A 57671-nucleotide genomic window follows, 5' to 3' on the forward strand; every position below is an offset into this window, starting at 1 on the left:
TGAAGTGTTCGATGAAGAATCAGCTAAGCTAAGCAACTGTTCTTTCCTAGCCCAGGGTACTATCTATCCGGACGTTATTGAGTCTGCTGCTGCGAAAACCGGTAAGGCACACGTCATTAAGTCTCACCACAACGTGGGTGGCTTGCCAGAAGATATGAAGCTTCAATTGGTTGAACCGCTTCGCGAATTGTTTAAAGACGAAGTTCGTAAAATTGGTTTGGAGTTGGGTCTTCCGTATGACATGGTTTACCGTCATCCGTTCCCAGGCCCAGGTTTGGGTGTTCGTATTCTGGGTGAAGTGAAGAAAGAGTACGCTGACATTCTTCGTGAAGCTGACGCTATTTTCATTGAAGAGCTTCATAAAGCCGATTGGTATCACAAAACGTCTCAGGCGTTTGTTGTGTTCCTTCCTGTGAAATCAGTCGGTGTAGTTGGTGATGGTCGTCGCTATGAGTGGGTTGTATCTCTGCGTGCCGTAGAAACCATCGACTTTATGACAGCGCGTTGGGCGCATCTTCCATATGAATTGTTGGAGAAGGTGTCTAATCGTATCATTAACGAAATCTCCGGTATTTCTCGTGTGGCTTACGATGTGAGTTCTAAGCCGCCGGCTACGATTGAGTGGGAATAAAATACTGGTATTTCTCGTCTGCTCTCGCAGACGAGAAACCCTCATTATTTGAATTCATTCAAGCTGTCCTTCCTCTCTATATCTTTTCAATATGACAACAAATCAGCAAACCCAAGATCAACACTGGATGAAGCAAGCATTAAAGCTCGCAGCAAATGCCTGGTTTGAGGGTGAGGTTCCGGTGGGTGCTGTAGTGGTTCGGGATAATCAGATCATTGGGCAGGGGTGGAATCGTCCGATTAGCTCTTCTGATCCGACAGCTCATGCGGAAATTCAATGTTTGCGTGATGCGTCGACTCGAATTCAAAATTACCGACTGGTGGATACGACCTTGTATGTGACGGTTGAACCTTGTGCTATGTGTGCTGGTGCGATCATTCACTCCCGTGTTTCGCGAGTTGTTTTTGGTGCAGCGGAACCTAAAGCCGGAGCCGTCTGTAGCCATCAGGGAATGTTTGAACAACCACAGTTTAACCATGTGGTGGAGTGGCAAGGTGGCGTGCTTGAAGCGTCAGCCAGATTGATGATGCAGAGATTTTTTAAGTACCGTCGAAAGCCGTCAATGAAAACCTATCAAGGGTATATTGACGCCTTTCAGGTGAAGTAAAAGGTTGGTCAGAATAAAAAAGAGAGCGCTTGCTCTCTTTTTTATTGGATGTAGTTTAGACCTGAAAACTGTGCGCTAAAGCATAATAACCGGCGCGTGTACTGATGCGGGCTTTTCTTCTTCCGTGGTTGGTTCTTCTGCCGCTTTCGCAATGCGAATTTCTTCTTGTCGTTGATCATACCAGCGAAGTACATCGATATAACGGCGAATGTTCTGAACGTAGATTACTGGCTCATAACCTCTGGCGTAGCCGTATTTGGTTTTTTTGTACCAGCGTTTGTCTTGTAGCAGTGGCAAAAACTCTTTTACATCGGCCCATTGATCTGGGTTTTTTCCGGCTTGTTCTGTCAGAATACGGGCGTCTTCCAAATGGCCTCGCCCCACATTGTAAGCTGCAAGAGCAAACCAGGTGCGATCTGGCTCCTGAATACGTTCCGGCAAGCTTTTGTGGATTCGAGAGAAATACTTGGCACCGCCCTGGATGCTTTGCTCAGCATTCAGCCGATTTGAAACGCCCATATCTTTAGCGGTTGGACGAGTCAGCATCATAAAACCTCGTACACCCGTTGGGCTTTTCGCTTTTGGATTCCAGTGAGATTCCTGATAGCCGATGGCTGCTAACAGATAATAATCCTGCTCAAATTTTTCAGCCGCTGCTTCAATGGTTTTACGATATTTTGGAAGTCGCTTGTTTGTGTGGAACTTGAAGGTTTTTGCACCAACAAAGTCCAGACGCAATTGATGGCCGTAATATTTTTCTTGTAGATAAGCAATCTGTTCGGTAGTGGTAGGATCACTCAAGAAATCCACCGCTTTTTTATACAGAGTCAGATCTTCGGATTTCGTAAATAACCAGCCGATTTCATGGTTGTCTAATCCTTCAAAAGCGATTCTCAGCTCAGGGAAATAGGCTTGATAAGCTTCATAGTCGTGATCTGAGGCAATCAAAATATCGAAGTTTTGGGTATCTAATTCGGCAAACAGTGAAATGATGTCGGGAGATGATACTGCTTCCCAGGTCAGTTCTGGCAAGGCTTGGGTTGTAACCGTTAGCCAGTGTTCTGCCGGGCTACCTTTAATAACCGCTACTTTTTTTCCAATCAAATCTTTAGGCGTTTTAGGTTTTACGGAGCCCTGGCGATAAATGGCGATCGTAGATGAACTCGCGTAGGTTGGCGATATCAGCTGATTTGGTTGGATATTTAATGCAATGCCGGCAGCAGCAAAAGACGCGTATCCTTTATTAATACTTTCATAAACCTCATCGATGGTATCGACGCTGTACATTCTCAGTTTTACGCCAAGACGATCTGCAAACTGCTTGGCCAATTCGTATTCGAAGCCAACGGTTTGTCCGTCCTGTTCAACCAATGTGCGTTCGCTGTCAATGGTGACAACATTAAGTACGCCTTCCCGTTGTATGGTTTCTACAGCGGTAGGGTGAGTGCAGGCGGAGAGTGTAATGGTGGCGCATAAGCCAACGAACAGAGATTTCCCTAGGTTTAAAACCGGGGAGGTATCTGTTAAGCGCAGTGTCCTTGCGAAGCTGGTCCATCCATTGTTTAAGATATCAGCAAAACTCAAACGATTAAGTCCTCATATCTCGACTACTATTGAGACTAATAATGTGAAGTAAATCACGAATCCTTGTGAACGGTGGTTATTTTATGTTCTTTTTTTTGAATGAGCATTCTAGAGTGATTCAAATTGTGACATAAGTAGCCGTTTGTTTGCTTTTCCAGTATCATTCACGCCTTGAATTTCCAGCGTGAGAAAGCTGGGAATAGTCTAAATTATAGTCAGGGGCTTCCTCAGTATGCTTGAGCTTCGCGGTGCACCAGCGCTTTCCAAGTTTAAATCTGAAAAACTTCTTAACACTCTTAAATCAGCCGTGCCAAGTGTCACGGGGATTTATGCAGAATTCATGCACTTTGTTTCTGTTGATGGAACACTCAGTCAAGATGAACAAACTATTCTGGATAAGGCTCTAGAATATGGTCCTAGTGAGTCGGTTCAAGACTTGGATGGTACCTTATTCCTAGTGGTTCCTCGTCCTGGCACCATTTCGCCTTGGTCTAGTAAGGCAACCGATATTTTGCATAACTGTGGTCTACACAGTGTGCAGCGTATTGAGCGTGGTGTTGCATATTATATTCGTAGCGACTCACCGATCGAGGAAGCGACTAAGATCGTCCTGGCTGATCTGTTACACGATCGCATGACTGAAGCGGTGTTTTCTTCTATGGGCGGTGCTGAGTTGTTGTTTACTCAGTCAGAACCGAAGCCTTTGCGAACGGTAAATATCCTTGAAGGTGGGCGTGAAGCTCTATCTACAGCGAATGATGATTGGGGCTTGGCATTAGCGGAAGATGAAATCGATTACTTGGTTGAAAACTTCCAGGCGCTTGAGAGAAACCCGACTGACGTAGAATTGATGATGTTTGCTCAGGCAAACTCAGAGCATTGTCGACACAAGATCTTCAATGCAGATTGGATCATTGACGGTGAACAAGCGGACAAATCTTTGTTCAAAATGATTAAGAACACCAACGAGATCAGTGGTCAGGATGTTCTTAGCGCCTATAAAGATAACGCGTCTGTAATCAAAGGTCACAAAGCCGGTCGTTTCTTCCCTAAACCGGGAAGTAATAAATACGACTATCACGAAGAAGACATTCATATTTTGATGAAGGTCGAAACTCACAACCATCCAACGGCCATTGCTCCTCATTCTGGTGCGGCGACGGGGTCTGGTGGAGAAATTCGTGACGAAGGTGCAACGGGTATTGGTAGTAAACCAAAAGCTGGTCTGACTGGTTTTACCGTATCTAACTTGAATATTCCGGGTTGGAAGCAACCTTGGGAAGGCGACTACGGTAAGCCGGAGCGTATTGTTTCTGCATTGGATATCATGATTGAAGGTCCAATCGGTGGTGCAGCCTTTAATAACGAATTTGGTCGTCCTAACCTGACGGGTTACTTCCGTACCTATGAGCAAGAAGCCGAAGGCGTTGCTGGTAAGGAAGTTCGTGGTTACCACAAACCAATTATGATTGCGGGTGGTTTGGGTAATATCCGCAGTGAACACGTTGAAAAGAAAGACATTCCTGTTGGCGCTAAGTTAATTGTACTTGGTGGTCCTGCGATGTTGATTGGATTGGGCGGTGGTGCTGCCTCATCTATGACCTCAGGTTCCAGTAGCGCAGATCTGGATTTTGCTTCTGTACAGCGTGATAACCCTGAAATGGAACGTCGTTGTCAGGAAGTTATCGATCGATGCTGGCAGATGGGCGACGAGAACCCAATTAAATTCATTCATGACGTGGGTGCGGGTGGTATTTCCAACGCATTGCCTGAGTTGGTGAGTGATGCAGGACGCGGTGGTCGCTTTGAACTGCGCGATGTACCAAACGATGAGCCAGGTATGTCACCTGCTGAGATTTGGTGTAACGAATCTCAGGAACGTTATGTATTAGCCGTTGCCCCTGAAGATTTGAAACGCTTTGAAGCTTTGTGTGAGCGTGAGCGTTGTCCGTTTGCAGTAGTGGGTGAAGCTACTGAAGAAGAGCATTTGTTATTGAATGACGAGCACTTTGGTAATAGCCCTGTTGATTTACCTTTACAGGTATTGCTTGGCAAGCCACCTAAGATGCAACGTTCGTTTGACACTCAAACTGCTGAGTTGTCAGGTTTGAGCTTTGATGGCGTTACTTTGGATGAAGCTGCTTCTCGCGTATTGAGTCTTCCAACCGTAGCAAGTAAGAGCTTCCTGATCACCATTGGTGACCGTTCAATTACTGGTATGGTTAATCGTGATCAAATGGTTGGTCCTTGGCAGGTGCCAGTAGCTGACGCTGCTGTTACCACGTCCAGCTTTGATACCAATGCTGGTGAAGCAATGGCGATGGGTGAGCGTACTCCAATTGCTTTGATTAATGCACCAGCGTCAGGCCGTATGGCTATTGGTGAAGCGATCACCAACCTGGCTTCGGCGTCTATTAACAAGATTTCTGACATCAAAATGTCTGCGAACTGGATGGCTGCAGCCGGTCACCCAGGGGAAGATCAGAACCTCTATAACACAGTGAAAGCCGTGGGTATGGAGCTTTGTCCTGAATTGGGTATCTCAATTCCTGTGGGTAAAGACTCTATGTCTATGAAAACCATGTGGGAACAGGGCGAAGAAACCAAGTCTGTTGTGGCTCCTTTGTCCTTGATTATTTCAGGGTTTGCGCCTGTTAATGATGTACGTCTGACGTTGACGCCTGAGCTTAAGAAAGATCAGGGCGAAACTGACTTGGTGTTGATTGACCTTGGTCGTGGTAAGAATCGTTTGGGCGGTTCTTGTCTGGCGCAGGTATTCAATCAGGTAGGTAATCAATGTGCTGATCTTGATGATGCAGAAGACTTGAAAGCCTTCTTCGCTGTCATTCAGGGCTTGAACTCAGACGGCAAGTTGCTGGCTTATCATGACCGTTCTGACGGTGGTTTATTTACCACTCTTACTGAGATGGCATTTGCGGGTCGTACCGGTGTTGATATCAATCTGGACTACCTTGCCGACGGTGCTGATGACGTACTTCAGGTGTTGTTCAACGAAGAACTGGGTGCGGTAATTCAGGTACGTCGTGACGATTTAGACTTCGTTTTGACTCAATTGAATGGTGCTGGCCTAGGTGATTGTTCTGGTGTTGTAGCCAGTTTGAACGATGACCATCAGATTCGTGTTTCTTTGGACGATGAATTACTGATTGATCGTTCTCGTTCTGAACTCCAGCAGTTGTGGTCTCGTAACAGTTACGAAATTCAAAAACTTCGTGATAATGCTGATTGTGCGGAGCAAGAGTTTAGCAATATCCTGGATGATGAAAACCCAGGTTTGTCTACAGATCTAACTTTTGATGTTAATGAAGACATTGCTGCACCATTTATTGCCAAAGGCGCTCGCCCTAAAGTTGCTGTATTGCGTGAGCAAGGGGTGAATGGTCAGGTAGAAATGGCTGCTGCATTTGATCGTGCAGGCTTCGAAGCAACCGACGTACACATGAGTGATATTTTGTCTGGCCGTGTAACTTTGGATGAATTCCGAGGATTAGTGGCATGTGGCGGTTTCTCTTACGGTGATGTGCTAGGTGCGGGTGAAGGTTGGGCTAAATCCATCCTGTTTAATGCACGTGCTCGTGATCAGTTCGTAGGTTTGTTTGAGCGTGAAGACAGCTTTGCATTAGGTGTTTGTAATGGTTGTCAGATGTTGTCAAACCTGGCATCACTGATTCCTGGTACTGAGCACTGGCCTCGATTTGTTCGTAACCAGTCTGAGCAGTTTGAAGCACGTGTTGCTATGGTTGAGGTGCAGGACAGTCCTTCTATCTTCTTGCAAGGCATGGCAGGCTCTAAGATGCCAATTGCTATTGCTCATGGTGAGGGTCGAACTGAGTTCCGTGATGCATCGCATCTTGATACGGCAAATGGCAGCGGTACGGTTGCTATTCGTTATGTGGATAACTACGGTCAGCAAACTCAGCAGTATCCATTCAACCCGAATGGTTCTCCTGAAGGAATTGGTGGTTTAACAAACGCTGATGGTCGAGTAACTATTATGATGCCGCACCCTGAGCGTGTGTTCCGTAAAGTTCAAAACTCTTGGGCTCCGGCTCAATGGGATGAAGACGGTGCATGGATGAGAATGTTCAGAAATGCGCGTCGCTGGGTAGGGTAACCCCCGCCCGACACAGACAAGGCTGCATGATGATGTCATGCGGCCTTTTCTGTATTTCGTTCTACATTAAAAAGTGAAAATACTGTGAAAGTATGAGTTTTAAACCTGCTTTTGCCTTAGATGACCGTTTTCACACTATAAGGATGATGTATACTAGATTCCTCGTCCTAACTTTGGTTAGGGTGGTGTTTGTTTCTTGATCAGTTAAGAACTGTCTACACTATACCTATTAGTAAGTGGTTTATAGTTAGTATTTTTGAATTCTTTGATTTGAAAACGTTAGGGTTGGCAGAAGGTCAAGCAGGATATTACTCGTTATAGAGAAATCTTAGGCTGAGTTACATGGATTGTTAATATGATGCTGAGTGAGGTGCAAGTGAAGGAACAACGTTATCGTGTTTTTATCGCTCATGATGTATCCGAATTGGGAGCAATTGCAGTTGAAGCCAGTTTTGAACTGGTGAAACATCAATGCATTCCAATGGGCATTGGCTTGAATCCTTCGTCCCAAAATAATCATTGGGATGTCATTCGAGCAATGATTGATGAATCCGATGTTGTATTTCTTTTAGTAGGCGATTCCTACGGCCAATTATCTCCCAGTGGTGTAAGTTATGTTCATATGGCTTATATCTATGCCACCACTCAAGGCAAACCCATCTTTCCTTTCTGTTTAAAACGTTCTGAAGTCTCCGGCATGGTTAATGCCCATTTAGGGGAATTCAGAAAACTTTTGTCTTCACATAAAGTTCGCTACTGGACCGTTGAAGCGGATTTAAGAAAGCAGTTGCTCATGGCAATTCGCAAGATTAAAACAGCTCAAAAGATTGGCTTGTTGCCAGTTTCAGCGAAGCCTTCGGTGACTGTCTCAGCAGGGGTGAAGAATCATCTGTCTCAATCCAGTCAAATGAAAGAAATTAAGGCGCTGAAACAGGAGTTGGAAGAAGCTAAAAAAGCCTTGGCAATCAATTCAACTGCGTTAGTGCGAGGACCATCAAAAAATAAAACTGTGATGGTCTCCTTCAGTGCCAAAGTCTTTAGCGGTGGTAATTTCAAAACCATTTCTGAAACCTGGAGTATGACTTGGGATTCTATCTTCCTGGCAGTGGCGCCTCATATGCTGAAACCGATTTCAGAAGAGAAAATGCGTTTGGTAATTTCTGCGGTGTTAGCGACAGATGTTCAGGCACCTATTAAGGAAAAGTATCCGGAATCTCATGCGGTTGCTGATATCCGCCTTACAAATGACAGTATTAATCGCATTAAGATCTACCTAAGAGGGCAGGACTTAATTCGGGAGGTTATGCAGGGTCGGGATATTCGCTGGAAACTGACTGAATCGGGAGATGCTTATCTGACTGAACTGTATACCGAACAGCCCATTTCCAATTCTTTCAGCTCTTAAATTATCATGTACAAGCTTTCTGTTTTTATCCCTGAATCTCACTTGGATGAGGTGAAGTCGGCCATGTTTTTGGCAGGGGCTGGTCGTATTGGCAACTATGATCAATGCTGTTGGCAGGTGAAAGGCCAAGGGCAGTTTCGTCCGCTGGATGGTGCTAACCCCTATATAGGTGCTCAAGGGGCAGTGGAATACGTGGATGAATACAAAGTAGAGATGGTGTGTGAAGATTCGTTGTTAGTGGCTGTGATTGCCGCAATGAAATCCAGCCATCCTTACGAAGAACCTGCCTACGATATTATTCAGTTATTTGATCTTTAGATCGATTGCAGCCATTTATTTTTTTATTCGATCCTTGAAATCGATATAGTCGACCAGCAATTCAATATCCCTGATTAACACATTATTTTCTTTCGCTTTCAGGAAGTGTTTAAGTGTTCTTTTAACTGTAGGGAAGGCCAGTTCATCCCAAGGGATGTCGGCTTCCGCAAATAACTCTACCTCGAGAGATTCCGGGCCAGAGCTGTAATTGAGATCTGCAAGCTCGGCGGCGAAGAACATATGAACCTGGCTGATGTGTGGAACATCAATAATACTGATCAGCTGACCGAGATGAACTCGGGCATTTGCTTCCTCCAGGGTTTCCCTGATCGCTGCGTTCGGGGTGGTTTCTTCATTTTCCATGAAGCCTGCCGGTAAAGTCCAGTAGCCTAATCTTGGTTCAATGGCGCGTTTGCAGAGTAGAACCTTATCTTCATAAAAGGGCAGTGTGCCAGCGACAATTCTTGGATTTTGGTAATGAATGGTTTTGCATTGCGTGCATACATGCCTCAACCGATTATCCATTTCGGGTATTTCCAATGTCACGGGTGCTCCGCATGCACTACAAAACTTCATTAAACTATCCGACTATAATTAAAAATAAACTAATAATGACCGACTTCGACATGAAGAACTAAATTGGCCTGTGTGATCATTACATATTAAGTCTCCAGCAATAGGTAAGGCAAGCCAAGGTCGAGATTGCTTGAAACCCATTTAGCTCTCGTGATTCAATGTTTTGGTGTGTTTAATTGAGTGGGAATTCCTTTGTCGCATTTTTTCTGTATCAGTGATTTACAGCAACGGCTGGAAAATTTCACCCCGTCATCGATTGCTCAGGAACTACCAGAGGCAGCCGTTTTATTGGCGCTAACGGCGAGTGAGCAAGAGCCTGAAATCATCTTTACCCAACGTTCAGCGCATTTAACGTCTCATGCAGGGCAAGTGGCTTTCCCTGGTGGCAAGAAAGACCCTGAGGATATCGATCTCTATCAAACCGCCTTAAGAGAAGCGGAAGAAGAGATTGCCCTTCCTCGTAATTCAGTTCAGTTGCTGGGGCAACTCAGTCAGGTTGTGTCTCGGCAAGGTATTTTGGTCAATCCATATATAGGATTAGTGGAAGGTGAGCACGAACTTTTAGCAAATGAAGGTGAACTGGATGCTATTTTTCATGTGCCGGTCAGTCATTTTCTATCCACGCCACCGGATTGTTTTGATTGCATTAAACATCCGGGCGGCGCATTGTACATTCCCTGTTACTTTTACGATGAATTTGAAATCTGGGGCTTGAGTGCCATGATCCTCAGTGAATTTCTTGAGGTAGGCTTTGATGCCGGTTTTGATCTTTGGGAGAAGCCCGCTGACTCGAAAATTCGTTATCGTTAAACACGCTGAGTTGTTCTGCATATTGCACTGACTGACAAATTCTTACCGGAAAAATAAACCATAAAAGAGGTATGTGATGTTGTACGCATTGGGTGAAAAAGAGGTGACCTTAAAGTCGGCTGATATTTTTGTTGCTGATAATGCCACGGTGATTGGGAATGTGGTGTTAGAAGCCCACTCAAGTGTTTGGTTTAATGTGGTTATTCGTGGTGATAATGAGTTAATTCACATTGGTGAGGAAACTAATATTCAGGATGGCACCGTGATCCATACCGATGTGGGGTATCCGCTAACTTTGGGTAAAGGTGTTACTGTAGGTCATAAAGCGATGTTACATGGTTGTACTGTGGGTGATTACAGTTTGATTGGTATCAACGCGGTTGTGTTGAATGGTGCAAAAATTGGTAAACATTGCTTGATCGGAGCCAATGCTTTAATCCCGGAAGGAATGGAAATTCCTGATGGATCTCTGGTGGTTGGTTCTCCGGCTGTCATTAAGCGTGAATTATCGAGCGCACAGAAAAAAATGTTGGAGCTAAGTGCGACGCACTATGTGAAGAATGCAGAACGCTTCAAACGTTTGCTGACTCCCATGAAATAAAGCCTCATCGGCTTGGCTATCATTTGATCACTCTGTTGAGTAAAATGTGCGGCTTTCATTCAGAGTACGAGTTAACTATGTCAGAGCAGAGTGATAAACCTATTCCATCCCCATGCGTCAGTATTTGCTATTTAGATGAGAATGACGTGTGTCAGGGATGTTTCCGTTCTGGTCAGGAAATCTCGCAATGGGGCAGCTTTTCAGATTCAGAGAAAAAAGCGGTCATGGCGAAAGTCCGTGAGCGTGAAAAAGCTTCATTCAATTTTATCGGTTAAAACAAGTGGAAGGATTGATTATGGCATCGATTGGTACGCCATTGAGTACGACTGCAACTAAAGTCTTGATGTGTGGTTGTGGTGAACTTGGAAAGGAAGTCGTAATCGAGTTACAGCGACTTGGCGTTGAAGTGATCGCCGTTGATCGTTATCCGAATGCGCCAGCGATGCAGGTAGCTCATCGAGCTCATGTGATTGATATGTTGGATGCAGAAGCCCTGCGCTCTGTGATCGAGCAGGAAAAACCGGATCTGATCGTGCCTGAAATCGAAGCCATTGCCACGCAAGCCCTGGTGGAATTAGAGGCGGAAGGGTTTACGGTTATTCCGACAGCAAAAGCCACGCAGCTTACAATGAATCGAGAAGGTATTCGTCGATTGGCTGCTGAAGAGTTGGGTTTGGCGACTTCTCCTTACAAGTTTGCTGATACATTAGAAGCGTATCAGGAGGCCATTCATGAGATTGGTATGCCGTGTGTAGTGAAGCCAATCATGAGTTCTTCAGGCAAAGGCCAATCAGTAGTTCGCTCTGAAGATGATATTCAGTCTTCCTGGGATTACGCTCAGGAAGGTGGTCGAGCTGGTAAAGGGCGCGTCATTGTCGAAGGCTTTATTGATTTCGACTATGAAATTACCTTATTAACCGTCCGTCATCGTGACGGTGTCAGTTTCTGTGAGCCAATCGGCCATATTCAAAAAGACGGTGATTACCGCGAATCCTGGCAGCCTCAGGTTATGTCGTCGGAAGCGTTATCCGCCTCTAAAGACATAGCTGAAAAGGTTACGGCTGCGTTAGGTGGGCAGGGTGTTTTTGGTGTAGAGCTGTTTGTGAAAGAAGATCAGGTGTATTTCAGCGAAGTTTCTCCTCGTCCTCATGATACCGGTCTGGTTACCTTGATTTCTCAGGATTTGTCGGAGTTTGCTCTACACGCTCGCGCGATATTGAATTTACCAATTCCTAATATTCAACAGCATGGTCCGGCCGCTTCATGTGCTTTGTTGGTGGAAGGTGAATCAACAGAGGTTCGATTTAGTGGGCTTGAAAATGCATTGTCACAGCCAAACACTCAAATTCGTCTGTTTGGTAAGCCGGAAGTGTCTGGAAAAAGAAGAATGGGCGTGACCTTATCAAGAAGTGATTCGATTGATAAGGCCCGAGAGGTTGCACGTACTGCCTGTCAAAGCATCAAAGTCGATTTTTAACCTAAGTCGATCTGTAAAGAATGGCCGAAAGGCCGTTCTTATTTCGCTTTTAATAAATTCAAACCAAACCGCTTAGACAAAATCTTGTCCAGTAATGGCGTGGGTAAACAGCGCTTCAATAACGGAAAGGCGATACTGCCATTACCTATGTACTGAACGGATACCGGGTTTTCAGTAAAGCATTGTTTAATCAATGTTTTACAGAACTCCTCGGTGGATGTCGGGTTTTCTTGTGAGGCGTTGGCCCGCTCCATTATTTTCTCAAAAATATCAGTGTATCGTGTGAAGCGAGCCCGATTCTTTTCGGTTCCTGACATGGCATTATCGCCAAAGTTGGATTGGATTGCGCCGGGGCGAACGTCCACCACTTTAATGTTGAAAGGAGCAAGCTCGATACGCATCGCATCGGTAATAGAGTGAACGGCCGCTTTACTTGCGCAGTAGGCGCCTGAGAACGGTGTCGTTAAAATTCCGGATACCGAGCCAATGTTGATGATTAACCCTTGCTGTTGCTCCAACATGGTTTTAGAAAATGCCTGGGTGACTCGAACAATACCTACCACGTTGGTGGACAGCTGTTGTTCCAGGTCTTCAATGGGAAGCTCAGCCATTGGGCCGATTGATGCATAGCCTGCATTGTTAATGATCGCATCGACTTTGATCTCTTCTCGTTCAAACTGCGTTGCAAGCTGATTGATGGAGTCCTGATTTGTAACGTCCAATGGGTAGGTAGCAATTCCCAGAGTGTTGAGGGATGTTAGCTTGGATGGATTACGGGCAGTTGCTAATACCTTGTACCCTTGTTTATTTAATTCGATGGCCAACCCTTCACCAATGCCTGATGAGCAGCCGGTAATCAAAACAGTTGGGTAAAGTTTAGTGGTCATATCCGTTTGTCTTCCTTGAGGCGAAATCTGCTAACAATAGGCATAAAAATGCCTGCGAGAGTAGATCATAATGTCCACTCTGGCAGGCAATGTCCAGACAGATGAAGGGTGAACTTTGTCTATATCTGTGTCGATTTCATTTTCTTGATGTGACGTTTCAAAGCAGTGAGTACATCCGTTCTGCTGATGACGCCAAGTAGACGTTCTGACTCGACCACCGGGTACACTCTTGGGCGGTTGCTTTTCATTTGTTGGGCTAAGTCAATGATGCTGGTTTCCGGGGAAATACTGACAATGTCAGTCTGCATTACATCTTTGACAGTGGCATCGGTGTAGCCGTAGAAACTTTCGTTCAGTATTTTACCAATACAGTCTTGCTCTGACAGGAAACCAATGACTTTTAGAGAAGAATCCACCACAGGTAAGCCCGTTAACTTGTTTTTACACAAGGCGGTTGTGGCCACAATGAGTGGGGTGTCTGGGGTGAGGGGTAAAATACTTTCATCCATGCATGATCTTACTTTTATGGACTCAATAGTCATAGCATATTCCTTGTTTCAAGCGTCTAAACCGATTTTTTAGTCTTTATCCTCCCAGTATAGACCCCATTTTTTCTTTGTTATTGATTTGGATCTGGTAACCGAATTCTTAGGGTTTGGTGGAAAGATTCGCGACTTGCCAAAAATGATTTAAACTATTGTTAAATAGATCTTTTTTGGTGGATGTTGTGTTTGAAGTCATATTTCAGGGAAAAGTAATCGAAGGGAAAGATATCCAGCAGGTTCGGCAGAACCTAGGGCGTATGTTCAAGGCTGATGAAGCCAAGCTAAACGCTTTGTTTTCTGGAAAAACCGTAGTTATCAAAAGCGGCCTTGATCAGGCAACGGCGCAAAAATATTTGGCCGCATTAGAAAAAGCGGGCGCTCAAGCAGAAATACGATCTTTGGACAGTGCGCCAGCTCAACCACCTAAAGCTCAAAATCCAGCCTCGTTTATTGCGAAAGAGTTTTCGAAACCGTCTTTGAACTCGGTTGCACAGGCCCATGCGGAAAATCAGCAGGCAAAAGCAGCTGTTGAAAAAGAGCCTGAGCCGATTGGTATTCCTGTTCCGGAAGTGACGGAAGCTGCTTCGGAAGACATTAAGCAGGCAATGGATACCTTGGCAAAACAAAATAAAGAAGAGCCAGTCGGGCAGACTTTGCCCGAAGCTGCATCCATCGCCCCTGAGTCTGCTTCCTCAAATGACTTTTCTTTAGCTCCTACAGGCAGCATGATTTTGCCGGATGCTAAGAAGAAAGAAGTCGAAGCGCCAAATACCGATCACCTGAAAGTAAATCCGATGGAAGGTTATCTGGTCGATCCGAAACCAGAGGAAGCGGTTGAGGTTCCAGATACCAGTCACCTCAAGCTGAAAGATGACTGAATTTAATCTCTCTGACCTTACGTTATCCAAGTAAGGTTTTATTGGGTATAATGCGCCGCTTTATTTATGGCCCTTGATTAGGGACTTTTGGTTTATGGTCTTTTTGATCTGTGAGTTTTCAAATTAAGGCTCATAGATTGAAACCAAATGTTAGAGAGTTTGATGAGATGACCCCAGAGCGTTTTGAGAAATTAAAGAACACCCTTAGCCGCAGACAGCCTGATCTTAGAGTGTTAACGGATCATGTTCATAAACCTCATAACATTGCCGCGATTGTTCGAACTTGTGACGCCATGGGTGTTGCTCATTTGCACATGGTGTGGCCGCATGATCAGTTTGGTCGATTTAGCAAAACGGCATCAGGAAGTGATCGCTGGGTAACCGTTCATCCTCATCAAACGTCTGTGGAAGCCATTGAGTTACAAAAACAGCAAGGCCGTAAGGTGATTGCAGCTCATTTTTCTGATCGTGCGATTGATTTCCGAGACTACGATTACACTCAGCCAACAACTCTACTGTTAGGTCAGGAGTTATTTGGGGTATCTGATGAGTCTGCTGATATGTGTGATGAGCACGTGGTTATTCCAATGCAAGGGATGGTGGAGTCGTTCAATGTATCAGTGGCTGCAGCTATCATCCTGAGTGAAGCTCAACGCCAGCGTGATGCGGCGGGTATGTACGACAAACTGAGCTTGAATCCTGAAGAGTATGAGAAGACGCTTTTCCAGTGGGCTCATCCTCAAGTGGCTAAATTCTGTGATAAGAAAGGATTGCCTTATCCCGCCTTGAATGAAGAGGGCGACATTGAAAATGCCGCTCAATGGTCTCAAAGCGTCAGAGAAGTTCCTGACCTTGAAAGTTAAGTTCTAGCTTAATATTCAGATCGATTATCTCATTTCTAACTAGAGATGCTTTTCTAGCTAGAGAGATTTATGCTGCGAAGTGGTGTTTGAACGCAGGTTCTGCTAACACCACTTGGTTTCTTCCTCGTTTCTTGGCGTTATAAAGCGCAGCATCTGCACGTGAGATCAGATTCTCTGATTTCATATGATCGCTTTTCGGCGAAAAGATTGTCACACCAACAGACAGAGTGAAGCTTGGTGAATCGGGCAGTTCTTCAAAGATAATCTTGGAAAACTCAGCCCGGATTCGCTCCGCACATTCCATTGCAGCGTACTTATCGGCTCTAGGTAAGAAGAGGATGAATTCCTCGCCACCGTATCGAGCCAGTAAGTCATTCTTGCGTAAGCATTGTTTTGCTGTATCTGCGAATCGTTGAAGTACCAAATCCCCGGCATTATGCCCATAACGGTCATTGATTTGTTTGAAGTGATCCAGATCCAGTAAACATATAGAAAATTCGCTGCTGTCTTTGGCTTGTTCTATGTAGGGTTGTAAGCAATCCACAAAATGACGGCGATTAGCCAGACCGGTTAATTCGTCTGTAATGGCTTGGGTACTGAGTTTTGATAGTACAACCTGCAACTCATTATTGGTTCTATGGATTTCATCGCGCTGTCGCTCAATTTCCATGTGTTTGCGAATTAACTGAGCTTTTTTAATCTTGTTCTCATTTCTTAAGTCATGTACTTCATGACCAAAATAGGAGAACCAGATTAGTAGTATTGCCAGTACGGCCAATTGAACCAGGTTCAGAGTAAGGTTGAACTGCGGAGCATTCGTTGAAATGTCGTGAGCAATGACAATTCCATACCCTGAAAGTGCCAAAACGGATAGTGCTAAGTATTGACGGGCTGTCAGTCTGAAGATTCCGAACATTAAGATAACGAAGTAAAAGACGAGTACGATGCCTCGAACCGATTGCGTAATCGACAGAAGATAGGTTACCCAGAGAAAACCGGGGATCATTTGTTGAATCGTTAACGAAGGATCTTTGAATTTTAGGTTGGCACCGCTCTTGATCATAAAATAGAAGGTTGCCTGAACAACCAGAGAAAATGCGGTGGCAATGGCAATTTCAGCAGTGCTGGTATGCTCTGTTTGATTGGTTAAGAAATATAGCCATACGATGGTTCCACAAACCACATAGGCGGCAAACCCCATCATTAAACGTTTGATGCGAATGCGCTGTTTATTCTGTATGTCATCTGACAAAGCTACGGACATAGTACTCATGTTCTTTTGTTTTAATAATTTTATGAGTGTTGCTCTTATTATCTAAATTCAGATCTGTATTTAGTCATCCAGATTTAGGCAGTAATCGGTTTTTACTGATATGACTATTAATAATTAACTAATAGTCAACGCTAACACGTTTGGCTGTTAGGGTACTTTATGATTCGTTTGTTTTTGTTAATAAAAGTTGGACACAGTGTCTTGTTAATGAATATAACTTAGCTTCTTTTCGTTCAAAATCATGCTTTCTTTTGTTAAATAATGTACAATCTGACGCCTTTCGCAAAACCGTGTCGAGTTGTTCGGCACTCTCAAAAATTACAACGACTACCGTTAGCTGATAAGAGGTTCTCATGACTGTAATTCGTCAGGATGATTTAATCGACAGCGTTGCTGATGCACTTCAGTATATTTCTTATTACCATCCAAAAGACTTCATTGACGCTGTGCATGAAGCCTATCAGCGTGAAGAATCTCAGGCTGCTAAAGATGCAATGGCACAGATCCTGATTAACTCTCGCATGTGTGCCGAAGGTAAGCGTCCTTTGTGTCAGGACACTGGTATTGTAACTGTCTTCGTTAAAGTCGGTATGGACGTTCAGTGGGATGCTGAAATGAGCCTGGAAGACATGATCAACGAAGGTGTTCGTCGTGCATACACGCACCCGGATAATGTTCTTCGTGCCTCTATCCTTGCAGATCCTGCTGGTAAGCGTCAGAACACCAAAGATAATACACCAGCAGTTATTCATACCCAGATTGTTCCGGGTAATACAGTAGACGTTCAGGTTGCTGCTAAAGGTGGCGGTTCTGAAAACAAATCTAAAATGGTTATGCTAAACCCATCTGACAGCATTGTTGATTGGGTTGTTAAAACAGTTCCAACCATGGGTGCTGGCTGGTGTCCACCAGGTATGTTGGGTATTGGTATCGGTGGTACGGCAGAAAAAGCGGCATTGATGGCAAAAGAGTCATTGATGGGCTCGATTGATATTCATGAATTACGTGAGCGCGGTCCTCAAAACCGTGTTGAAGAACTTCGTCTTGAGATCATGGACGCAGTAAACAAGCTAGGTATTGGTGCTCAAGGTTTGGGTGGTTTGACGACGATTCTTGATGTGAAAATCATGGATTACCCAACTCACGCGGCTTCATTGCCTATTTGTATGATTCCTAACTGTGCGGCTACTCGTCACGCGCACTTTGAGTTGGATGGTTCTGGTCCTGCATTGCAAACACCACCAAGTCTGGAAGATTGGCCTGAAATCACTTGGGAAGTGGGTGAATCAGTTCGTCGTGTAAACCTGAACACCATCACTCAAGAAGAAATGGAAGAGTGGAAGCCTGGTGAGACTTTGTTGCTTTCCGGTAAGATGTTGACCGGTCGTGATGCGGCGCATAAGAAGATGACCGACATGATTGCAAAAGGTGAAGAGCTTCCTGTTGATCTTAAAGGTCGCTTCATCTACTACGTAGGTCCTGTTGATCCGGTTCGTGATGAAGTGGTTGGTCCTGCTGGTCCAACAACCTCAACGCGTATGGATAAATTTACTGATACCATGCTGGAAACTACTGGCTTGATGGGCATGATCGGTAAAGCAGAGCGCGGTCAGGTTGCGATTGATGCGATTAAGAAGCACAAAGCAACCTACCTGATGGCGGTTGGTGGTGCTGCGTACCTGGTATCAAAAGCCATTAAAGGTGCTGAAGTAGTTGCCTTCCCTGAGTTGGGTATGGAAGCTATTTATGAGTTTGATGTACAAGATATGCCTGTGACGGTTGCGGTAGATGTGAATGGCACCTCCGTACACCAAACAGGGCCGAAAGAATGGTTCGAGAAGATCCATGCTGCGGAAGTTGTAGAAGTTAAGTAAGTTAATTTCTATTAAAAAACCCCAGCAGAACTATAGAGGGCTGCTGGGGTTTTGTTTTTTAAGAATTTCTTATTATTCAAATGTTTAATTTTTAGTTGAAGAGTGACTTTGATGGAACGCGTTTATCGACTCGTTATTTCATGCCCTGATGGGGTTGGCATTGTATCTAAAGTAAGTACTTTTCTATCCGGTTTGAATGGATGGATTACGGAAGCAAATCATCATGCGGATCGTCCAAGCGGGATGTTCTTCATGCGCAATGAAATTCGCGCGGATTCACTGCCTTTTGATCTGGCTGAGTTTGAAAAGCAGTTTCAGCCAATCGCTGACGAATATGGTATGAAGTGGCGTATCACCGACTCTCATCAACCTAAAAAAGTGGTGTTGATGGCGTCGAAAGAAAGTCACTGTTTGGCCGACATTCTGCATCGCTGGCACAGTAATGAGCTTCCTTGTGAGATTGCTTGTGTCATCGCAAACCATGATCACTTACGTTCTATGGTGGAATGGCATGACATTCCTTTTCATCATGTACCTGTTGACCCTAACAATAAGCCAGCGGCTTTTGCTGAGGTTTCAGGACTGATTGAACAGTACCAGACAGACACTGTGGTTCTGGCGCGCTATATGCAGATTCTACCGCCTGAGCTATGTCATACACATGCTGGTCGTATTATTAATATCCATCACAGTTTTCTACCTTCGTTTGCTGGTGCGCGTCCTTACCATCAAGCTGCTGAGCGTGGTGTGAAGCTGATCGGTGCTACCTGTCATTACGTAACAGAAGTGTTGGATGCGGGTCCGATCATTGATCAGGATGTGATTCGTATCAGTCATCGCGATACCGTTGAAGACATGGTTCGCCTTGGTAAGGACGTAGAGAAAAACGTTCTGGCACGCGGACTGCGCTGGCACCTGGAAGATCGTGTGATTGTGCACGGCAATAAGACGGTTGTCTTCAGCTAGAGGTTGGCCTGACTAAGTATTCAATGCTTGAACGAGTGTTGAGTCAGTTCAGAATGGAAAAGTCTAACGGTCGATTATCGATGGTTACTTTTCCATTTTTTATTTCTATCGTATTCGTTCCGTTTGATGTTTTTCGTTTAAGTGTCCCGTTTGTTTTGGCGATTAGGGATATCAGGTGCTCGTCCATATAGTCTGGCAAATCTGGGAACTGGATTTCTCCGGTAATTTCTTTCTCTGTATTGCTTTGGGCATCAGTGAAGGTGAAGTGTTTCAGCTTAATGGTTGCATTGTCTGAGAATAACGCTGGCAAACTGGTTTGCAGGGCAGCCATATATTCCAATTGTGCGTATTCATCAAATGGTGAATCGAACTCCAGATAGGCGCGTTCTGCCAAATCGTATAGGTTGGAGAAGGCTTGTAAATCCGCATTATGGATTTCCACGTCTAGCTCAGGTTGTTGCCAGTCATTCCATAAGCTTTTGATTAATTTTGCGTTCGTGTGAGCAAGAATTAGTGTGCGATAGCTGGATTCATCAATGGTGACAAAGTTTTCCAAAGTTAAGTTCAAGTCATTCAAAATGAAGTCATTAGCAGGGAAGGTCAACCGCTTGATGCTTGCATTAGATTTGCCTTGCCAGTGGAGGTCATCGATTCGTTCAACATGGCCGGTTAGTAGTACATTTTCTACCTGTGCCGTATCGGTGCGGTTCTTATCCTGGAAACCCGGCCATAATATTTGGTAATTGATTCGTTCAAACTCGAAATCGCTGTCTATGGATAAGATTAATGGACTGAGTTCGAGGCCAGTGGTGCTTTTTGGTGTGTTTTGTGACTGATTGAGTGATTGCAGATCGATATTGATGTTCAGTTCAACCTGGCCCAGAAAACCAGCCCGGGCATAGCCAATATAAGGTGTAGTCAGGTTAACGGATTCAAAGCTATCGCTGTATAGATAGAAGGCTCCTATACCTGGTTGATTGTTTATAACGGTAACGGGGCCGTGTTTTAGTGTCGCAGGGAAACTGCCTACCTTAACGAGTTCTTCCTCAAACTCATCCTGAGTGTAGATGTCGAGTATAAAATGACTCTCAAACCACGACTTCTCATAATCTCTGAGCTCAATAGTTACGGCGGTATTTAAGTTGTTTAAATACACGGCTCGTTCAATGTAGTGCTTGGCGACAGTTCCAAGAAGTCCGGGTGTGACTACAAATACAAGCAGCGCGAGCACTATCAGAGCTGCATAGATCGACTTTTTGAAGGGCATCCGTGGGTCTCTTATTTCCCTGAATGAATTTTTTCCAGTTTAAGGGAAAATTGATTCATATTAGGCGTGCAAGAATAAATATCCGTACTCGGAAGCTGTTCTTTAATAGAGTTGATCAGTTTGATTTTGTCATCCGATGGGATTGCGGCACCGATATAAACACGTTTCAGGCTTTCATCATTGAATGTGAAATCATTATGTGTCTTTTCTTCCGCCTGAAGGACTTGTTGCTCAGGTAATACTCTCAGGCAGCGCCACTCTTGTTCTGTGATTGCCGTTTTAGACTTCACTAGGAATTGCGTGGCAAACATGTTTTGAGGCTCTAAGCGCCTGATTGCGAGGATATCTTCAATCTGGGCTCTCATATCCGTCAACACCGGTCTTTGGTCAGCGTATTTTACCTTGGCTGGTTTCTGAGGGGCGCCATCATCATGCTGAGCGTCAACATCAAAACCAAAAGCAACACCGCAATGGTTATTTGCATGATTTTGCCAGAGTGCAAGGTTATCGGGTTTATCCCCTAGGCTGAGAATCCGAAGGTGATCGAGATAGTAATCCCAGTGTTCCAACATTTCCTGATTCTTTTCTTGCTGTTTGATGATGGTGCTTTGCAGCAAGTCAGTCAGCACGGAACGTGCTTCTTCTTCTGAATCGAAACGGTCGGTAGAACGCCAACGAATAATTGCTTTCACAATAGGATTCGTTGTGTCTTTAAACGGTAGGGAGTGTGTGAAAATCATACTGGCCACAAACTTGGCCAACGCTTCCGTCAGAATGTCATCCTTGATCATCAGTGACTTGGCTGAATTTACAGCAAAAGGCTCAGGCAATTGATAAGGTGAGAGCCAGCGTAATGTCTTGGACTGAATGATTTTGTCCGCTGTTTCTAGGTCAGCGTACTTGTATAAAATTGCGGGGATGGAGGTCACTCCCTTAACTCCATAGTTCGGGTCAGAAAAAATTCTAAATTAGAGTATTGTTTAGATCGGCTATTAAAGCAATTGCTTTAAAGATAAGCCACAATCTGGGCACTTTTTGTGATAAAAACCTTAATCTTGTCGAGAAAAACGGGATGTGACGTGGTTTAAGTCGACCCTGTGGATTCTTTCGACTAAAATGTGATCGCAAAATCATCAGTAGAAATCTAATTCAGAGGACAGGGTAAATGCGTCGAGTCGTGTTTAATCAGAAAGGCGGAGTAGGGAAATCCAGTATTACCTGTAATTTGGCGGCGATCAGCGCGCAGCAGGGATATAAAACGTTGGTTATCGACTTGGATGTTCAAGGCAATACCACGCACTATCTTCTCGGGAAATCTTCTACTGAGTGTGAAAATAACATTGCTCAATACTTTGAGCAGGTGCTTTCGTTCAAAGTATTTAATAAAAAGCCTGAAGACTTCATTACCCCTTCTCCCTATGAGAATCTGGATGTGATTGCCTCTAGTCCTGAACTAGAACATCTAGAGCGTAAACTGGAAGCAAAACACAAGATTTATAAACTACGTGATGCATTAAAAGCGCTAGAGCGTAAGTACGATCGTATTTTTGTGGACACAGCGCCAGCGTTGAACTTCTACACTCAGTCAGCATTAATCGCTTGTAATAAGTGTTTGATCCCGTTCGATTGTGATGATTTCTCTCGTAAAGCCTTGTATAACCTAGGCATGGAAATCCAGGAAATCCAGGAAGATCATAACGATGAGTTGAAAATTGAAGGCATCATCGTGAATCAGTTCCAACCTCGTGCAAGCCTGCCTCAGCAATTGATTACTGAGCTTATTGAAGAAGGATTGCCTGTGTTACCTGTTTACTTGACGAGCTCTGTGAAAATGAAAGAGTCACATCAAAAGAATCGTCCTTTGGTATACATGGATCCAAAACACAAGCTGACTCAACAATTTGTTGAGTTGTCTGAAGTGTTGGAAGGCAAGAAAGTCGAGCATCCTGAATTTGCTTAATGACTCGTTAGTTTAGTCGGGAATCCTGCTCATAAAAAATGCCACTGTAATAGTGGCATTTTTGTGTCTGCTGATCAGGCGTTATCTATTGGTACTTCTTTGTTTACTGTTTCTGGATGGCGCCGAATAGCTGGCCAATACAGCGGCTAAGGGCTTCTGAACGTTCGGTTCTTCTCACCATTGTCATCAACCACGGACGGACGCCTGGTATAGCCACTAAATCGATAAAGAGCTGAATAAAGATTTGCTCGGCGGCCTCTTGTTCTGCAACACGTTCAAACAGCTGATAGCAAAGTTCGGGATTTTCAAGGTCCGTCCAGCAGCGACTAATAATGGTGGAGATGATTTCCAGGTCATTTTTGAGCGGAGATTCTGTCAGAATCTTTAGAATCAGTGCTTGTCTTGGTTGCTGGGCTTTTGAACCCGATAATGCTCTTAAGCCGGTTGCAATGAGTGCTTGATTTGGTGTGGCCGAAGCTACTTCCTGTTCCAACTGATTTAAGATGGCGAGTGATAACTCAGTGGTCAGTTCTTCATTTTCAAGCAGTGCTAAAAGCTGAAATTTTGGCGTATCGGGTAACCAGGCCAGAGACTCCGTTAGAATTTGTGCGTGGTTTAGATCTTCTATGCGAGCGCAAACATCCGCCAAACCCTGTAAGCCTAGTGATTCCCAATAGCCAGTGGGTTGTTCTTTCTTTAAATAGCTAATGGTTGGTTCGTAAAAGCTCGATGCATTCTTACCCAGGAAACGAGATGTCTTTGCATGGAAGCTGGCCATGCGTTCCTGATTTGGTGTAAACGCTAATTCAGATTCATTCAGGATGCTCTGTTCCTTTGACTCTGGATTGGTCATTCGATTCTGAATGGCTTTCATCAAGCGCTGAATAAAATCATCACGAGATGCAGGAATGATCATTCCTTGTTCATCCAAAGGCAGTTTCAAGAACCAAATCAAGGGTTCTTCCTTGGTTTCATTCCACCAAATAGCAAATCCTAACCACGCACTGCGTTGAAGTGGTGTTGGATAGGGAATTTCAAGATTTTCAAATTTCTGGAATTGGCCGTTAGACAGCCGATATAATCTGCGCCCCATGTCGAAAACACGTAGTTCAGCGTCGAGTGACTTAACAAAATCGGTGATGGTATTAACAGCGGTTTCCATAAGGGCTCTAACTATCTCTGAATTGATCTTGGGATTTGAAGGTGTGTTGGCGGCGCATTATAACATGCAAACTTCGTAGGGCAGCTTATCACGATGACAAATACCACTTCTCAGCAGTACGTTCAGATAAAACAACTGCTTATAGACCTAGAAAATGAATTAATGAGCCTGGCTGTGTGGTCGGAAACGCCTCCATCGCCGGAAGCGTTTCTTAGTCAGCAACCTTTTGCCTATGACACTATGACCTTGGTTGAGTGGATTCAGTACATCTTTATACCCAAGATGTCTGAATTGATTGAAATGGAAGGACCCTTGCCAAGTCGTTGCGGTATTTCACCGATGGCGGAGGAGTATTTCAAGCAATCCGGTTTGGATATCTCCCGTTTAATGGGGCTTTTGGCCTCGATTGATCAAGAATTGGGTGGTTTGGCTGAAAATTGATCAATTTGGTATGGAATGTGCATTTCATTCATTAGGATACGAAATGTTACATTAGAGAGGGTAAAACCATGCCAATTAATCATGTTACGGGGAATAACGTCAATTCCTCGACTCAGTCACCCAGTAAGCAAAATGTTGATGGCTTATCAAAGTCAAAAAATGGTCGTCAGCAGGGTAATGAAGATCAAAGTAACCCATACAGTGACCAGGTCTCCATTTCAGGGCGTGCCAGCCAATTGGAACGAGTGTCTAAAGAATTGTTTTCCGAGATGAAGGCGGAAACCCAGATTGGTGACCTTGCTCATACATTGTATGAGTATGGCTTTCTTTCGTTGGAGAATTTAAACCACATTCCTCTGGAGACTCGTACTCAAAAGATAGAAACTCCGGAACAAGCGGTAAATGTGCTCCAAGGGCAAGCGCAGGAATTGGCCTTACAAGGCGAAGACTCGGCAACGCTTGAAGGTATGAATAAGTTACTGACCACACTGAAAAATATTACTGCTCCTAGTTATCCTGCAAGTGCCTATCAACGGGCAACAGGTTATGGTTACCTCGGTATTCAATAACTAAAACAATGTATCCTCTCTAAATGCCCGCGTAAGCGGGTTTTTTTTGCCTGTTAAAAGAGTCAAACGGTAAGGTGTTGCCGCTCTGTAAATATCAGACTTTCAGTTGAAGTCCTTTAGTATGTCTATTCTAAAGGCCATTGCTACTATCGGATTAAACCTTCAGCACACTTTGATTGGTTTAGAGGCTGTAAAAAGGCTCTTTAAGTTTCACTTTCAAGGACGTGTAAATGTCTAATCAAAATAAGGAATGTAATTATGTCTGAAGTTGTTGAGTCTGTAGAAGTGGAAGAAGTATCCGGTGTTAACTTAGCTGAAAAAGTACGTGGTTCAGCTCATCAAATTTGGTTGGCAGCCTTGGGTGCATACGCCAAAGCCGAAGAAGAAAGCGTTAAGGTGATTGAGTCTTTGATCAAAGAGGGTGAAGAAGTCGAGTCTCGCGCAACGGATGTGAAGAACGACACCCTAGCTAAGACCAGTGCCATTCGTGAACGCGCAAATCAATCGATTGAAGATGTTCGTGCCAAGCTGAACGAGTCTCTGGAAAAAGTAGAGGCGTTAATGGAGCAAGGTATTGAGACTGTTGTTAACTTCTTGGGTATGCCAAGTAAGAAAGATGTTGATACCTTAATAAAGAAAGTTGAAGACCTGAATAAATCAGTGAAAGCACTTTCAAAAGCTTAATTGTTTAATGTGACATTCTCCCGTATTAAAAAGGCCTCTAAGAGGCCTTTTTTGATGGTTAGGGAAAATCTATTCTGACCCTATAAGTACTTCTTGCTGAGATCTTGCATGAAGGCTCGATGAGTAGGTTCCAGGTAAGGTGTCAGTAAACTCATGACCTGATAAACCCCTTTGCCTAAATCCTCTGTGTGCTTGCCTTTGTTTCGCACATTTTCGTAATTTAGCCAGTAAGTCATCGTCATGGTGATGTTCTGTGATAGAGAATTCACTTCTTCCAGGCTTGCGAGCATAGTGCCGTTGGCAATAAGTCCCTCACAGATAGCTTTATTGACGCGCTCTTTCTTATCGAGGATTCGATTAAAGTGAGTTGCCAGTTTATCTACGCTGGCTAATAGGTCAGGAAGGTTGCGATAAATAAAACGATATTCCCAGATGTGTTCAAATAGAAGGTGAACAAACAGCCAATGATCTTCCATTGTTATCTGGCGATCTTCAGGCGGAGCAACAAGGATTTCATTCATGCGCTTTTCAAACTGTTGATAAAGCTCATAAATAATTTCGTTCTTATTGCGGAAATGGTAGTAAAGGTTGCCGGGTGAAATGTCCATTTCATCCGCAATATGGATAGTGGTGACGTTGGGCTCACCAAATTCGTTAAACAGTTCCAGGCTTGTAACAAGAATTCTGTCTCTGGTTTTCATAACTGCCTGCCTATGATCCTTTTCCAGATACTCGTCCCTTGGCGTATTTACCATGTAATCCGGCCAATCCATAAATAAGGACGGCCGGGAAATCAGGAGTAGCTAACCAAATAATCGTACTTGAACAAGTTTATAACGAATAGAATTAGAATCAGCTACCAAAAATGAAGACCAATTGAGCAAAACCTGCTAGAAGTCCCAAAATCCCTCCTGCAAGAATAAGTAGCCACTCGTCTTCCTGGAACGCTGGTCGAAGTACACCCTGGAACTCTTCCGGTGTCAGGGCTTCCATTCTTTCTCGTATCATATCTGATACAAGTGCGGCACGGTCTTCATTAAAGCGCTTATCTTTAAAGGGTTCTTTCGAATACTCAAAGGCAAGCTCAGTCATATTATCTTTCAGATTTGCGTAGCCGGCTGGACCCATGGTTACTTGGGCGAGCGTTCTTAGCGTTATCGATTCATCTATAAGGTTTCTGATGTGTTTATCGACCAAAGCTTTGGTTTTTTTACTGTTAGGGCCTTCCAATAGGGATTTACTGAAGTTTTCGATGGTCAGCAACTCGAAGGCAACAATATCGCACCAGGCTTTAGACACTTCTTTTTGACGTTTGAGGAAGATCCCTTGAACCGAAAACTTCCAAAGCGTCACCGGGTTCAATGGTCTGAAGACAATGTTCAGGGCAATCCAGTTAGTGATATAGCCAACCAACAGACCAAATAGAGGCAGAATCCACCAAGCCTGGAAAAAATACCAAATTATCATCTGAATTAAGCCAAACGCGGCCCCGAAATATAACCCAGAATTAATGATAAATTTGAATTCTTTTTCACCTGATTCCAGGAAAATTCGGTTTAGAAGCTTCTTGTCGTTACCTAGCTCGGTGATCACCAGGTCTTTCAGGTTGATCAATTGGTCTGCATCTTGTTGGAAGTCAGAGACAATGGCATCCAGACGTTTTGGTAGCTCTGACTTTACATGCTTGTAGACTTTGTTCTTGGCTGCTTTAGGTAGGTTATCCCAGAGAACAGGTTTTTCCTTTCTCATGATGTTATCCACCATGATTTCAACCTTAGGCAGTAGTACGTGGATCATTCGATCGATCAGTACCTTGGGTTCGAGACTGTTAATAATGTCAGACAGCGTCCCCAGTTTGCTCATCGTTGTATCAACACAGATGGATGCCATCTTCTTATAGGAGCGGGGAACAATGCCTTGCCATCCCAAAAAAGGCTTTCGGACGCCTTGAAATTCAACAGGGTAGAATGTCAGTTGGATAGCTAACCAGTTGGTACTCCATCCGACAAGACCTGCGATAAAAGGAATACTTATATATTTCCAGATTTCTGGATTAAAGACTGCTTCCAGCATGCTATACCGTTATTTATCGTTTTAGTTATAGGGTTGTAGTTCGAAAAGATTATAACAAGCAGGCAGCGATATAAAGTTGAGAAATTGCGACAGAGTAGTTGATCTTTTTACTTGGTTATTTGTTGCTGGTAACAATTGATAACCTTATTTACTAAAAGGTTATGGAGTTTTTCCCCGATATCAGTATATTAGCCGGCTTTCTATATTTTGACGCAATGGTTAGTTTTTTTATGCGGTGTGTCTACTGTGATGCGAGTGTAGTTGGAAGTCGGGATGCAGTGACTGTCGAGGGCGGGGCACCGGCTCATGCAAATTGCTACAAGTATAAACTGGTCTCTCAGCGTGTGTTCAGAGACATAAAACTGACTGATCTGACGGATTCTGAATTGAATGAACTGCACGAGTTAGTCAAATCAGAAGTGAACAGCCGGTCAGTTGTATGTGATGAAATTGAGCTGTTTTAATTCATTTCAGGCATTGGAAAAAAAATAGGTGTTTTGTGATGAGGTTCAAAACACCTGGATTCATCTAGGGAACCTCTGAACAAGTCTCTCTCTGCTCAGGCCTATAAGCGAAATGTCTATTTGAGGCGCGGTTTTGAAGGCATAACGGGTTACGTCAAAAAGCCGCAACAAAAAAGAGGCATTTCTCTTAAGGCCCCGAAGGGCGGGGCTTTAAAAACGTTATAACTGTGTTGAACTTCTTGAAAAGGTCTAGACATTCTCTACGAAGCTCGCCTTGTTCTAACGTTTTTCTAGCGCCCGCTGAGCTGGAGCGGACTTGTTCAGAGGTTCCCTAGTCTTTTATTTCAAAGATGCCTTCGGCAACATTCTTCTTAACTTTACCCGCTTCAAAGATGCGGCCACTCATTGCAATGTAAACCCCGTTAGGTAGAGATTGGACTGCACCTACTGCGCAACCTGCGTTGAATTCTGCATCACTGGTTTTGTACATAGCCGGCTCCATCGCGCCAAACATAACGATGGTTTTATTCGGAAGGTCTTTTAATACTTCAGCTGTTTCCGGCATGGTATCCGTTCCGTGGGTTACCAGAATGTACTCATTATCGCATTGGCTGATCGCCTGTTTTAGCGTTTGGCGATCTTGGTCGTCCATCTCTAGGCTGTCTTTTCTTAGAACAGAATGAACTTCAAAATCAATGTTGAGTTTGTAGGCTTCCAGAATACGACCTACTTTGGGTTCACCAACTTGATAGTCACTTTTGGCATCAAAGTAAATTTTATCGATTGTGCCGCCCGCACAGAAAATATCTATTTTCATGAACTACTCACTTTTGAAATGAGATTGGAAAGGGTTTTATAAAGAGTGTAAAGCGTATAAAGATTATAAAGAGTAAACAAAAAAGGAGGCTTATGCCTCCTTTTAAGATATGGAAACGTAAGAATTACATATTCTTAATGGCTTCCATTTGCTCGTTCAGCTTAGAAGAGGCTGTGGACATTTCATCCAGTTTCGCTTTTTCTTTGGCTACAACGGCTTCTGGTGCTTTGCTAACGAAGTTTTCGTTGTTTAACTTGCCAGCGATGCGCTGAATGTCTTTTTCCAGTTTCTCTAGCTCTTTCGTTAGACGTGCAATCTCAGCATCTTTATCAATCAAGCCAGCCATAGGAACCAATACTTCCATTTGGCCAACCAGTTGAGTAGCCGACATTGGTGCTTCATCACCTTCATTAAGCCAGGTAATGGTTTCTAGTTTAGCCAATGCTTTCAGGAAGTTTTCATTGTTGGTCAAGCGTTGCTTGTCATCTTCTGAACCATTGCGGAACAACAAATCCAGTGCTTTGCTTGGCGCGATGTTCATTTCACCACGGATGTTACGAACACCAACGATCACACCTTTCAGCCATTCAATGTCTTGTTCGGCTTGTTGGTCAATCTTGCTTTCGTCCGCAACAGGGAAAGCTTGAAGCATGATGGAATCACCTTCAACACCTGCCAAACCTTTAATGGATTGCCAGATCTCTTCAGAGATGAACGGCATGATTGGGTGAATCAAACGCAGCGTAGTTTCAAGTACGCGAACCAAAGTACGACGAGTACCACGAAGCTGAGCTTCGGTGCTGTTTTCGTTCCAGAATACCGGCTTAGACAGTTCCAAATACCAATCGCAGTATTCATTCCAGATGAATTCATACAATGTTTGGCTCATCAAGTCGAAACGATATTGCTCGTAGTATTTTTGAACGTCGGCTTCAACGGATTGCAGACGGGAAATGATCCAACGATCAGCAACGCTTAATTCAATGTCGCCACCATTTTGGCCACAGTCCAACGCATTACCACTTTCGTCTTCGGTGTTCATTTGAACGTAACGAGCGGCGTTCCAGATTTTGTTACAGAAGTTGCGGTAACCTTCAAGACGTTTAACGTCGAACTTAATGTCACGGCCTAGTGACGCCAAGGAGGTTAGGGTAAAGCGAAGAGCATCGGTGCCGCTTTCTGCAAATCCTTCTGGGAAGGCTTTACGAGTCGCTTTCTCAATTTTTTGCTTCAGCTGAGGCTGCATCATGCCAGAGGTGCGCTTCTCAACCAGATTGTCCAGCTCAATACCGTCAATCAAATCGATAGGGTCAAGCACGTTCCCTTTCGACTTGGACATCTTCTGGCCTTGCTCGTCACGAATCAGACCAGTTACATACACCTTCTTGAACGGAACTTGCGGTGTGCCGTCTTCGTTCTTGATGAAGTGCAGGGTCATCATGATCATTCTGGCTACCCAGAAGAAAATAATGTCAAAGCCGGTAACCAATACATCAGTAGAGTGGAAGGTTTTCAGTGCTTCTTCATCGTGTGGCCAACCAAGAGTTGAGAAGGTCCAAAGCGCTGAAGAGAACCAGGTATCAAGAACGTCTTCGTCCTGGCGAAGCTCAAGATCCGCTGCCAAATTATGCTTAGTGCGAACTTCGTCTTCGGTACGACCTACATAGACATTACCGTCGTTGTCATACCATGCCGGGATCTGATGGCCCCACCAAAGCTGACGAGAGATACACCAGTCCTGAATGTCACGCATCCAAGAGAAGTAGGTGTTTTCCCACTGCTTAGGTACAAATTCAATATCACCGTCTTCAACGGCTTTGATGGCAGGTTCTGCCAATGTCTTTGCAGAAACGTACCACTGGTCTGTTAGCCAAGGCTCGATTACAACGCCAGAACGGTCACCACGTGGTACAACCAAACTGTGGTCTTTGATTTCTTCAAGAAGACCCAAGGCTTCAAAATCAGCGACGATCTTCTTACGAGCATCATAGCGATCTAATTCCGCATAGCCTTCAGGAATAGTGCAATCGATGCCTTCGATTGGCTGACCTTCAAAGTTGAACGCTTCCGCTTGTTTAAGGATTTGAGCGTCGCGATTGAAAACGTTAATCAGTGCAGTTTGATGACGCTTGCCCACTTCGTAGTCATTGAAATCGTGAGCAGGGGTGATCTTAACGCAGCCGGTTCCGAAGTCTTTATCTACATATTCATCAGCAACGATAGGAATGCGACGGCCAACCAATGGTAGGTCTACAAACTGACCAACCAATTGCGTATATCGTTCGTCTTCAGGGTGAACGGCAACCGCGGTATCACCTAACATGGTTTCAGGACGAGTTGTTGCCACAACAATGTAATCTTTACCGTCAGCGGTTTTAGCACCATCGGCTAACGGGTAACGGAAGTGCCATAGGAAACCGGATTCGTCTTTGTTTTCTACTTCAAGATCAGAAATCGCAGTGTGAAGTTTCGGGTCCCAGTTAACCAAGCGTTTGCCGCGATAGATCAAATCTTCTTCATACAGGCGAACGAAAACTTCTTTAACCGCTTCTGAAAGACCGTCGTCCATAGTGAAGCGTTCACGAGACCAATCAACGGACGTACCTAAACGACGTTGTTGAGAGGTAATGGTGCCACCAGATTGTTCTTTCCATTCCCAGACTTTTTCAATGAACTTGTCGCGACCCAGGTCATGACGGGTTACGTCGTCCTGAGCTAAAAGACGCTCAACTACCATCTGGGTTGCAATACCGGCGTGGTCGGTACCCGGTTGCCATAGTGTGTTATGACCAGTCATACGGTGATAACGAGTCAAAGCGTCCATGATGGTTTGCTGGAACGCATGTCCCATGTGCAAGCTACCTGTGACGTTCGGTGGCGGAATCATGATGCAGTAAGAATCGCCTTGACCGGACGGTGCAAAGTAGTTCTTTTCTTCCCAGGTTTTGTACCAATTAGATTCAATATTCTGTGGTGTGTATGTTTTATCCATAATATCCGAACGTCGTATGCTATGAGTGCCAAATAAATGCGCAGAAAAATGCTACGCATTATATCTGGGACGCGCTGTAATCTCCATGAGGAAATGTGGCTTAGAGGTCAGTTTTTTTAGGCTTTTGGATGACCTGTTATTGATTCGGAGCGTTTTTGTTCAGTGACTGTTCGTAAAATGAATGTAAGGCATCTCTGAGCGCTTCTTCAAGTAACGATCGATGAGACTCAATGACTTCATCAATGATGACGTTTAACTGTTCTTCTGTTGGAGGTGTGATTGAAGACAGGGTGGGCGTTTTTGAGGTCGGGATACCAGGTGTATTTTCATCAAACTGGTCGGATTTTATATCGGCGTGATGATTCGGTATCTCATTTGATTGGGATGTTTTTGATGCTTGTGAATATTTGAAAAGATCGAATTGATCCAGATCTTTTTTGGCCATGCCTAATTGTGCTGCTTCCATTACTTCCGCTGCAAAATTACGCATGGATTTACGCTCTTGCTTTAGCTTGTTGATTGCTTCATACGGAATGAATGGATTGGCTTTGGACGCATCAGCAGGTCTAGGAATTTCTTCATTCACATCTGGTTGATGTGGATCGGAGGATGAGCCTGTCTTTTCGGGTGTGTTTGTGGTGTGTTCAGGAACGGTTTGGGATTCCAGGGGAACAACATCTGACAGTAAAGGAATGTCGGCAGTATGCTCAAGTGACTGAGAATCAGACAGTGCTGTTTCATCGAATGAGTCATCGCCAGGAGAAGAGGAATCCAATAAATCTTTAATGTTTTCCAGATCGCCAAGTAAGTCTTTTTTGTCTTTTTTCGGAGCATTCATGATGCGGCCTTGTCGTAAAGTCTGCAGCTGTCGTCCTGTGCGTTTTGGTTAACGCTTTCTGAGATCGTGGTTGTGTAGCGGGTAACCGCGTTCTTTATAAAACTTATAATGCTCCCGACTTTTAGCCCGTTGTTCTGGATGTTGGGAAGCAATCTGTGTGACTCGTTGAAAGCGAGTAAATTCTAATGGTACTTCGTCCGAGAGGTTAATCAAGACTTCATAATCCGTTCCAAGATCGTCCCAGACGATTCGGATAGGGGCCTCTTCGGTATCTGTTTGTTTCACATGTGGTAAGAAACTTTCAGGTTTAAAGCGCCATAGTAAATCATCGAGCATTTGTGCTTCGTCTTCCGAATTCACTTTGATCGTTACTTTATGATCGTGTTGAAAGGCTTTCTCAGCCAATCGGCATGTAAAGCTAAATATGTGATCCAGTTGATCTTGAGGAATGATGTAGAAGTCGATGCGGGTCATGATGTACTCATACGTCCTAACCTCCGGGAGGTTAGGACGACTGCTAAAAGTTTAGATTGAGCGATTATACGTTGTTTAACAGATAATTTACGAGAAGTGGTACCGGGCGGCCGGTGCTGCCTTTTTGCTTACCTGCGCTGTTCCAGGCAGTACCCGCGATATCCAAATGTGCCCACTTGTACTTCTTGGTGAAGCGTGACAAGAAACACGCCGCAGTGATACTACCGCCCCAACGGCTGCCAATATTTGCTATATCTGCAAAGTTGGAGTCCAGTTCTTCCTGATACTCGTCCCATAGCGGCATCGGCCAAACGCGATCCCAGGCGGATAAGCCGGAACTCACAATGGCTTCACCTAACGCTTCGTCGTTTGAGTAAACGGCAGATGGGTGGTTACCCAGTGCCACAACACACGCACCCGTTAAGGTAGCAATGTCGATAACGGTTTTAGGATTGAATTTCTCAACGTAGGTTAGGGCATCGCACAGAACCAGGCGACCTTCTGCATCGGTGTTGAGAATTTCAACGGTTGTACCTGACATGGTTGTAACAATGTCGCCCGGCTTCGTTGCTTTACCACTAGGCATATTCTCAGCGGCTGCAACCACACCGATGATGTTGGCTTTGGGTTCGATATCAATAATGGCCTGCATAGCTCCAAACACAGAACCAGCGCCGCACATGTCCCATTTCATTTCGTCCATACCTGCGCCAGGCTTCAAGCTGATGCCACCGGTGTCGAAGGTAATCCCTTTGCCAACCAATACGTTTGGTTGATCATCGCCGGCGTTTTTATATTCCATGACGATCAATTTTGCTGGCTCTTCACTGCCTCGGCTCACAGAAAGCAAAGACCCCATTCCCAACTCAGACATCTCTTTTTCATCAAGGATGGTGACAGAAAGTTTGTCTGATGTGTTTGCTAACTCAAGCGCTTTGTCTGCAAGGTAGGTCGGTGTACAAACGTTACCAGGCAGGTTACCCAAGGTCTTGGTCAGGGCCATACCTTTTGCCGTTGCTTTTGCTTGAGTAATTGACGTTTCATTAGCTCCGTCAACGTGAAGGCGGATAGATTCCAACTTGGTTGCAGGCGCTTTTTCGCTTTTCAGTTCATCAAATACATAATTTGAGGACTCAATTGCCAACACTGTTTGTTCAACTTTCCAGTTGTTGTCCCGGTTCTTAACATCGGCTTCCGCAATAAATAGCGCAGCGGAATCTGTAGATGTTGATTTAATGGCTTCTGCGGCCGCATTGGCCGCAGCAATGAAGCCGGCTTCGGTCAGTTCGTCTTTACCAAGGCCAATTAGAATCAGACGTTTTCCGGAAAAGCCCGTTGGGCTGAACAACGTATACTTTTCACCTTTCTTACCTTTGAAGTCTTCTGAGGCGATGACCTGGCTGATTAAGCCTTCTGTTTGTTCATCCGCTTGTTTAGCTGAACCCGTTAGTTCGCCTTCCTGTTGAATACCAATCACTAGGCAGTTTGATGAGCTGGATAGAATATCTCCGCTGTCCAGTACAAAATTCATTAGATGCTCCGCAAGACTTTATGAAAATAATGATGGATAATTGCCCGTTTCGTGGCATCAGGGTTGAAAACCTGAGTACCGACACCGAGTTAGCACGCGTTCCTTCTTTAAATAAGATCGGGCGGCTGGTTGAGTAAGAACTGTCGAAGTTGTTATACGTTCTCTACTCTTGGTGTGTGGTTTTTATTTAGACAATTGATTCTCAATTAAATAATTGAATTAGTGTATCCCTCTAATGTCAGGACTTCCAGTGTCAATATTGAGGGGTTAAGGGTCCGTTTTGATTATTTTCAAATATCTGGCACGCCAGGTTATCGTCAACATGCTAGCGATCATCAGTATCCTCTTGATGATCATCGTCAGTGCGCGGTTGGTGAAATATTTCCGATACATTGCTGAAGGAACTCTCGCGCCTGAATTTCTACTGCTGTTCATTGGGTATCGAATTCCCGGCTTTCTGGAACTTATTGTACCGCTGGCGTTTTTTCTGAGCTTGTTACTTGCATACGGACGAATGTATCTGGATTCCGAGATGGCTGTTCTGTCGTCTTGTGGGATGAGTCGCCAGCACCTGTTGAGATACACGCTGGGTGTCTCAGTGATTGCCTTTACTATGGTCGCCAGTATGACCTTGGGGCTGACAGCCTGGGGTGAACGTGAAGTTCAGAACATTAAGGACCAGCAGAAGTCCATGCACGTATTGGATTTCATTTCCGAGCGATCGTTCAGTGTGATTAAGAAGGCCGGTGTGGTGGTTTATGCCGGAGACATGACGGACGACAAATCAAGAATGTACGATATTTTTGCCAGCCGAAGTGTTCCGGGACAAGAAGATATGCGTGACGTGATTGTCGCTGAAAGTGGTTATCAGCAAACGTCTGCAAATGGTGAACGCTTGTTGATTCTCGAACACGGTCAGCGGGTGATGTTAATACCTGGGCAACTTGAAGCGGACGTAGTCGATTTCGAAGAGCTGCATGTTCGTTTACCAAGGTCGGTTGTGGTTAAACGTAAAGACGTTGAAGGCATGGATGTGTCCGAATTGTGGCAACAAGATAATCCTGATGCGAGAGCTTACCTTCACTGGCGTTTGGCACTGCCATTTATGTTACCCATTCTGGCCTTACTGGCTGTGCCGCTGAGTGAAATTAACCCAAGAGATGGTCAAGTTAAGCGCTTTGTACCGGCGATCATTATTATCCTTGGGTATGCCGGGTTAATGATTTGGGCTCGGGATAATATTGAAAAGGACAAATTACATCCCGTGGTGATGTGGTCTGTTCATCTGGTCTTTATTGCCTTAGCGGTCTTTTTAAATCGTCAAATCTGGAAAGATAAGGCAATTATGGCAGCTCAGATGACTGTTCAAAACAAAGGTGCCTCTTCGGGGACATCCAAGGGAGGAGCAGCCTGATGACTATCCCGGGAATGAACACCGTTGAACGCTACATTGCAAAGGTGGTGTTTACATCATTTGCTGCGCTGGCCCTGATTATTTTAGGGCTGGATTTGTTGTTCTCTTTCTTAACGGAATTGGATGACACTCGAAACCAATATCAAATATTTGATGCTTTTCTGTTTATGTTGATGACGGTGCCTCGTCGTCTTTACGAGTATCTGCCGTTGTTGGCAATGATCGGTGCGTTAATTGGTATTGGCCGATTGGCAAATAACAGTGAGTTGGTAATTCTTCGTGCGGCAGGGATGTCTACCTACCGTATTGTTTATGCCGTAATGAAAGCGGCGTTTCTCTTGATGCTGGTAGGTTTTTTACTTGGGCAATTGGTTGTGCCTGCATCTGAGTCGTATGCACAAACCAGCAAAGCGGTGAAAATGGCGAATGGCGATAGCCAACTTATCCACAAGGGGAAGGGCTTCTGGCATAAAGAAAGTAATGAGTTTGTTCACTTTGCGGTTGTCGAGCCTTCTGGCAGATTGCATGGTGTGACTCGTTATCAGTTCGATGATCAGAAACGCTTAACGTCTATGGAATATTCCAAGATGGCAGAGTATCAGGATCAACAGTGGCATCTATACGAAACCACCCGCACCGAGTTTATCGATAACAAAACGCAGGTGATTCAACTACCGGAACAATCCTGGAATGTGTCTCTGCAACCCGCCTTACTCTCAGTGATTGTGTTGAAGCCGGATTATCTGGCGATGACGGACTTGTATTCGTTGTCGAATTATCTTGAAGTGCAAGGGTTGGATGCCGGTGCCTTCAAGTTATCTTTTTGGCGAAAACTTTATCAGCCGTTGGCCATTGGTGCCTTGGTGTTGATTGGTATTTCGTTTGTCTTTGGGCCATTGCGCTCTGTGGCTATGGGAACCCGTTTGTTCTACGGGATTATCACCGGCCTAACCTTCAAGTACTTACAAGACTTCATGGGTCCAGCGGCTTCGGTGTTCGGTATTGAGCCTTGGTTAGCGGCTCTGATGCCCATTGCGTTGTGTGCTGTGATTGGGTTTGTGATGATACGTCGAGCTGGTTAATACCAGCTCGTTAAGTTGAGAAATTACTTTTCCGGTTTAGGAATGATCACAGTTCGCGTACCTGAGATTTTCTCATGCCAGGTAACTTTGTCTTTATCGAAGAACAACCAAAGATAACCAAGTCCAAAGCAACCAGCAGACACAAATGCCGCTAAAAATCGCACCAAGGATTGTTGAAGGGTGATCGGACGTCCATCCGGGGTTTCCGCTCTTAAACGCCATGCTTTCATCCCTGCCGTTTGACCTCCGTTGGTCCAGAACTTGGCAAAGAAGCCATAGATCACCAGAAATATTAAGCTCTGAAATACCGGGCCTTGAACCGCTTCCATTCGATTAAATGCTGTGGCGATTGCGCCTACAAAAAACATCAAACCCAAGACAACTAACAGGTCATACACCATAGCAATTAAGCGACGGAAAATACCGGCACTGGGATCGATGGCTTGAATTGGATACGGTTGAGATAAATTTGGTTGCATAATTTTCATTGACCACTAAAACAAGCGAAAGGCATTCTATTAGGGAGGGCATTCTAATGGAATGCGGAATGGCTTCCTAGTGGCCCGATTCGTTTCATTGATAGTTAAACGGTTTCGTTTGCTATTCTGAGAGTTGTTAACCCGTGTACCTTAGGGTGTCAGGGAAGTAAAAGAACGTTAAATAGGATTATCTGTGACCCGTCAGCTAAAACCATATCTACCAGGGCTTCTCTTATTATGTCTGGCTCAATATTTAGTGGAAACCCAGACAGCATTACTTACCGATTGGTTTGAGTTTCTAAAGTGGTCAGGTTACGGACTCTTACTAATTACCTTGGGCATGTCGGTTCACTTTAATCGTCCTTTTTACGCACACACTACGATTCTCCTCGGTATACAGTATTATCTGGTACAGACTTACCTGCAGGCACCGTCCACTGAGCTGGATGTTCAAGCGCAATACGTGTGGTTAGCCTTATGGTTCCCAATCAGTTTGTTAATCGTATCGCTGATGCCTTCTAAGCCAGTCATGCATGTCAGTCAGGCGGTCACTGTAGCCTTATATCTTGCGTTGTTGGCCTGGCCTTGGTTAGACATTTCTTCCTATTCCGATTGGTATTATGGAATGCTCATTGAAGGAGGTGTGAAAGAGCAGCTCTTACAATTGTGGCCAGTCCCTTGGTCAGTGTCTTCGATGGCCATTTGGGGGAGTTACATTTTGGCTTTGAGTGCCGCACTAGGATTGGCGCATTGGATGAAGTTACCCAAGGTGTTACCAATTTTGGTAGTGGCTGGCTTCATTTTAAATCTTCGATTCCACTTGCCTTATGAATCCACCTTGATGGTGTTAGCGGCCGTTTTGTCGTTGTTGATCTATTTAATGCAACAGTCCTGGCAGTTGGTATATCTGGATGAATTAACCGGTTTACCTGGGCGTCGCGCCTTGAATGAAACCATGCAAGGGTTAGGACGAAAGTACACCATTGCGATGATGGATGTGGATCACTTCAAGAAATTCAATGATACCTATGGGCATGATATTGGAGATCAGGTATTGCGAATGGTGGCTGCACGAATTAATGAAGTGACCGGTGGTGGTAAGCCGTTTCGATACGGTGGCGAGGAGTTTTCTATTGTCTTTTCTGGCAAGTCTGTGGATCAAACCCTGGCGCATCTTGAGGCGGTGAGAACGGCCATTCAGAATTATCAATTGACGATTCGCCAGTCGGATCGACCTGAAGACCATAAAGAAGGCAAAAAGCAGCGTAAAGGCAAAACCTCCGATGGCACGGAACAGGTCTCGGTGACCATCAGTATAGGTGTGGCAGAACGAACCTCGGACGACAAAGACCCTAATGTTGTGCTCAAGAATGCCGATAAGGCCCTGTACAGGGCGAAAGAATCAGGACGAAACTGTGTGTGCCAATAATAACCATCAATAATTGGTGATCTAGGGGGACACACAGCTGCACGGAATTAGCAAACATCACGCTCTGAACTAAAGTTATTACTGAAGCTTGATGTTTGAGGATTTCCAAATGTCCATTCTGACCCGCAGTTTATCTGCACGTCTTATCGCTGTGACGTTTCTAGGCACAGTCGTTTCACTTTGTGTTGCCCTTTGGGGTATGTCTAATATTAATTCTTCTGTGGATGGGTATCGCAATCTTGTGAGCGTTTCTGTGGATTCAGAACGTACGATTGGTGCGATGAACTACGCATTCAAAGTGCAGGTTCAGGAATGGAAAAATGTGCTTATTCGTGGCAGCGATGATAAACAAAGAGCGAAGTACTGGGGGCGTTTCCAAGAGAAGAAAGATGAGATCAGAGCGTTATCCACCTACCTGAAAAAAATTCTTAAGAACAAAGACGCGTTAAAGCTGGTGAATGAATTCATTCAGGCTTATGAAGTTGCGATGCCTAAGTATGAAGCTGGATTCAGAGCCTTTGAACAGGCGGGTTACAACCATTCAGCAGGTGATAAAGCCGTAAAAGGCATTGATCGAGCACCTGCTGAATTGTTGGTTAAGGCTCAGGATTTAATTTCAAAAATAGTGCTTGAGGAAAGCACACATATGGATGAGTCTGCCCATTCGGCGTTTCTAACTTCCGTGGTTATCTTACTGATTGCTTCGGTGGTTATTTTAGGCTTACTCATCTTAGGCTTTAATCGAGGCTTAATTAATCCAACCAGAGAACTCGAACGCTATTTCACATCGCTATCAGAAGGTGACTTGACGGTTACTTGTTCGATCCAAAGCAAAGATGAAATTGGTCGTTTAGCTCGCTCTGCAAGAACACTTCAAAACTATTTAATGGATGTGGCCGCATCGATGAAGCACAGTGTGGCCAGTGTCGATCAGGCATTTTCTGAAGTGAAAGAGTCTTCCAGACAAGTCTCGCAAGCCGCTGCAGAACAGAGCAGTTGTTCTGAAACGGTGGCCGCCGCTGTCAACGAAATGGCTTCAGCCGCGCAGGAAATCTCATCAAATGCAACGGCAGCTGCGGAAGCCGTAGATGAGACTAAAGCCATTTCCGACATGGGAACACAAACCATGCAGAATACCGTTGCTGGTATTAACCAATTGGCGGAAGAAATTGGCAATGCGGCCGACGTTGTACAGAAGTTGGAACAGGAATCTCAAAACATCGGGACGGTACTTAATGTTATTCAAGGCATTGCAGAGCAGACTAACTTGCTGGCGCTGAATGCTGCGATTGAGGCTGCCCGTGCCGGTGAACAAGGTCGTGGATTTGCGGTGGTGGCTGATGAGGTAAGAACGCTAGCGCAGAAAACCCAGGACTCCACCACGGAAATTCAAGACATCATCGATAATATTCAAAAAGGGGCTCAGGCAGCCGTATCGGCCATGACCAGTGGTTCTGATCGTACAGCAGCGTCTGTTAGTCAGGTGAATGAGGCAGGGTCGGCGCTTGAGAAAATCAATGAGCAAGTGACTCGTATTCATGATATGAACATCCAGATCGCGGCGGCGTCAGAAGAGCAGACTCAAGTCATCGATGAGATTTCAAATAACGTTCGTGAGATTGCTGATCTTTCTGTGAAAACCAGTGAATTCGCATCCCATGGTGAGGACTCATTAGGTTGCCTGGATGAAGTGAAACAAGAACAGATCAAGTTGGCGGGTCGTTTGAGGACGTAACCCTTCCTTGGAGGAATGAACAATATTCCTCCATCTTGTCAAAAAAGACTCTTTATTAATGCCTGCATTCCCTTAGAATGTGGGCATTTTTTATGGATCAGGTTTGGTTTTGATGTTGATCCGGTGACTCAAAATAGGAGATCAGAAATGAAAGATGTGGTGATTGTATCCGCAGTACGTACGGCAATTGGTGCTTTTGGCGGTGGCTTGTCGAGTTTGTCTGCGGTTAAATTGGGCGAAACAGTGATCTCTGCTGCTCTTGAAAAAGCGGGTGTATCCGGTGATCAAGTGGATGAAGTCATCATGGGACAGGTATTAACGGCTGGTTGTGGTCAGAATCCGGCTCGTCAATCAACTATCAATGCGGGCCTACCAAACACGACGCCTGCTTTGACGATCAATAAAGTCTGTGGTTCAGGTCTGAAAGCTGTGCACATGGCGATTCAAGCGATTCGTTGTGGAGATGCCGAGGTTGTGGTTGCTGGTGGTCAGGAAAGCATGAGCCAAGCGCCGCATGTGTTGCCTAATTCGCGAAATGGTCAGCGTATGGGGAACTGGAACATGGTAGATACCATGATTAATGACGGTCTTTGGGATGCATTCAACGACTATCACATGGGAATTACCGCTGAAAACCTGGCTGAGAAATACGAGATTAGCCGTGAAGCACAAGATGAGTTCGCCGCTGCGTCTCAACAGAAAGCATGTGCCGCTATCGAGGCTGGCAAGTTTGTGGATGAGATTGTGCCGGTAACGATTCCTCAGCGTAAGGGTGATCCTATCGTTGTGGATAAAGACGAATGCCCACGCGCAGGAACGACGGCAGAGAAATTAGCGGGTATGCGTCCTGCGTTTAAGAAAGACGGAACGGTGACTGCTGCCAACGCGTCTTCTTTGAATGATGGTGCCGCTGCTGTGGTTGTGATGAGCAAAGAAAAAGCAGATGCATTAGGTCTTGAGCCATTGGCTGTCATCCGTGGTTACGCAAATGCTGGTGTTGCTCCTGAAATCATGGGTATTGGCCCTGTGACAGCGACACAACGCTGTCTGGAGAAAGCAGGTTGGACAGTGAATGACTTAGATGTGATCGAAGCCAACGAAGCCTTTGCTGTTCAGTCTTTGTCTGTAGGTAAAGAGCTGGGCTGGGACGCTGACCGAGTAAACGTAAATGGTGGTGCTATTGCATTGGGCCATCCGATTGGTGCATCGGGCTGTCGTGTTCTAGTTAGTCTTCTTCATGAGATGAAGCGTCGTGGACAAGCGAAAGGTTTGGCTACGTTATGTATCGGTGGTGGTATGGGCGTCGCTCTGGCGGTAGAAACAGCCTAAGCCCATTGGCACAAATCGTTGATGAATTTGTAGTTAAACACTTGCTAACTTCATCAGCCATCATGCCCCAAAAGTAATCGTATGGATTGCTTTTGGGGCATTTTTTATTAGAAATTATTCTTAGAAAGTTGATAAATTCTATAAAAATCAATTTGTTAGTGATTGGCATGAATATCGGATAGTAGACGTAACTCGTTAAGAAGGAGTTTTTATGTTTACTGCCAATGACATTGCCATATATCTATTGGCCCTTAGTGCCACCTGCATTAGCTTTATTGCCTTTTTGTATTTTTTAACCTCACGCTCTAAATATCATTTCCAACGTAAATCTTTACGACAATACGAACTGGTCATTAGTTTGATCAGAAATATCCAGCAACATAGAGGGCTTAGCCAGGGCATTATCTCTGGAGAACCGGCACTGAAAGATCGCCTGCATGACGTTCAGCGTGAGATTTCATTTCTGGTCGAAAGCTTAAATATGTCACTGACAGGTAAGTTAGCGGATCGCTGGGAGAGTTTTTTTGATCACTGGACTCGATTGAGAGGCAATGCCGTCAATGTGGAAGCCGAAGCGAGCTTTCAGCAACACAACCACATGATCAATAACCTTTTATATCTGGCTGAGAATATTTGTAATAACTCGGATTTAGGGCACAGCGTCAGTCATGTGAAAGATCAACTGTTATGGCGACAACTGCTGGTTCTGTCTGAGTGTATTGGTCAATCCAGAGCCTTGGGGGCATCTGCGTTAGCCAGGGGCCATGCCAGCTATTTGGAGCTGATTCGATTCAAAATGTTGAGTGAGATGATCGATGATCGTCTGCATTCTATGGATCACTCTTTGTCTTCAGAACAGATGGTTCAGCTTGAGAAAGCCATTAGCCCGGTTAACGATGCTTTAAAGCAGTTTTCCAAGCACTTTGGAGCTTATCCTTATTCGAGTCAGGAGTATTTCTCCATCGCGACTATGTCGTTGGAACACGTCATTTCTGTTCTGGATGAAGAACTCGACATTATGAAGAAGGCGTATCGGATTTTCCCCAAAAACTTAAAAAAGCTCCGGTTGAATCAAAAGGCGCTTTCACATTGAAACAAAAGTAAGCCTTAGCCAGTAGGGCTAATGCTGTTTATTGTATTGGTCAAAGAAGGTTTGAGTATCTGAACTGTTGAGTGGTCTTGAAATGTGATAGCCCTGAGCTTCATCACACTGATGAGATTGGAGGAATGCACATTGATCAGATGTCTCAACACCTTCGGCGATTACTTTTAATCCCATTTGGTGGGCGAGGGCAATGGTTGATGTGGCTATAGCTGCGCCCCCATCATCAATGAGTATGTCATCCACAAAGCTCTTATCGATTTTTAATTTATCGATGGAGAAACGTTTTAAGTAACTCAGTGACGAATAGCCGGTGCCAAAGTCGTCAATGGATAAATGAATTCCAAGGCTTTTCAGCTCTTTCAGGGTTTCAATGGTGACGTCGATATTTTCGATCGCAATACTTTCAGTGATTTCCAGCTCCAAATGTTCAGGTGGAAGTTGGTGACTTTCCAACGCTGCTTTGACCTGCTGTGTGATATTTGAACGGTGGAATTGCTTGGCAGACAGGTTTACTGCAATTCTTCCAAAATGATAGCCTTTGTCGAGCCACTCTTTGGCTTGGCGGCAGGACTCCATCAACACCCACTCGCCAATTTCAATGATCATGCCGCTTTCTTCCGCCAGTGGAATAAAGTCAGCTGGGGGAATCATGCCTTTTTTCGGGTGGTGCCAACGGATAAGGCTTTCTACACCCACAATGGAAAGATCTTTCAGCGAAATCTGAGGTTGGTAATAGAGAATAAAGTCTTGGTCTTTAATGGCTTTGTGCATGTCATTTTCCAAAACCAAGAGTTCGACCGCTCTGTTATTGATCTCTTTGGTGTAGAACTGAAAACTGTTCTTCCCTTGAGCCTTAACCCGATACATAGCGGCATCTGCACAGCGAAGCAATTCATCGATTCGTTCACCATCGTCGGGGTACATGGCGATGCCAATACTGGCTGAACTGTGGAGATTGTGACTTTCTAGTTGGATAGGCTGCGAAATCGCCGATTGCAGTTTCTGGGCAACATTGATGACATCCTGAGTGTCATCGATCCCTTCTAAAAGCACCACAAATTCATCGCCACCGAGCCGGGCAAAGGTATCTGAATCACGGATTGCCATACTTGCACGGCTGGCAATACTCTTTAGAAAGCGATCGCCAATGTCATGGCCCAAGCTGTCATTGATCACTTTGAACCGGTCGAGATCCAACAACAATACTGCCACTTTATGACCTTCCCGTTCTGCACGGGCAATGGCATGAGCGGCCCGGTCATTGTAGAGCAGGCGATTGGGTAAGCCGGTGAGGGCATCGTGATGCGCCAGGTATTTAAGATGTGACTCATGCTCCAGTAGTTTATCTTGGGTGACCTTGGTTTCTGTGATGTCCTGTATGGCACCAACCAAGGCTTTTTTGCCTTCTTCATTGACTTTGATATGGCCTTGAATTCTTAAATATTGTTTAGGGTCGTTTCTTACCATCTGAAGGGTAATGTCTAACGGCTCTCCAGCTTCGTAGGCGATTTCGACGGATTTTCTGAAGAGCAGGCTTTGTTCATGAATGAACAGTTGTCTGAATTCTTCCAGGTCAGTTTGCTCTGAACCCGTTCCTAGAATTTTCACCGCTTCATGGGTAAAGAATATGGTTTGGTCGTCGAGCATTTCCCATCCGCCGACTTTCGCTAATTTTCCTGTTTCATCTAAGAGTTGGCGGCTGTGCTCCAGTTTTTCCATGGTTTCTTTTTGACGACTGATGTCTCTGACCAGAAGCCAAAAAGCGATAGGGCGGCCATGTTGATTAAGATGAAGGCACTGGCGAATGTTCACCGGAAAAATGGTGTGATTTTTCTTAATGAGCTCTTTTTCATATTCCTGACAATGCAGGATGTTATCGAGCTGGCTTTCCCGAATGCGTTGATCGAATTTTTGCCAATATGGCGGGGTGATGTCATCCGAATTCATATCGATGACTTCTTCCCAACTGTAGCCAAGCATTGAACAATAGGTTTCATTGGCGTCGAGGCATTTACCACTCAGGTCATAGTACGCAATGCCATCCACATTGGTTTCAAACAGCGTCCGATAACGTTTCTCGGATTCTTTCAATGCCCCTTCAACCAACATTTGGTCGGTAATGTCATATTGAATACCGACGAAGTGAGTAATGTTTCCATGACCATCAAAGACCGGGGAGATGGTCAGTTCATTCCAGAACATTTCCCCGTTTTTTTTGTAATTCCTAAGAACGGTTTTGCATTCTTTTGCTTCACTGATGGCAATTCTGAGTAATTGCGTACCTCGTTGATCGGTGTCAGAGCCTTGTAAGAAACGGCAGTTTTTACCCAAAATTTCAGGGATTGAATAACCGGTAAGGCGAGAAAATGCCTGGTTGCAATAGATAATCGGGCAGTCTGGCAACCGCGCGTCTGCGATGGTGATGCCATGATGGGCCGATTCTAAGGCACGAGAAAGCAGGTAAATAAATGAGCAATCCGTTTTTGGTTCTGGAACGGTGAGATGCAGCAACGCCAGAGGGGTATTTAATTCGGGGCAATGCACCGCATTGGCATTAATGACCAAGGTGCAGATTGGTGTTTCCAGGATCAAATGACAGTAGTCGTTTGAATGAATGGAAGACAGTTCTTTTTTATAGTCGCTAAGCTCAGGAATCAATTCAAATACGGATTGATCAAGAAACGCATTCAGACATTTTTGCAGGCTATGTTCTTTACAGGCAATCGAAACCACCGCAAATGCTTTAGTATCAACCACCAAGGAGATGTTATCCACTTGGGCGTAATAGGGCATTAACGAATGGATATTATCAAGCCTGTCCGTGGGTGGTTCGAGCGGAGTGTCTACCGTTCTTCCCATTCCATTAGTGTTTTGAGTCATAAGCCTATAAATGTCGGATCATGGAATCACTATTTCACTATAGTTGAGGCTTCCAAGGGGGCGAATTTTATTAGTGCATTATGGATAAATGGGGAGATTTCGAGCACAAAGTGTAGGTCTTCTCTCATCTTTTATGGCACTTACTTCAAAGATCGCACTTACTTCAAAGATCGCACTTACCTCGGATTTTGTTTGTTTTGTGAATTGCTGATCTATTTCCAGGTTATTCGAGATACTCATTTCCGTGTTCAATATCTTTTTGTTCAGGCAAAAGCACCTGGTCGGCATACTTTTTCCATACTTCAGCTCTAACAAACAGATCGAAAAGATCGGGATCGATATGCTGACTGTCCTTCATGTTCTTCAAAATACGCAGCGCTTGGCTGAGTGGCATTGGTGGCTTGTAGGGTCTATCTCGTGCTGTCAGTGCTTCAAACACATCGGCAATCGCCATCATCCTAGCGGGAATGGACATTTCTTCTCGGGTTAACCCTTTAGGGAAGCCCGATCCATCCATTTTCTCGTGGTGTCCTCCGGCATACTCAGGCACACGCTTGAGCTTTTTAGGGAAGGGTAGGGATTCCAACATATCAATGGTGACTTGCATGTGGTTGTTGATAACCTTGCGTTCGTCTACCGATAACGTCCCCTTTGGAATACAGAGACTGTCTACCTCATATGCCGAGAGTAAAGGATGGGCATTGCCATCCAGGTCATACCATTGAATGTTGGCGAGTTCACGAACTCGTGCCTGATCTTCTTCCCGCATGAATTCACCGCCTTTGTTGGCGCAGGTTAAAAACTCGGCAATGTTTTTGATTTCATCATGATTGAATTGGTTGGCACCATTACCCGCAGGGGCTTGTTGGGTCGAGTCGAGTGTGGCTAACCGGGCAAGAATAAGATCTATCCCATCTTGCATGATGTGCAGTTTGGTGGACTTCTCCAAAATGGTGTCCGGAGTTGCCAGCTTGCCACAGTCGTGCATCCAGGCGGACACTCGTAATTCATACCATTCGTCTTCGTTCAAATTGAAATCCTTGAAGACGGTGTCATCTTCACAGGCGGCTTGAGCAATTAACTCCATGAGTAGCGGCACACGTTGGCAGTGGGCGGATGTGTGAGGCGACTTGGCATCAATGGCTTGAGCGATACATTGAACAAAGGCATCCAGTAAGTTCTTATGATCTTGCAATAGAATCTGGTTGTTTAGCGCAATGGCTGCGTAGGTCGCAAGCCCTTTAATCAGTGGTTCTAAATGCTTGGCAAAAGGAATGGTTTCCTTGGTTTTAGGGTGTTTGGCGTTAATCAATTGCAAAACGCCAATCACGTCGCTGTTGTGATTCAGCAAAGGTAAGGTGAGAAAGGATTGAGATCGATAGCCGGTGGATTGATCGAATGCTTTGGTACCATCAAAACAGAACTCTGTACTTTCGTAGGCGTCTTCAATGTTCACCATTTGTTTAGTATTGGCACAATAACTGGCGACGTTGATTAAATTATCCTCACCTTGTTCATTTTTCAGAAGAATAGGGGGAAAGCTGCTTTGTTCATCGGACCCTAAGAGATTTTTGTCAATCTTGAGTGTTTTATTTCGAATGACCGAGAAACGCAGCTTAGGCTCTGTTTCTTCATCTTCCATTAAATAAATGGTCCCGGCGTCTGCCATGGTCAGAGATTGTGCTTCTTTGAGAATTTTGGGCAGCAAGGTCTGTGGCGACGAAAAGGAGGAGAGTTCAGCTAATAATTCCCGTTGACTGCTGATCTGTAGTTGTTGATCGAGGGCCACCGAGGCAAACCTGCCAAGCTCGGTTAGTATCTGCTCACTTTTGCTGTCGAAGGGAATGACATGGCCTTCACTGTCCTGAGCGTTGATCAACTGCAATACGCCAACTAGCTGATTGCCTTGGTTGATTAACGGCAGAGCTAATACGGATTCGGTATGGTACTTGGATTGTTGATCGATCTGTGTGGTGCCTCTGTGGTTGTCTTCTTCTCCATAGACGTCTGAAATATTGATCAATTCCCTTGAGTGAGCGGCACGTGTTGCCACCGTGGTCATGTTGGGTTCACAACTGAATGAGTCATACAGCGCGAGAGGTGCAAATTGAACGCGTCCGCCAGTAACGCCTCCCTGATGGATATTTAGGGAGGTGTTGTTAACGATGGCGAATTCGAGCACTTTGGGCTTGGATGGATTGGTGATATAGAGGGTTCCACCATCAGCCTTGGTCAACTGTTGAGCGTGAGTAAGTACTTTTTCACAAAGTGCAGAAACATCTCTTTCTGCAAACAGTTCATGGGCAATATCCATGAGGATGCGACTGGTTTCTAGATCAAGAGGCTGTTCAGTTTGGCTCATGATTGGGTCTCTTTAGAGTAATGCAGAAGTAGCTAACTTCTTATGATGAACTTAGAAGTTGGCTTACCTTCTGTCAAACCCACATTCATCCACTCAGAGTGTCACTTTCAGCATCAATAGTGCGTTTGCTTTGGGGCTAGCTGATATTGATCAAGTGGTTTGAGTCAGGATTTGTGGTAAAGTGGCCGACCCCAAATTCAGCGTACAGTTATTCACTGAACGCAAGTATTTCGCTGACACAAAATGAGTCACAGACAGAATGTGTTCAAGATAGCGTCATGTGTTTTATGAATAATGACAGGCTGAACATCAAGGTGCCGTAGAAGCATCAGGGGATACTTCGAGAAACTGAATGGAAAGAACTATGACAGTGGTGGAAGACCTAGAGATTCAAAAGAATCCAGAGACGGCTGGTATGAGTACGGCGGCGGATACTTTTGGGGGCGCTGACCCTAAACCATTAGGGTTCGGTTTAAACTGGCATCCTGATCGCCATCAACTCTATGATGAATTGCATACCCGACCGTTTCCCGTCATCAAAACACCGGTACGGGTTTCTCATTTTGCCTGCTTGTATGATGTCGATGGCAAACGCAAAGCGTACCAGCATCTTTTGACGCTTTGTGCTCGTTATGGAGTGAATACTCCTGCCGAATCTGTGAATTGTTATTATCAGAACTTTGGCTCTTTTGATGTTCGATGGGAAGCGCATACCGAATTTTGCACTTATACCATTATTCGCTCAATTGAGCCGGGCACGCCGTTTGAGCAAACCGCGTTATCCACATTACCAGCAGATTGGGTGGCGGAAGTACCTGGTGAGGTTGTGGCTGCAATTCATGTGGAAATGTTGGATCAGCCGAACGAAATTCCGTCATTAAACGAATTGCACGATTACTTTGAAGGGCATCGTTTGATTGGTTGTGTGGTCGATCAGAATCAAGCACGCCTCTGGACGGCGTTCCGTCCGCACGGTGATGGATTCGGGCGTGTGCTTGTCTATAACCGATCACTGAACTCATGTCAGTCCGGGCGATTACTACGCCGCTTATTGGAACTCGAAACCTATCGTTCGATGGCGTTACTTGGGTTACCTAAAGCTCGCTCCATGAATAAGGATCTGACCGATCTGGAGTTGGCTCTAGCCGAAGTGACTCAAGAAATTTCTGATATTCAGGGCGTAGAAGACGAAAAGCGCTTGCTGGGGAAATTGTCGAAAATTTCGGCCCAGATTGAATGGATGATCTCGGCTCACAGTTACCGTTTCTCAGCCACCAATGCCTACTATGAGTTGGTGATGGCGCGATTAAAAGAATTGCGTGAAGAAGAGGTTTCCGGGCTGTTAACGATGACCGAGTTTCTTTCCCGTCGAATGACGCCGGCATTCCGTACCTGTCAGGCCACCAGTGATCGCATGGATACCATCTCGCGTCGGGTTGATCGGGCCAGCGAGTTGCTGCGAACCCGAATCGATATGGTCATTGAGCAACAAAATCAATACTTACTTAAATCGATGGATCGTCGCAGTAAGCTTCAGCTTTACATGCAGCAAACCGTAGAAGGGCTGTCAGTGGCCGCTATCAGTTATTACTTGTTGGCGTTGTTTGATCTCATGCTTGGTGCAAGTCATCTCATTCGTATCGACCTGGATCACAAACTGATCATTGGTGTTTCCGCACCATTGGTGTTGCTGACGGTATGGTTTTCTCAAAAACGATTGAAGAAAAAGATCAATGCTGTAAACCAAAAAATGAAGCAGAAGCAACGAGTTACCGAACAGCAGCGTTTAGAGTAAGTGTTCCGAACTGCCGTTAACTTCAATACTTATCAAAAGGCGCATTATCTGGATAACTTCCGGGTAATACGCCTTTTTTGTTGCTCGACAGTTTGAGAATTAGGTTTTCTGAATAAACAGGCTAGTGTTATTTAGGCAGAGGTCGTTAGGGAATGTCTCTGATGAAGATGGCTTAGCTTAGTCTGTAGAAAACCTTTCAGGAGACATTCGATTTAGGCCATTCCGAGATGAATTTTGTTATTCAGCGTTTGTTTTTGTGTGTGTTTTAGTGCTCGTATTAATAACAAAAGGCTGGATATCACTTTTTATATAAAAACAGATAACTGGGTTGAATGGCTGAAAAAACACTTGTTTGTCTTTGATTTTATTGTTTTTTAATTTATTGAAAACTAAAGGAATTATTGTTGTATCAAAACTTTTTATTATGGGTTGTTGGTTGATGAATTGTTTATCGGAAATCTCATGGTCTAGTTGGATGGATTAGAAATTAGTACTGGTATCTTGGTTTTTCATTGTACATAATCTGACTGTTTGGTCAGGAGTTGGCCGTATTGTTAACCCCTATACGACTCGATTAATCTAATAAAAACTAATCCAAAAAGACGAAGAGCTATGTTGGAAAAACTATTCAAATTATCAGCACATAACACGAATGTTAAGACCGAAGTAGTTGCGGGCTTAACCACATTCTTAACTATGGCCTATATCCTGTTTGTTAACCCGGACATCCTGTCTACTACGGGTATGGACAAAGGTTCTCTGTTTACAGCGACCGCCATTTCGGCTGCTTTTGGTTGTATTTTAATGGGCTTCTTGGCTAACTTCCCTGTGGCGTTGGCCCCAGCGATGGGCTTGAACGCTTTCTTCGCCTTTACCGTGTGTGGCTCAATGGGGTACACCTGGCAAGAGGCATTGGGTGCTGTATTTGTGGCTGGTTTAATCTTCTTTGGTTTGAGTGCCTTCAAGATCCGTGAATGGATTATGAACAGTATTCCAAAGAATCTGCGCTTCGGTATTGCCGCCGGTATTGGTTTGTTCCTTTCTCTGATTGCCTTGAAGAACGCGGGCATTGTGGTTGATCATCCTGCGACCTTTGTAACGCTTGGTGACTTCACTCAAAAAGGTCCATTGCTTGCTGCGGTTGGTTTGTTCATGATTCTTGCGCTTGAGTACCGTAAAGTGCCAGGTGATGTACTGTTGAGTGTTTTGGTTGTTACCGCTATTTCAGTGGCCATTACTGGTCAGGAAGTAGGTAACTTAGTCTCTCTACCACCAAGTATTGCCCCAACTTTCTGGCAGATGGATTTCTCTCGTGTCATGGAAGGTGCGATGGTTTCTGTGATCTTCGCGTTTGTTTTTGTGGATTTGTTTGATACCTCCGGTACGTTATTAGCGGTGGCTCAGAAAGCGGATCTTGTAGACGAAGATGGCAAGATTGAAAACGTAGGTAAAGCGATGGTGGCTGACTCTGGTGCGAGTGTTGCCGGTGCGATTCTTGGTTCATCAACGGTAACCAGTTACGTTGAGAGTACGTCAGGTATTGCGCAAGGTGGTCGAACTGGTCTGACGGCCGTGGTTGTGGGTATCTTGTTCTTGTTGTCGTTGTTCTTTGCTCCGATTGCCGGACTAGTGCCTTCTTACGCAACGGCACCTGCATTGTTATATGTGGCGGTGCTTATGATGTCTGAATTGCGTCATGTGACCTGGGATGACTTGACCGAAGCGGCGCCTGTGTTCGTGGCTGCGTTGGGTATGCCGTTAACCTTCTCTATTGCTGATGGTATTGGTTTGGCCTTTATCACCTATGCGGTAGGTAAGGCTGTAACCGGACGCTTTAAAGATGTAAGTGGCGCTGTTTGGTTGGTTGCGTTCGTCTTTGCTTTAAAACTGGCGCACGTATTCTAAGTGCATACAGACATAAAAAATCCCGCCTTGGCGGGATTTTTTATGTCTATCAGCGTCAGATTTCAATATCACGATCAGGTGATTAATACTGAACCGTTCCCTTTGGCTTTTGCCTCTAACAGGGCTTCTTCAGCATTGTGGTACATTTGATCGAAGGGGAGTTGAGAACGACCTAGTACATGACCGCCAATGTTGATTGAGGTCTGAAACACACGCCCTTCAAATTCAAGATTCAGTTGTTCAAATAAGCTTTGCGTTCTGCGTGCAATGATCTCGGTTTCTTCATAGTTTGCGCCGGAAAGAAGAATGGCAAACTCATCGCCATCCAATCGTCCAATCAAGTCATAATCTCTGTATAAGTCGCAGAGATGATGTGCAACCTGAACCAGGCAGTGATCTCCCGCGTAATGTCCAAACTTGTCGTTGATGTCTTTAAGCTTGCATAAATCGACCAGTAAAAGAGCGGTGGCTTTGTTGGCTCTATAACCACGACTGATTTCCTGGCGTGCGCGTTCCACAAATGTACGGTGATTCAACAGGCCGGTCATCAGGTCATTGCTGGCAGCTTCATTCAGCAGATTTTTAGACTGAATGAGTTCGTCCTGAGTTTCTTTTTCTTCAGTCTGGTCAAAGAAGAAGATACACAAATGATCGTCTTCAAGTAATTGTTCAACGATCAAGAACCAACGGCCATCAAGACTGTCCACTTCAAAAGAACGGTAGACCTCGGTTCTTCGATGGAGCACGGCCTCTGAAAGCCACTCTTCAATGTCGGTGGCCTGAATGGATAAGCCATGTTGTGCTTCATAGGCATGTCGAATCAGGTCATCGTATTCTTTACCGCGAATGTTTTCCTTTTCATAGCCAAAAAGCTCTGATGCCATTTGGTTGCTGTAGACCACTTTATCAAAGCGATCCAATATCATGATGCCGTTTTCAGTAAGATCCAGTGCAGATGCCAGGAGTTTGGAAGTTTTTGCATCCATATTTTTTATAAACCAAGAGTTCGAGTTGCTCATCCTCATTAAAAGGATAATTAATTACTTAAAGTAGTAGTTGCTTTGTCGGCCTTTTGCAACTCTTCTGAAGGCTTTAGTGACTGATTTTCTTGTAATAATTGGCATAAGCAATTGTTTGAGGTTTAGATTTGGCAAAGGTGGGCAAGTCGGTATTGGAAGCTGTTTTCGAGCCAATATAGATGGCCCTGACCAGACAATAAGTTGTAGTCCGCATTCGGTAAACAATCTGCCAGGTGCTGACCAATGCGTTCAGAGACAAATGGATCGCAGTCGCCTTGGAAGATCGAAACAGGACATTGAATGCTGTTCAGATGAAACGGCCATTGCTCAAACTGACTGACCAAGTCTTTATATAAACTGGAGTAGCTCTGACTGAATGAGCGGCGTTGAGCCTCCAGGAGCATTTCACCTAGTCGGGGGTAATTGCTCAGGATGTCCACATCCTGGTAATGGCATTGTTGGGTCATGAAGTAGAAGTACAACCTGGGGAGTTTATTAGCTAAGTAGCCGGCACATAGAAATACCAACTGACTCAATCTTGGCACTTTCGATGTGAAAAACTTCAACCATGAGGCTTGGCCTACGTGGTGAAAGGGGGCTTGTTCTAACTCAGAGAAATGGCTGTAGCTGCTCAATAAAATGACTTTTTGTACCTGTGTGCTGGCGTGCTTGGCTAACCAAAGGGCAGGAACTCCGCCGGAAGACCAGCCAATGACGGTGACCTTTGAATGGCCTAGATGATCCAGTAATGCTTGGGTGTCGGCTGTAATTTGGGCCAGGCAGTATTCTTGTGCAGGGGAGGAAGAACCGATACCGGGACGGTTTGGGCTAATCAGCTTTAATCCGTGGCGTAGAAACACCTGATGCAAGGCAGCCGCTTCCATTGCTGATCCTGGCATACCGTGATGATAAAGAATCGGCACGCCTTGAGGGTCACCAAACTCAAAGTATTCCAGCGTTCGATTATCTGAGAGCTCCAGCAGCCTTGCTGATGGCAGATAATCTTCTTCAGCGTCACAGAAACGAGTTGGCAGAATGTGTTCAGTCATCGGTAGTTGATCATCCCTTGTACAAATATTTGTGCCATGATCCATAGCTTTGTTACAATGCCGGCCTTTTTAATATCCGAGTGTTTTACTCAGCCCTGATTCCGACAGGAAAAGCGCAGGGAAAGCCTTGGGTACAAAATTCAATATACGGCTGAGTGATAAGCAGGCTGACCCTTATGAAAATTCAAGCACAAATCGAAGCGTTAATTCGTTCAAATTTTGAACCTCTGTATTTCGAAGTTCTCAACGAAAGCTATATGCACAATGTTCCTGAAGGTTCAGAGTCGCATTTCAAGGTGGTTTTGGTTACTGATAAGTTTGAAGGCAAACGTTCTGTAGCACGTCATCAGCAAGTATACGGTGCCTTAAGCGAAGTGATGGATTCGATCCATGCATTGGCTTTGCACACCTATACACCGGAAGAATACGAGCAAGCGCAGTCTGCACCTGCGTCACCAAACTGTATGGGTGGCAGTAAACACGATCAGCACTAGCCATGATTGGCAGTAAAAATGATCACTAATAATTAGGATCGTTAATGCTGTGTTGCTGTTTCACCTTATAGCATTCTTATAATTACGATTAATTGAGTTAGAAAATGACTGAACACACTTCTTCACAGCCGTTTGTAGTTGCGGCTATGTATCGCTTTGTGACCTTGGACAATTACCAGGACATTCGTGAGCCTCTGCGTGAATTCTGCGATGAGCACAACATCAAAGGTACTTTATTGCTAGCCAAAGAAGGCATCAACGGTACCGTTGCGGGTAGTCGTGAGGGCATCGATGCGCTGTTGGCGTATTTGAAAAGTGATCCACGCTTAGCGGCCTTGGAACACAAAGAGTCTTTTGATGAGCATCAGCCTTTCTACCGTATGAAAGTGAAGCTGAAGAAAGAAATCGTGACCATGGGCATAGATGGCATTGATCCTAACGAAGTAGTGGGCACCTATGTGAAGCCAAAGGATTGGAATGCTTTGATTTCTGACCCTGACGTACTTCTATTGGACACTCGTAACGACTACGAAGTGGAAGTGGGCACCTTTGAGCACGCAGTAAACCCGGATACTCAGATTTTTCGTGAATTCCCGGATTATGTTCGCAATAACGTAGACAAAACTAAGCACAAGAAAGTCGCTATGTTCTGTACTGGTGGCATTCGTTGTGAAAAAGCGTCTGCGTTCATGAAAAAAGAAGGGTTTGAAGAAGTCTATCACCTGGAAGGTGGTATCTTGAAATACCTGGAAGAAGTGCCACAAGAAGAAAGTATGTGGAAAGGTGAATGCTTCGTTTTTGACAACCGTGTGACCGTTGATCATAACCTGGATAAAGGTACATTTGAGTTATGTCACGCTTGTCGTATGCCGGTATCGGAAGAAGACAAAACCTCTGAAAAATACGAAGACGGTGTGTCTTGCCCAAGCTGTTATGATTCGTTGGATGATGCTACTCGTGAGCGTGCTCGTAATCGCCAGCGTCAGATTGCCTTGGCAAAAGAGCAGGGCATTGAACACATTGGTGTGTCGATGGAAGAACGTAAAGCCATCAAACAAGCCAAAAAAGATGAGCACAGAAAGCGCTCTTTGCACCTGGATTAATTTGCCTCTTGTACTCGATTAATCCGAAGGATGCTTAGCCTGTGAACTTAATTCTGATTACTGAACGCGACTTTGCGAGCACGTCACAGGTGGTGCTGTCAGATCACAGGGCTAAGCATATTCATCAGGTACATCAGGCCGAACCGGGTCGACGTTTAAAAGTTGGCTTGGTTAATGGTCTGATGGGCTTAGGTGAAGTGACGGATGCAATTAAAAGCGGGGATGACTATCAGGTGTCATTAACCGTTGAGCTGTCACAACAACCCCCCGAAAAATTGCCTCTGACTGTCATTTTGGCGTTACCTCGGCCAAAAATGTTGCGTCGCACGATTCAAAATCTCACGTCGTTAGGTGTTGCTCATTTGGTGTTGATTAACTCGTATCGGGTTGAGAAAAGTTATTGGCAATCGCCGTTTCTACATCAGTTGGATGAGTATGTTCAGCTTGGTTTAGAGCAATCCGTAGATACGGTGCCTATGACGATTCAGCTTGAGAAACGATTCAAACCCTTTGTGGAAGATCGCTTGCCAGAGCTGATTCAAGATAAACGAGCTATTGTGGCGCACCCTTATGTGTCCGAGACTTGTCCTCGCGATATCCAGACGCCTTTGGTGTTAGCGATAGGCCCGGAAGGCGGGTTCATCCAGTACGAAGTGGATAAACTGATCGACGCCGGATTTGATGCAGTGACCTTAGGGCAACGGATTCAGAAAGTCGAAACCGTACTGCCACAGCTAATCGGTCGTCTTTACTAAGCGCATTCCGCGACACTACTTCCAATCTTAGCTGGCGATAACAAACAGGCTTGAGTACCCTGTGTTCTCAGTCGGTGGTTGGCGTTTTGCCATTCTCTTCTACTGATACCTTTAAACCCTGGGAAGACTTCATTGATTAAAGCAATTTGTTGATGAAGGCTTAACCCTACCTCAAAGCTCTTGGGAAGTAAGCTAAGTGCGAAGGCCGCAATAGCGGTTGCGTAGTTAAGGTTTATATTGAGTTCCTGATGAGGCGATTGCAAAAACTGATGTTGGCTTGCAAGTCCTCTGACTTTAGAGGCAAGGTCGGGATCTTTGACCAAATGCTCATCCCATAAGGTCTGATGCTGTGTTTCCGTAACGCGAAACAGACCATAAGTATCCGATTCAAAGTGAAAAAGACTGGTCTGTCGATTAAGACTCACCGCCGCAATCGTTAGCAGGTAAAGCTCAGCCAGATCAGGCAGCGTCAGGTGCTTAGACAGCGTGCCAAGAATGGGATTGATGACGGCATTATTCAGAGAGTTAAGCTGTGCATCCATATTCTTTGAACCCTGTTATCCTTAAAAATCAGGGGAAAAGAGCCCCTTTTAATAATTGATATCAAAAGAAGTCCCTAACTTGTTGATACTACGGTATTCATTAAGTTAGTCGACTATGGGGAATATAAAAGTGGGTAGGATAGAAAAAAGAGAAAGACCCGACGAAAGGTGCTTTCTCTTTTCTAGCAGGTGAGACGCTGCTTCTTGGTGAGTTGTTGACGGTGTCTTTCAAGCATCGTTCTAGATTGGTTTTTACGATTCACCTTCAAAGGCACACAGGCTGTATACGCCGATGCCGATGTTTTGAAGTAGTGTAGAGCCATTCAGATCTGGCAGGTCAATCAAGGCTGCCGCTTCAAAGACTTCCGCGCCCTGGCTTTTCAACAAGGTGCTGGCGGCCATCATGGTGCCGCCTGTGGCAATGATGTCGTCGATGATTAATACCTTGTCGCCTTCCTTACATGAACCTTGTTGAATCTCTACCGTGGCAGC

Annotated in this window: 51 protein-coding genes (2 of these 51 cut by a window edge); 29 read left to right on the top strand and 22 right to left on the bottom strand. The window is 44.8% G+C overall.

Translation table 11 applies throughout. The features are described 5' to 3' along the window. Both guaA and tadA read left to right on the top strand, forming a co-directional pair. Nucleotides 1–631 carry the end of a glutamine-hydrolyzing GMP synthase gene (gene guaA, locus QQL66_RS12835; RefSeq protein WP_284381903.1) on the top strand. Its footprint begins 947 nt before the window's first position, so the window shows 631 of its 1578 coding nt (coding positions 948–1578); its start codon lies beyond the left edge, outside the window; its stop codon occupies nucleotides 629–631. A gap of 91 nt (nucleotides 632–722) precedes the next feature. Continuing rightward, on the top strand, nucleotides 723–1238 hold the full coding sequence (gene tadA / locus QQL66_RS12840; protein WP_284381904.1) for a tRNA adenosine(34) deaminase TadA: 516 nt from the start codon (nucleotides 723–725) through the stop codon (nucleotides 1236–1238). A 75-nt stretch (nucleotides 1239–1313) separates the two neighbouring features. Here tadA and mltF read toward each other — a convergent pair whose 3' ends face one another. After that, nucleotides 1314–2822, bottom strand: coding sequence for a membrane-bound lytic murein transglycosylase MltF (gene mltF / locus QQL66_RS12845; RefSeq protein ID WP_284381906.1), 1509 nt, complete (start codon nucleotides 2820–2822; stop codon nucleotides 1314–1316). Between the two features lie 232 nt (nucleotides 2823–3054). Here mltF and purL point away from each other — a divergent pair, with 232 nt between their 5' ends. The 3 genes from purL to QQL66_RS12860 all read left to right on the top strand — a co-directional run bounded on the left by purL (nucleotide 3055) and on the right by QQL66_RS12860 (nucleotide 8680). Then, nucleotides 3055–6957, top strand: coding sequence for a phosphoribosylformylglycinamidine synthase (gene purL, locus QQL66_RS12850; RefSeq protein ID WP_284381907.1), 3903 nt, complete (start codon nucleotides 3055–3057; stop codon nucleotides 6955–6957). 355 nt (nucleotides 6958–7312) lie between these two features. After that, entirely contained in the window at nucleotides 7313–8362 is a 1050-nt protein-coding gene (locus QQL66_RS12855) for a DUF4062 domain-containing protein (protein ID WP_284381908.1), read from the top strand. Between the two features lie 6 nt (nucleotides 8363–8368). Beyond that, the gene (locus tag QQL66_RS12860; protein ID WP_284381909.1) at nucleotides 8369–8680 is read left to right on the top strand and encodes a YqfO family protein; all 312 of its coding nucleotides are present in this window, start codon (nucleotides 8369–8371) and stop codon (nucleotides 8678–8680) included. Between the two features lie 15 nt (nucleotides 8681–8695). On the opposite strand, the gene QQL66_RS12865 is transcribed toward QQL66_RS12860, so the two are convergent. Then, the gene (locus QQL66_RS12865; RefSeq protein WP_284381910.1) at nucleotides 8696–9256 is read right to left on the bottom strand and encodes an NUDIX hydrolase; all 561 of its coding nucleotides are present in this window, start codon (nucleotides 9254–9256) and stop codon (nucleotides 8696–8698) included. 192 nt (nucleotides 9257–9448) lie between these two features. Here QQL66_RS12865 and QQL66_RS12870 point away from each other — a divergent pair, with 192 nt between their 5' ends. The 4 genes from QQL66_RS12870 to purT all read left to right on the top strand — a co-directional run bounded on the left by QQL66_RS12870 (nucleotide 9449) and on the right by purT (nucleotide 12144). Further along, entirely contained in the window at nucleotides 9449–10066 is a 618-nt protein-coding gene (locus QQL66_RS12870; protein WP_284381911.1) for a CoA pyrophosphatase, read from the top strand. Between the two features lie 76 nt (nucleotides 10067–10142). After that, complete coding sequence (locus tag QQL66_RS12875) at nucleotides 10143–10667, top strand: gamma carbonic anhydrase family protein (RefSeq protein ID WP_284381912.1); 525 nt, start codon at nucleotides 10143–10145, stop codon at nucleotides 10665–10667. A gap of 77 nt (nucleotides 10668–10744) precedes the next feature. Beyond that, nucleotides 10745–10942 carry a DUF1289 domain-containing protein gene (locus tag QQL66_RS12880; protein WP_284381914.1) on the top strand — a complete coding sequence of 66 codons (198 nt, stop codon included), beginning with the start codon at nucleotides 10745–10747 and terminating at the stop codon, nucleotides 10940–10942. Nucleotides 10943–10962: 20 nt separating this feature from the next. Next, nucleotides 10963–12144, top strand: a complete 1182-nt coding sequence (gene purT / locus QQL66_RS12885; protein ID WP_284381916.1) for a formate-dependent phosphoribosylglycinamide formyltransferase — start codon at nucleotides 10963–10965, stop codon at nucleotides 12142–12144. Nucleotides 12145–12182: 38 nt separating this feature from the next. Here purT and QQL66_RS12890 read toward each other — a convergent pair whose 3' ends face one another. Next, entirely contained in the window at nucleotides 12183–13031 is an 849-nt protein-coding gene (locus QQL66_RS12890) for an SDR family NAD(P)-dependent oxidoreductase (RefSeq protein ID WP_284381918.1), read from the bottom strand. 119 nt (nucleotides 13032–13150) lie between these two features. Then, the gene (locus QQL66_RS12895; protein ID WP_284381920.1) at nucleotides 13151–13573 is read right to left on the bottom strand and encodes a CBS domain-containing protein; all 423 of its coding nucleotides are present in this window, start codon (nucleotides 13571–13573) and stop codon (nucleotides 13151–13153) included. 185 nt (nucleotides 13574–13758) lie between these two features. On the opposite strand from QQL66_RS12895, the gene QQL66_RS12900 reads away from it, so the two are divergent. Further along, entirely contained in the window at nucleotides 13759–14454 is a 696-nt protein-coding gene (locus QQL66_RS12900; protein ID WP_284381922.1) for a hypothetical protein, read from the top strand. 137 nt (nucleotides 14455–14591) lie between these two features. Beyond that, nucleotides 14592–15317, top strand: a complete 726-nt coding sequence (gene trmH, locus QQL66_RS12905) for a tRNA (guanosine(18)-2'-O)-methyltransferase TrmH (protein WP_348524844.1) — start codon at nucleotides 14592–14594, stop codon at nucleotides 15315–15317. Nucleotides 15318–15384: 67 nt separating this feature from the next. On the opposite strand, the gene QQL66_RS12910 is transcribed toward trmH, so the two are convergent. Beyond that, a complete protein-coding gene (locus QQL66_RS12910) occupies nucleotides 15385–16581 on the bottom strand; it encodes a GGDEF domain-containing protein (protein WP_284381924.1) in 1197 nt (398 codons plus the stop codon). Nucleotides 16582–16943: 362 nt separating this feature from the next. Here QQL66_RS12910 and QQL66_RS12915 point away from each other — a divergent pair, with 362 nt between their 5' ends. Both QQL66_RS12915 and purU read left to right on the top strand, forming a co-directional pair. Continuing rightward, entirely contained in the window at nucleotides 16944–18464 is a 1521-nt protein-coding gene (locus QQL66_RS12915) for a fumarate hydratase (RefSeq protein ID WP_284381925.1), read from the top strand. Between the two features lie 111 nt (nucleotides 18465–18575). Further along, complete coding sequence (gene purU, locus QQL66_RS12920; RefSeq protein WP_284381926.1) at nucleotides 18576–19430, top strand: formyltetrahydrofolate deformylase; 855 nt, start codon at nucleotides 18576–18578, stop codon at nucleotides 19428–19430. A gap of 43 nt (nucleotides 19431–19473) precedes the next feature. Here purU and QQL66_RS12925 read toward each other — a convergent pair whose 3' ends face one another. Both QQL66_RS12925 and QQL66_RS12930 read right to left on the bottom strand, forming a co-directional pair. Continuing rightward, on the bottom strand, nucleotides 19474–20697 hold the full coding sequence (locus QQL66_RS12925; protein ID WP_284381927.1) for a DUF945 family protein: 1224 nt from the start codon (nucleotides 20695–20697) through the stop codon (nucleotides 19474–19476). A gap of 11 nt (nucleotides 20698–20708) precedes the next feature. After that, the gene (locus QQL66_RS12930; RefSeq protein WP_284381928.1) at nucleotides 20709–21626 is read right to left on the bottom strand and encodes a DUF2971 domain-containing protein; all 918 of its coding nucleotides are present in this window, start codon (nucleotides 21624–21626) and stop codon (nucleotides 20709–20711) included. Between the two features lie 236 nt (nucleotides 21627–21862). On the opposite strand from QQL66_RS12930, the gene QQL66_RS12935 reads away from it, so the two are divergent. Continuing rightward, nucleotides 21863–22657 (top strand): ParA family protein, encoded by a 795-nt coding sequence (locus QQL66_RS12935; protein WP_284381930.1) that lies wholly within the window; start codon nucleotides 21863–21865, stop codon nucleotides 22655–22657. 103 nt (nucleotides 22658–22760) lie between these two features. Here QQL66_RS12935 and QQL66_RS12940 read toward each other — a convergent pair whose 3' ends face one another. Next, nucleotides 22761–23819 carry a DUF3549 family protein gene (locus QQL66_RS12940; RefSeq protein ID WP_284381931.1) on the bottom strand — a complete coding sequence of 353 codons (1059 nt, stop codon included), beginning with the start codon at nucleotides 23817–23819 and terminating at the stop codon, nucleotides 22761–22763. A gap of 93 nt (nucleotides 23820–23912) precedes the next feature. Here QQL66_RS12940 and QQL66_RS12945 point away from each other — a divergent pair, with 93 nt between their 5' ends. The 3 genes from QQL66_RS12945 to QQL66_RS12955 all read left to right on the top strand — a co-directional run bounded on the left by QQL66_RS12945 (nucleotide 23913) and on the right by QQL66_RS12955 (nucleotide 25513). Further along, nucleotides 23913–24260 carry a YqcC family protein gene (locus QQL66_RS12945; protein ID WP_284381933.1) on the top strand — a complete coding sequence of 116 codons (348 nt, stop codon included), beginning with the start codon at nucleotides 23913–23915 and terminating at the stop codon, nucleotides 24258–24260. 68 nt (nucleotides 24261–24328) lie between these two features. Beyond that, on the top strand, nucleotides 24329–24829 hold the full coding sequence (locus QQL66_RS12950) for a hypothetical protein (RefSeq protein WP_284381934.1): 501 nt from the start codon (nucleotides 24329–24331) through the stop codon (nucleotides 24827–24829). Between the two features lie 258 nt (nucleotides 24830–25087). Then, entirely contained in the window at nucleotides 25088–25513 is a 426-nt protein-coding gene (locus QQL66_RS12955) for a phasin family protein (protein WP_284381937.1), read from the top strand. 80 nt (nucleotides 25514–25593) lie between these two features. Here the strand turns inward: QQL66_RS12955 and QQL66_RS12960 are convergent, their stop codons facing one another. Together QQL66_RS12960 and QQL66_RS12965 are read right to left on the bottom strand one after the other, a co-directional pair. Then, a complete protein-coding gene (locus QQL66_RS12960; RefSeq protein WP_284381938.1) occupies nucleotides 25594–26214 on the bottom strand; it encodes a TetR/AcrR family transcriptional regulator in 621 nt (206 codons plus the stop codon). 151 nt (nucleotides 26215–26365) lie between these two features. Then, nucleotides 26366–27586, bottom strand: a complete 1221-nt coding sequence (locus QQL66_RS12965) for a DUF445 domain-containing protein (RefSeq protein WP_284381939.1) — start codon at nucleotides 27584–27586, stop codon at nucleotides 26366–26368. Nucleotides 27587–27816: 230 nt separating this feature from the next. On the opposite strand from QQL66_RS12965, the gene QQL66_RS12970 reads away from it, so the two are divergent. Further along, entirely contained in the window at nucleotides 27817–28050 is a 234-nt protein-coding gene (locus QQL66_RS12970; RefSeq protein ID WP_284381940.1) for a hypothetical protein, read from the top strand. A gap of 331 nt (nucleotides 28051–28381) precedes the next feature. On the opposite strand, the gene QQL66_RS12975 is transcribed toward QQL66_RS12970, so the two are convergent. The 5 genes from QQL66_RS12975 to QQL66_RS12995 form a co-directional block, all read right to left on the bottom strand. Next, on the bottom strand, nucleotides 28382–28867 hold the full coding sequence (locus QQL66_RS12975; RefSeq protein WP_284381941.1) for an asparaginase domain-containing protein: 486 nt from the start codon (nucleotides 28865–28867) through the stop codon (nucleotides 28382–28384). 124 nt (nucleotides 28868–28991) lie between these two features. After that, a complete protein-coding gene (locus tag QQL66_RS12980) occupies nucleotides 28992–31859 on the bottom strand; it encodes a valine--tRNA ligase (RefSeq protein ID WP_284381942.1) in 2868 nt (955 codons plus the stop codon). Between the two features lie 136 nt (nucleotides 31860–31995). Further along, nucleotides 31996–32697 carry a hypothetical protein gene (locus QQL66_RS12985; protein ID WP_284381943.1) on the bottom strand — a complete coding sequence of 234 codons (702 nt, stop codon included), beginning with the start codon at nucleotides 32695–32697 and terminating at the stop codon, nucleotides 31996–31998. 48 nt (nucleotides 32698–32745) lie between these two features. After that, nucleotides 32746–33171, bottom strand: coding sequence for a DNA polymerase III subunit chi (locus tag QQL66_RS12990; protein ID WP_284381944.1), 426 nt, complete (start codon nucleotides 33169–33171; stop codon nucleotides 32746–32748). 64 nt (nucleotides 33172–33235) lie between these two features. Beyond that, nucleotides 33236–34702 (bottom strand): leucyl aminopeptidase, encoded by a 1467-nt coding sequence (locus QQL66_RS12995; RefSeq protein ID WP_284381945.1) that lies wholly within the window; start codon nucleotides 34700–34702, stop codon nucleotides 33236–33238. Nucleotides 34703–34982: 280 nt separating this feature from the next. Here QQL66_RS12995 and lptF point away from each other — a divergent pair, with 280 nt between their 5' ends. Together lptF and lptG are read left to right on the top strand one after the other, a co-directional pair. Continuing rightward, entirely contained in the window at nucleotides 34983–36116 is a 1134-nt protein-coding gene (gene lptF, locus QQL66_RS13000) for an LPS export ABC transporter permease LptF (RefSeq protein ID WP_284381946.1), read from the top strand. Further along, on the top strand, nucleotides 36116–37198 hold the full coding sequence (gene lptG, locus QQL66_RS13005; RefSeq protein ID WP_284381947.1) for an LPS export ABC transporter permease LptG: 1083 nt from the start codon (nucleotides 36116–36118) through the stop codon (nucleotides 37196–37198). The genes lptF and lptG overlap by 1 nt, the downstream gene beginning before the upstream one ends. A gap of 23 nt (nucleotides 37199–37221) precedes the next feature. Here the strand turns inward: lptG and QQL66_RS13010 are convergent, their stop codons facing one another. Continuing rightward, nucleotides 37222–37677 (bottom strand): RDD family protein, encoded by a 456-nt coding sequence (locus tag QQL66_RS13010; protein WP_284381950.1) that lies wholly within the window; start codon nucleotides 37675–37677, stop codon nucleotides 37222–37224. Between the two features lie 193 nt (nucleotides 37678–37870). Here QQL66_RS13010 and QQL66_RS13015 point away from each other — a divergent pair, with 193 nt between their 5' ends. The 4 genes from QQL66_RS13015 (at nucleotide 37871) to QQL66_RS13030 (ending at nucleotide 43263) form a co-directional block, all read left to right on the top strand. Further along, nucleotides 37871–39106: a GGDEF domain-containing protein gene (locus QQL66_RS13015; protein WP_284381952.1), complete on the top strand. Its 1236-nt coding sequence runs from the start codon at nucleotides 37871–37873 to the stop codon at nucleotides 39104–39106. 109 nt (nucleotides 39107–39215) lie between these two features. Further along, nucleotides 39216–40841, top strand: a complete 1626-nt coding sequence (locus QQL66_RS13020) for a methyl-accepting chemotaxis protein (RefSeq protein ID WP_284381953.1) — start codon at nucleotides 39216–39218, stop codon at nucleotides 40839–40841. Nucleotides 40842–40988: 147 nt separating this feature from the next. Next, a complete protein-coding gene (locus QQL66_RS13025; RefSeq protein WP_284381954.1) occupies nucleotides 40989–42170 on the top strand; it encodes an acetyl-CoA C-acetyltransferase in 1182 nt (393 codons plus the stop codon). 211 nt (nucleotides 42171–42381) lie between these two features. Next, entirely contained in the window at nucleotides 42382–43263 is an 882-nt protein-coding gene (locus QQL66_RS13030; RefSeq protein WP_284381955.1) for a nitrate- and nitrite sensing domain-containing protein, read from the top strand. 27 nt (nucleotides 43264–43290) lie between these two features. Here the strand turns inward: QQL66_RS13030 and QQL66_RS13035 are convergent, their stop codons facing one another. Further along, nucleotides 43291–46155, bottom strand: a complete 2865-nt coding sequence (locus QQL66_RS13035; protein ID WP_284381956.1) for a sensor domain-containing protein — start codon at nucleotides 46153–46155, stop codon at nucleotides 43291–43293. A gap of 223 nt (nucleotides 46156–46378) precedes the next feature. Further along, nucleotides 46379–48517: a GAF and HD-GYP domain-containing protein gene (locus QQL66_RS13040; RefSeq protein WP_284381958.1), complete on the bottom strand. Its 2139-nt coding sequence runs from the start codon at nucleotides 48515–48517 to the stop codon at nucleotides 46379–46381. A 364-nt stretch (nucleotides 48518–48881) separates the two neighbouring features. Between QQL66_RS13040 and QQL66_RS13045 the strand changes: the two genes are divergently transcribed. Together QQL66_RS13045 and QQL66_RS13050 are read left to right on the top strand one after the other, a co-directional pair. After that, a complete protein-coding gene (locus QQL66_RS13045) occupies nucleotides 48882–50312 on the top strand; it encodes a DUF3422 family protein (protein WP_284381959.1) in 1431 nt (476 codons plus the stop codon). 612 nt (nucleotides 50313–50924) lie between these two features. Beyond that, nucleotides 50925–52217: an NCS2 family permease gene (locus tag QQL66_RS13050; RefSeq protein WP_284381960.1), complete on the top strand. Its 1293-nt coding sequence runs from the start codon at nucleotides 50925–50927 to the stop codon at nucleotides 52215–52217. A 74-nt stretch (nucleotides 52218–52291) separates the two neighbouring features. On the opposite strand, the gene QQL66_RS13055 is transcribed toward QQL66_RS13050, so the two are convergent. Next, complete coding sequence (locus QQL66_RS13055; RefSeq protein ID WP_284381961.1) at nucleotides 52292–53203, bottom strand: sensor domain-containing diguanylate cyclase; 912 nt, start codon at nucleotides 53201–53203, stop codon at nucleotides 52292–52294. 155 nt (nucleotides 53204–53358) lie between these two features. Continuing rightward, a complete protein-coding gene (locus tag QQL66_RS13060; RefSeq protein WP_284381963.1) occupies nucleotides 53359–54285 on the bottom strand; it encodes an alpha/beta fold hydrolase in 927 nt (308 codons plus the stop codon). A 176-nt stretch (nucleotides 54286–54461) separates the two neighbouring features. Between QQL66_RS13060 and QQL66_RS13065 the strand changes: the two genes are divergently transcribed. From QQL66_RS13065 to QQL66_RS13075, 3 genes are all read left to right on the top strand, one after another. After that, a complete protein-coding gene (locus QQL66_RS13065; protein WP_284381964.1) occupies nucleotides 54462–54779 on the top strand; it encodes a BolA/IbaG family iron-sulfur metabolism protein in 318 nt (105 codons plus the stop codon). A 104-nt stretch (nucleotides 54780–54883) separates the two neighbouring features. Further along, a complete protein-coding gene (trhO, locus tag QQL66_RS13070; protein ID WP_284381965.1) occupies nucleotides 54884–55882 on the top strand; it encodes an oxygen-dependent tRNA uridine(34) hydroxylase TrhO in 999 nt (332 codons plus the stop codon). Nucleotides 55883–55923: 41 nt separating this feature from the next. Further along, nucleotides 55924–56637, top strand: a complete 714-nt coding sequence (locus tag QQL66_RS13075; RefSeq protein ID WP_284381966.1) for a 16S rRNA (uracil(1498)-N(3))-methyltransferase — start codon at nucleotides 55924–55926, stop codon at nucleotides 56635–56637. Here QQL66_RS13075 and QQL66_RS13080 read toward each other — a convergent pair. Together QQL66_RS13080 and QQL66_RS13085 are read right to left on the bottom strand one after the other, a co-directional pair. Beyond that, nucleotides 56634–57179, bottom strand: a complete 546-nt coding sequence (locus QQL66_RS13080) for a hypothetical protein (protein WP_284381968.1) — start codon at nucleotides 57177–57179, stop codon at nucleotides 56634–56636. The two genes, QQL66_RS13075 and QQL66_RS13080, sit on opposite strands and share 4 nt — an antisense overlap. 252 nt (nucleotides 57180–57431) lie before the next feature. Then, nucleotides 57432–57671, bottom strand: partial view of an adenine phosphoribosyltransferase gene (locus tag QQL66_RS13085; protein ID WP_284381969.1) — the 3' end only. 306 nt of this gene lie beyond the right edge of the window; the window shows 240 of its 546 coding nt (coding positions 307–546); the start codon falls outside the window, past its right edge; the stop codon is at nucleotides 57432–57434.

This window comes from Litoribrevibacter albus (assembly GCF_030159995.1).
Classification (GTDB): domain Bacteria; phylum Pseudomonadota; class Gammaproteobacteria; order Pseudomonadales; family Litoribrevibacteraceae; genus Litoribrevibacter; species Litoribrevibacter albus.

Excerpts from the sequence above, each read along its gene's own strand:
- tadA (WP_284381904.1), top strand. The coding sequence starts at position 723 with ATGACAACAAATCAGCAAACCCAAGATCAACACTGGATGAAGCAAGCA.
- purL (WP_284381907.1), top strand. The coding sequence starts at position 3,055 with ATGCTTGAGCTTCGCGGTGCACCAGCGCTTTCCAAGTTTAAATCTGAA.
- QQL66_RS12855 (WP_284381908.1), top strand. The coding sequence starts at position 7,313 with ATGATGCTGAGTGAGGTGCAAGTGAAGGAACAACGTTATCGTGTTTTT.
- QQL66_RS12860 (WP_284381909.1), top strand. The coding sequence starts at position 8,369 with ATGTACAAGCTTTCTGTTTTTATCCCTGAATCTCACTTGGATGAGGTG.
- QQL66_RS12865 (WP_284381910.1), bottom strand. The coding sequence starts at position 9,256 with ATGAAGTTTTGTAGTGCATGCGGAGCACCCGTGACATTGGAAATACCC.
- QQL66_RS12875 (WP_284381912.1), top strand. The coding sequence starts at position 10,143 with ATGTTGTACGCATTGGGTGAAAAAGAGGTGACCTTAAAGTCGGCTGAT.
- QQL66_RS12880 (WP_284381914.1), top strand. The coding sequence starts at position 10,745 with ATGTCAGAGCAGAGTGATAAACCTATTCCATCCCCATGCGTCAGTATT.
- purT (WP_284381916.1), top strand. The coding sequence starts at position 10,963 with ATGGCATCGATTGGTACGCCATTGAGTACGACTGCAACTAAAGTCTTG.
- QQL66_RS12890 (WP_284381918.1), bottom strand. The coding sequence starts at position 13,031 with ATGACCACTAAACTTTACCCAACTGTTTTGATTACCGGCTGCTCATCA.
- QQL66_RS12895 (WP_284381920.1), bottom strand. The coding sequence starts at position 13,573 with ATGACTATTGAGTCCATAAAAGTAAGATCATGCATGGATGAAAGTATT.
- QQL66_RS12910 (WP_284381924.1), bottom strand. The coding sequence starts at position 16,581 with ATGTCCGTAGCTTTGTCAGATGACATACAGAATAAACAGCGCATTCGC.
- QQL66_RS12915 (WP_284381925.1), top strand. The coding sequence starts at position 16,944 with ATGACTGTAATTCGTCAGGATGATTTAATCGACAGCGTTGCTGATGCA.
- purU (WP_284381926.1), top strand. The coding sequence starts at position 18,576 with ATGGAACGCGTTTATCGACTCGTTATTTCATGCCCTGATGGGGTTGGC.
- QQL66_RS12925 (WP_284381927.1), bottom strand. The coding sequence starts at position 20,697 with ATGCCCTTCAAAAAGTCGATCTATGCAGCTCTGATAGTGCTCGCGCTG.
- QQL66_RS12935 (WP_284381930.1), top strand. The coding sequence starts at position 21,863 with ATGCGTCGAGTCGTGTTTAATCAGAAAGGCGGAGTAGGGAAATCCAGT.
- QQL66_RS12940 (WP_284381931.1), bottom strand. The coding sequence starts at position 23,819 with ATGGAAACCGCTGTTAATACCATCACCGATTTTGTTAAGTCACTCGAC.
- QQL66_RS12945 (WP_284381933.1), top strand. The coding sequence starts at position 23,913 with ATGACAAATACCACTTCTCAGCAGTACGTTCAGATAAAACAACTGCTT.
- QQL66_RS12950 (WP_284381934.1), top strand. The coding sequence starts at position 24,329 with ATGCCAATTAATCATGTTACGGGGAATAACGTCAATTCCTCGACTCAG.
- QQL66_RS12955 (WP_284381937.1), top strand. The coding sequence starts at position 25,088 with ATGTCTGAAGTTGTTGAGTCTGTAGAAGTGGAAGAAGTATCCGGTGTT.
- QQL66_RS12960 (WP_284381938.1), bottom strand. The coding sequence starts at position 26,214 with ATGAAAACCAGAGACAGAATTCTTGTTACAAGCCTGGAACTGTTTAAC.
- QQL66_RS12965 (WP_284381939.1), bottom strand. The coding sequence starts at position 27,586 with ATGCTGGAAGCAGTCTTTAATCCAGAAATCTGGAAATATATAAGTATT.
- QQL66_RS12970 (WP_284381940.1), top strand. The coding sequence starts at position 27,817 with ATGCGGTGTGTCTACTGTGATGCGAGTGTAGTTGGAAGTCGGGATGCA.
- QQL66_RS12975 (WP_284381941.1), bottom strand. The coding sequence starts at position 28,867 with ATGAAAATAGATATTTTCTGTGCGGGCGGCACAATCGATAAAATTTAC.
- QQL66_RS12980 (WP_284381942.1), bottom strand. The coding sequence starts at position 31,859 with ATGGATAAAACATACACACCACAGAATATTGAATCTAATTGGTACAAA.
- QQL66_RS12985 (WP_284381943.1), bottom strand. The coding sequence starts at position 32,697 with ATGAATGCTCCGAAAAAAGACAAAAAAGACTTACTTGGCGATCTGGAA.
- QQL66_RS12990 (WP_284381944.1), bottom strand. The coding sequence starts at position 33,171 with ATGACCCGCATCGACTTCTACATCATTCCTCAAGATCAACTGGATCAC.
- QQL66_RS12995 (WP_284381945.1), bottom strand. The coding sequence starts at position 34,702 with ATGAATTTTGTACTGGACAGCGGAGATATTCTATCCAGCTCATCAAAC.
- lptG (WP_284381947.1), top strand. The coding sequence starts at position 36,116 with ATGACTATCCCGGGAATGAACACCGTTGAACGCTACATTGCAAAGGTG.
- QQL66_RS13010 (WP_284381950.1), bottom strand. The coding sequence starts at position 37,677 with ATGCAACCAAATTTATCTCAACCGTATCCAATTCAAGCCATCGATCCC.
- QQL66_RS13020 (WP_284381953.1), top strand. The coding sequence starts at position 39,216 with ATGTCCATTCTGACCCGCAGTTTATCTGCACGTCTTATCGCTGTGACG.
- QQL66_RS13025 (WP_284381954.1), top strand. The coding sequence starts at position 40,989 with ATGAAAGATGTGGTGATTGTATCCGCAGTACGTACGGCAATTGGTGCT.
- QQL66_RS13030 (WP_284381955.1), top strand. The coding sequence starts at position 42,382 with ATGTTTACTGCCAATGACATTGCCATATATCTATTGGCCCTTAGTGCC.
- QQL66_RS13035 (WP_284381956.1), bottom strand. The coding sequence starts at position 46,155 with ATGACTCAAAACACTAATGGAATGGGAAGAACGGTAGACACTCCGCTC.
- QQL66_RS13040 (WP_284381958.1), bottom strand. The coding sequence starts at position 48,517 with ATGAGCCAAACTGAACAGCCTCTTGATCTAGAAACCAGTCGCATCCTC.
- QQL66_RS13045 (WP_284381959.1), top strand. The coding sequence starts at position 48,882 with ATGACAGTGGTGGAAGACCTAGAGATTCAAAAGAATCCAGAGACGGCT.
- QQL66_RS13050 (WP_284381960.1), top strand. The coding sequence starts at position 50,925 with ATGTTGGAAAAACTATTCAAATTATCAGCACATAACACGAATGTTAAG.
- QQL66_RS13055 (WP_284381961.1), bottom strand. The coding sequence starts at position 53,203 with ATGGATGCAAAAACTTCCAAACTCCTGGCATCTGCACTGGATCTTACT.
- QQL66_RS13060 (WP_284381963.1), bottom strand. The coding sequence starts at position 54,285 with ATGACTGAACACATTCTGCCAACTCGTTTCTGTGACGCTGAAGAAGAT.
- QQL66_RS13065 (WP_284381964.1), top strand. The coding sequence starts at position 54,462 with ATGAAAATTCAAGCACAAATCGAAGCGTTAATTCGTTCAAATTTTGAA.
- trhO (WP_284381965.1), top strand. The coding sequence starts at position 54,884 with ATGACTGAACACACTTCTTCACAGCCGTTTGTAGTTGCGGCTATGTAT.
- QQL66_RS13080 (WP_284381968.1), bottom strand. The coding sequence starts at position 57,179 with ATGGATGCACAGCTTAACTCTCTGAATAATGCCGTCATCAATCCCATT.